The organism is Phytoactinopolyspora mesophila, assembly GCF_010122465.1.
GTDB classification, from domain to species: domain Bacteria; phylum Actinomycetota; class Actinomycetes; order Jiangellales; family Jiangellaceae; genus Phytoactinopolyspora; species Phytoactinopolyspora mesophila.
Genome location: NZ_WLZY01000005.1, coordinates 431,010 through 488,680, shown reverse-complemented (window position 1 = coordinate 488,680; position 57,671 = coordinate 431,010). Strand labels below are relative to the sequence as shown.

General features: G+C 67.3%; 42 protein-coding genes (1 of these 42 only partly in view). 20 read left to right on the top strand and 22 right to left on the bottom strand.

The genetic code is table 11. The features are described 5' to 3' along the window. Positions 1-374 carry the 5' portion of a SigE family RNA polymerase sigma factor gene (locus F7O44_RS16960; protein ID WP_162451438.1) on the bottom strand. It extends 211 nt beyond the left edge of the window, so only the first 374 of its 585 coding nucleotides appear in the window; it begins with the start codon at positions 372-374; the stop codon falls past the left edge of the window. A 287-nt stretch (positions 375-661) separates the two neighbouring features. Here F7O44_RS16960 and dhaK point away from each other — a divergent pair, with 287 nt between their 5' ends. Genes dhaK through dhaM form a run of 3 tightly spaced genes read left to right on the top strand, consistent with a single transcriptional unit; the run spans position 662 to position 2,674 of the window. Further along, positions 662-1,651 (top strand): dihydroxyacetone kinase subunit DhaK, encoded by a 990-nt coding sequence (gene dhaK / locus F7O44_RS16955; RefSeq protein WP_162451437.1) that lies wholly within the window; start codon positions 662-664, stop codon positions 1,649-1,651. Position 1,652: 1 nt separating this feature from the next. After that, positions 1,653-2,279 carry a dihydroxyacetone kinase subunit DhaL gene (gene dhaL, locus F7O44_RS16950; protein WP_162451436.1) on the top strand — a complete coding sequence of 209 codons (627 nt, stop codon included), beginning with the start codon at positions 1,653-1,655 and terminating at the stop codon, positions 2,277-2,279. Further along, positions 2,276-2,674, top strand: a complete 399-nt coding sequence (gene dhaM / locus F7O44_RS16945; RefSeq protein WP_162451435.1) for a dihydroxyacetone kinase phosphoryl donor subunit DhaM — start codon at positions 2,276-2,278, stop codon at positions 2,672-2,674. The genes dhaL and dhaM overlap by 4 nt, the downstream gene beginning before the upstream one ends. Before the next feature lie 32 nt (positions 2,675-2,706). Here dhaM and F7O44_RS16940 read toward each other — a convergent pair whose 3' ends face one another. From F7O44_RS16940 to F7O44_RS16885, 12 genes are all read right to left on the bottom strand, one after another. Then, positions 2,707-4,302: an FAD-dependent oxidoreductase gene (locus F7O44_RS16940; protein ID WP_187361383.1), complete on the bottom strand. Its 1,596-nt coding sequence runs from the start codon at positions 4,300-4,302 to the stop codon at positions 2,707-2,709. A gap of 3 nt (positions 4,303-4,305) precedes the next feature. Continuing rightward, positions 4,306-5,772: an arylsulfatase gene (locus F7O44_RS16935; RefSeq protein WP_162451434.1), complete on the bottom strand. Its 1,467-nt coding sequence runs from the start codon at positions 5,770-5,772 to the stop codon at positions 4,306-4,308. Next, positions 5,769-8,246 carry a beta-glucosidase family protein gene (locus F7O44_RS16930; protein WP_162451433.1) on the bottom strand — a complete coding sequence of 826 codons (2,478 nt, stop codon included), beginning with the start codon at positions 8,244-8,246 and terminating at the stop codon, positions 5,769-5,771. The genes F7O44_RS16935 and F7O44_RS16930 overlap by 4 nt, the downstream gene beginning before the upstream one ends. An 18-nt stretch (positions 8,247-8,264) precedes the next feature. Beyond that, complete coding sequence (locus tag F7O44_RS16925) at positions 8,265-9,803, bottom strand: family 16 glycosylhydrolase (protein WP_162451432.1); 1,539 nt, start codon at positions 9,801-9,803, stop codon at positions 8,265-8,267. A 79-nt stretch (positions 9,804-9,882) separates the two neighbouring features. Beyond that, a complete protein-coding gene (locus tag F7O44_RS16920; RefSeq protein WP_162451431.1) occupies positions 9,883-10,917 on the bottom strand; it encodes an ABC transporter ATP-binding protein in 1,035 nt (344 codons plus the stop codon). Then, entirely contained in the window at positions 10,914-11,945 is a 1,032-nt protein-coding gene (locus F7O44_RS16915; protein WP_162451430.1) for an ABC transporter ATP-binding protein, read from the bottom strand. The genes F7O44_RS16920 and F7O44_RS16915 overlap by 4 nt, the downstream gene beginning before the upstream one ends. Positions 11,946-11,956: 11 nt before the next feature. Next, the gene (locus tag F7O44_RS16910; RefSeq protein ID WP_162451429.1) at positions 11,957-13,099 is read right to left on the bottom strand and encodes an ABC transporter permease; all 1,143 of its coding nucleotides are present in this window, start codon (positions 13,097-13,099) and stop codon (positions 11,957-11,959) included. Positions 13,100-13,109: 10 nt separating this feature from the next. Then, positions 13,110-14,051, bottom strand: coding sequence for an ABC transporter permease subunit (locus F7O44_RS16905; protein WP_162451428.1), 942 nt, complete (start codon positions 14,049-14,051; stop codon positions 13,110-13,112). 109 nt (positions 14,052-14,160) lie between these two features. Continuing rightward, positions 14,161-16,125 (bottom strand): ABC transporter substrate-binding protein, encoded by a 1,965-nt coding sequence (locus tag F7O44_RS16900; protein WP_162451427.1) that lies wholly within the window; start codon positions 16,123-16,125, stop codon positions 14,161-14,163. Positions 16,126-16,196: 71 nt separating this feature from the next. Next, positions 16,197-17,795 (bottom strand): FAD-dependent oxidoreductase, encoded by a 1,599-nt coding sequence (locus F7O44_RS16895; RefSeq protein ID WP_174255941.1) that lies wholly within the window; start codon positions 17,793-17,795, stop codon positions 16,197-16,199. Next, on the bottom strand, positions 17,792-18,847 hold the full coding sequence (locus F7O44_RS16890) for a substrate-binding domain-containing protein (RefSeq protein WP_162451426.1): 1,056 nt from the start codon (positions 18,845-18,847) through the stop codon (positions 17,792-17,794). The genes F7O44_RS16895 and F7O44_RS16890 overlap by 4 nt, the downstream gene beginning before the upstream one ends. Positions 18,848-19,228: 381 nt before the next feature. Further along, positions 19,229-19,501 carry a DUF3039 domain-containing protein gene (locus tag F7O44_RS16885; RefSeq protein ID WP_162451425.1) on the bottom strand — a complete coding sequence of 91 codons (273 nt, stop codon included), beginning with the start codon at positions 19,499-19,501 and terminating at the stop codon, positions 19,229-19,231. A 167-nt stretch (positions 19,502-19,668) separates the two neighbouring features. Here F7O44_RS16885 and F7O44_RS16880 point away from each other — a divergent pair, with 167 nt between their 5' ends. Beyond that, on the top strand, positions 19,669-21,078 hold the full coding sequence (locus tag F7O44_RS16880; protein WP_222851437.1) for an MFS transporter: 1,410 nt from the start codon (positions 19,669-19,671) through the stop codon (positions 21,076-21,078). A 281-nt stretch (positions 21,079-21,359) separates the two neighbouring features. Then, on the top strand, positions 21,360-23,159 hold the full coding sequence (locus F7O44_RS16875; protein ID WP_162451424.1) for a DEAD/DEAH box helicase family protein: 1,800 nt from the start codon (positions 21,360-21,362) through the stop codon (positions 23,157-23,159). Between the two features lie 19 nt (positions 23,160-23,178). On the opposite strand, the gene F7O44_RS16870 is transcribed toward F7O44_RS16875, so the two are convergent. Further along, positions 23,179-24,201: a substrate-binding domain-containing protein gene (locus tag F7O44_RS16870; RefSeq protein WP_162451423.1), complete on the bottom strand. Its 1,023-nt coding sequence runs from the start codon at positions 24,199-24,201 to the stop codon at positions 23,179-23,181. A gap of 260 nt (positions 24,202-24,461) precedes the next feature. On the opposite strand from F7O44_RS16870, the gene arfA reads away from it, so the two are divergent. The 6 genes from arfA (at position 24,462) to F7O44_RS16840 (ending at position 32,682) form a co-directional block, all read left to right on the top strand. Beyond that, the gene (gene arfA, locus F7O44_RS31945) at positions 24,462-25,982 is read left to right on the top strand and encodes an arabinosylfuranosidase ArfA (protein WP_343073887.1); all 1,521 of its coding nucleotides are present in this window, start codon (positions 24,462-24,464) and stop codon (positions 25,980-25,982) included. Between the two features lie 35 nt (positions 25,983-26,017). Continuing rightward, positions 26,018-27,370, top strand: coding sequence for an ABC transporter substrate-binding protein (locus tag F7O44_RS16860; protein WP_222851436.1), 1,353 nt, complete (start codon positions 26,018-26,020; stop codon positions 27,368-27,370). A 109-nt stretch (positions 27,371-27,479) separates the two neighbouring features. Further along, positions 27,480-28,358 (top strand): carbohydrate ABC transporter permease, encoded by an 879-nt coding sequence (locus tag F7O44_RS16855; protein WP_162451421.1) that lies wholly within the window; start codon positions 27,480-27,482, stop codon positions 28,356-28,358. Then, the gene (locus tag F7O44_RS16850) at positions 28,358-29,254 is read left to right on the top strand and encodes a carbohydrate ABC transporter permease (RefSeq protein ID WP_162451420.1); all 897 of its coding nucleotides are present in this window, start codon (positions 28,358-28,360) and stop codon (positions 29,252-29,254) included. Before F7O44_RS16855 ends, F7O44_RS16850 begins: the two co-directional genes overlap by 1 nt. A gap of 6 nt (positions 29,255-29,260) precedes the next feature. Further along, positions 29,261-31,624, top strand: a complete 2,364-nt coding sequence (locus tag F7O44_RS16845) for a glycoside hydrolase family 43 protein (protein ID WP_222851435.1) — start codon at positions 29,261-29,263, stop codon at positions 31,622-31,624. Continuing rightward, positions 31,621-32,682 (top strand): glycoside hydrolase family 43 protein, encoded by a 1,062-nt coding sequence (locus F7O44_RS16840; RefSeq protein WP_222851434.1) that lies wholly within the window; start codon positions 31,621-31,623, stop codon positions 32,680-32,682. Before F7O44_RS16845 ends, F7O44_RS16840 begins: the two co-directional genes overlap by 4 nt. A gap of 21 nt (positions 32,683-32,703) precedes the next feature. Here F7O44_RS16840 and F7O44_RS16835 read toward each other — a convergent pair whose 3' ends face one another. From F7O44_RS16835 to F7O44_RS16825, 3 genes are all read right to left on the bottom strand, one after another. Continuing rightward, positions 32,704-34,203, bottom strand: coding sequence for a golvesin C-terminal-like domain-containing protein (locus tag F7O44_RS16835; RefSeq protein ID WP_162451419.1), 1,500 nt, complete (start codon positions 34,201-34,203; stop codon positions 32,704-32,706). 258 nt (positions 34,204-34,461) lie between these two features. Continuing rightward, positions 34,462-35,019: a YqgE/AlgH family protein gene (locus tag F7O44_RS16830; RefSeq protein ID WP_162451418.1), complete on the bottom strand. Its 558-nt coding sequence runs from the start codon at positions 35,017-35,019 to the stop codon at positions 34,462-34,464. A 13-nt stretch (positions 35,020-35,032) separates the two neighbouring features. Then, positions 35,033-36,466, bottom strand: a complete 1,434-nt coding sequence (locus F7O44_RS16825) for a malic enzyme-like NAD(P)-binding protein (RefSeq protein WP_162451417.1) — start codon at positions 36,464-36,466, stop codon at positions 35,033-35,035. 132 nt (positions 36,467-36,598) lie between these two features. Between F7O44_RS16825 and F7O44_RS16820 the strand changes: the two genes are divergently transcribed. The 8 genes from F7O44_RS16820 to F7O44_RS31190 all read left to right on the top strand — a co-directional run bounded on the left by F7O44_RS16820 (position 36,599) and on the right by F7O44_RS31190 (position 48,840). Continuing rightward, positions 36,599-38,182, top strand: coding sequence for an ABC transporter substrate-binding protein (locus tag F7O44_RS16820; RefSeq protein WP_162451416.1), 1,584 nt, complete (start codon positions 36,599-36,601; stop codon positions 38,180-38,182). Beyond that, complete coding sequence (locus F7O44_RS16815; RefSeq protein ID WP_162451415.1) at positions 38,179-39,174, top strand: ABC transporter permease subunit; 996 nt, start codon at positions 38,179-38,181, stop codon at positions 39,172-39,174. The genes F7O44_RS16820 and F7O44_RS16815 overlap by 4 nt, the downstream gene beginning before the upstream one ends. After that, positions 39,171-39,995, top strand: coding sequence for an ABC transporter permease (locus F7O44_RS16810; RefSeq protein ID WP_162451414.1), 825 nt, complete (start codon positions 39,171-39,173; stop codon positions 39,993-39,995). Before F7O44_RS16815 ends, F7O44_RS16810 begins: the two co-directional genes overlap by 4 nt. Next, positions 39,992-41,554 (top strand): ABC transporter ATP-binding protein, encoded by a 1,563-nt coding sequence (locus tag F7O44_RS16805; protein ID WP_162451413.1) that lies wholly within the window; start codon positions 39,992-39,994, stop codon positions 41,552-41,554. The genes F7O44_RS16810 and F7O44_RS16805 overlap by 4 nt, the downstream gene beginning before the upstream one ends. Beyond that, positions 41,551-43,437, top strand: a complete 1,887-nt coding sequence (locus F7O44_RS16800) for an ABC transporter ATP-binding protein (protein WP_162451412.1) — start codon at positions 41,551-41,553, stop codon at positions 43,435-43,437. The genes F7O44_RS16805 and F7O44_RS16800 overlap by 4 nt, the downstream gene beginning before the upstream one ends. Next, positions 43,434-45,293 carry an ABC transporter ATP-binding protein gene (locus F7O44_RS16795; protein WP_162451411.1) on the top strand — a complete coding sequence of 620 codons (1,860 nt, stop codon included), beginning with the start codon at positions 43,434-43,436 and terminating at the stop codon, positions 45,291-45,293. Before F7O44_RS16800 ends, F7O44_RS16795 begins: the two co-directional genes overlap by 4 nt. Before the next feature lie 215 nt (positions 45,294-45,508). Then, positions 45,509-45,772, top strand: a complete 264-nt coding sequence (locus F7O44_RS16790) for a hypothetical protein (protein ID WP_162451410.1) — start codon at positions 45,509-45,511, stop codon at positions 45,770-45,772. Between the two features lie 74 nt (positions 45,773-45,846). Further along, a complete protein-coding gene (locus F7O44_RS31190; RefSeq protein WP_222851433.1) occupies positions 45,847-48,840 on the top strand; it encodes a helix-turn-helix transcriptional regulator in 2,994 nt (997 codons plus the stop codon). A gap of 76 nt (positions 48,841-48,916) precedes the next feature. Here F7O44_RS31190 and F7O44_RS16780 read toward each other — a convergent pair whose 3' ends face one another. Next, a complete protein-coding gene (locus F7O44_RS16780; protein WP_162451408.1) occupies positions 48,917-49,780 on the bottom strand; it encodes a GNAT family N-acetyltransferase in 864 nt (287 codons plus the stop codon). A 234-nt stretch (positions 49,781-50,014) separates the two neighbouring features. On the opposite strand from F7O44_RS16780, the gene srmL reads away from it, so the two are divergent. Beyond that, entirely contained in the window at positions 50,015-51,256 is a 1,242-nt protein-coding gene (srmL, locus tag F7O44_RS16775; RefSeq protein WP_162451407.1) for a PheS-related mystery ligase SrmL, read from the top strand. A 134-nt stretch (positions 51,257-51,390) separates the two neighbouring features. Here the strand turns inward: srmL and F7O44_RS16770 are convergent, their stop codons facing one another. From F7O44_RS16770 to valS, 4 genes are all read right to left on the bottom strand, one after another. Further along, the gene (locus tag F7O44_RS16770) at positions 51,391-52,218 is read right to left on the bottom strand and encodes an SAM-dependent chlorinase/fluorinase (protein ID WP_162451406.1); all 828 of its coding nucleotides are present in this window, start codon (positions 52,216-52,218) and stop codon (positions 51,391-51,393) included. Then, a complete protein-coding gene (locus F7O44_RS16765; protein WP_162451405.1) occupies positions 52,215-53,234 on the bottom strand; it encodes a hemolysin family protein in 1,020 nt (339 codons plus the stop codon). Before F7O44_RS16765 ends, F7O44_RS16770 begins: the two co-directional genes overlap by 4 nt. Further along, on the bottom strand, positions 53,231-54,562 hold the full coding sequence (locus tag F7O44_RS16760) for a CNNM domain-containing protein (protein WP_162451404.1): 1,332 nt from the start codon (positions 54,560-54,562) through the stop codon (positions 53,231-53,233). Before F7O44_RS16760 ends, F7O44_RS16765 begins: the two co-directional genes overlap by 4 nt. Positions 54,563-54,769: 207 nt before the next feature. Beyond that, complete coding sequence (gene valS / locus F7O44_RS16755) at positions 54,770-57,385, bottom strand: valine--tRNA ligase (protein ID WP_162451403.1); 2,616 nt, start codon at positions 57,383-57,385, stop codon at positions 54,770-54,772. Between the last annotated feature and the right edge of the window lie 286 nt (positions 57,386-57,671).

Sequence of the window (57,671 nt, the reverse complement as noted above, 5' to 3'; positions counted from 1 at the left end):
AAGCGCAACACGACGATCGCCCGCTGCTTGGCTGTCAGCCCGGCCAGCGCCTGCGCGAGATCGTGGCGTTCGGCGGCATCAGCTGCGATATCGGCGCCGGAGGTCTCCGGCATGTTGTCGGCGACGCGTTCCCGGCGCCACCATGGCCGGCGTGTCTCACTGATCGCCAGCCGCACCAGCACCTTACGGGCATACGCACCGTGGTCGCCGACATCGTGTGCACGTGGCCAGGCGACATACATCCGCTCCAGCGCGGCCTGCACGAGGTCGTCGGCCCGGTGCCAGTCACCGCACACCGCATACGCGAAGCGCCGAAGCTGGTTCAGTTCACTCGTCGCCATGGCGACGAACGACTCCCGCAGCTCTTCTCTCATCTGCACCGCCCCTACCGTTCCGCATCGAACGCATCGTGCCGGATCCGTCCCGTCTTCGATTGATGCCTCTACCATGCAGACGCCCGGGCCACCTCGTCCGGTTGTGTCGCACGGCCGCCCGATCCTCGAGAGCCTGCTCATACCCCGCCGCCGGCGCGTCGCCGGGTGGGAATGATGGCCGCAAGTACCGATGATCTTGGCAATTCGGGCGTAGGGTGAGGCTACGAGTGGTTCCGGACCAGCTGAAGCGGCCGGACAAGTCGCCGAGCTCAGAGTTGGAGCGTTCGATGAAGAAGCTGATCAACTCCCCAGACACTGTCATCCCGGATGCGTTGCGTGGTGTGGCCGCTGCGCATCCCGGCCTCGCCGTCGACATCGAGAACCGCATCATTTCGCGCGCTGAGCGGGCCACGAGCAAGGTCGGGCTCGTCTCGGGCGGCGGTTCCGGTCACGAGCCCCTGCACGGCGGGTACGTCGGGCACGGCATGCTCGACGCCGCCGCCCCCGGCGAGGTCTACACCTCCCCGGTTCCAGACCAGATCATCGCCGCCACCCAGGCGGCCGACTCCGGCCAGGGTGTCCTGCACATCGTGAAGAACTACACCGGCGATGTCCTCAACTTCCGGATGGCGGCCGAGCTGGCCGAAGACGAGGACATCCGGGTCGTTTCGGTGGTCACCAACGACGACGTCGCGGTCGAGGACTCCACATTCACCGCCGGCCGACGCGGCACCGGCGGGACGATCGTCGTCGAGAAGGTCGCGGGAGCGGCCGCCGAAGAAGGCGCCGATCTCGACACGGTCGCCCAGCTGGCCACCGAGGTCAACGAACGCTCTCGTTCATTCGGTATCGCGTTGCACGCCGGCACGGTCCCGGCTGCCGGCAAGCCTGGTTTCGATCTCGCCGAGAACGAGATCGAGCTGGGAGTCGGTATCCACGGCGAACCCGGACGTGAACGCGGGGAGATCGCGCCCGTACGGGATCTGGTCGCCTACGCGCTGGACGCCATCCACGCCGACCGGCCGATCTCCGGCGATGTCCTGGTCATCATGAACGGCCACGGAGGCACACCACTCATCGAGCTGTACGGCGCATACGCAGAGGCGGACGAGTGGTTGAACGGTCACGGCATTACGGTCGCACGCAGCCTGGTCGGCAACTACATCACCAGCCTCGACCAAGCCGGTTTCTCGATCACCGTCACGTCGCTGACCGACGAGCTGGCCCGGCTATGGGACGCACCGGTCTCCACCCCCGCGCTGAGGTGGGGGATGTGACATGATCCTCGACACAGCTACGGCCATCGCCTGGGTCAGCCGCGCCGCGGAATTGGTGCGCACCGACGAGCCACGCCTCACCCGGCTGGACGCCGAGATCGGCGATGGCGACCACGGCGCCAACTTGACGCGTGGCCTGCTCGCGGCCGTCGTTGACATCGACGAGAAGACGCCGGACAGCGCCGCAAAGACGCTGATCACCGCCGGGCGCGCGCTGATCTCCAAGACCGGCGGAGCGTCCGGGCCGTTGTACGGCAACGGGTTCCGGCAGTTCGGCAAAGAACTACGCGACGAGGGCGACGTCACCGCGGTAGCCGATGCGCTCGAAGCGATGCTCCGGGGCATCGAGGAACTCGGCGGAGCCTTACACGGCGACAAGACCATGGTGGACGCGCTGGCTCCCGCCGTCGCCGCGTTCCAGGAAGCAGCTCGCAGCACGTCCGACCTGCACACCGCCGCCGTCAATGCCACGAAGGCCGCCGAGGCCGGGCTGGCCGAGACAATACCGATGCAGGCCCGGAAAGGCCGCGCAAGCTATCTCGGCAAACGCAGTATCGGCCACGAGGATCCCGGGGCCGCCTCCACCGTTCTCATCCTGCGTGCATTAGCTGAGGTGACCGCGCCATGAGTGTGGGGATCGTTCTGGTCTCTCACAGTCCGGCGCTCGCGGCAGCCACCGCGGAGCTGGCGAGTTCTCTGGCCGGCGCGGAGGTTCCGATCGCACCCGCCGGAGGAACTGAAGATGGCGGCATGGGAACGAGCATCGACCTGATCAGCGCCGCTGTGACTGAGGCGGACAAGGGTGACGGCGTGCTCATCCTGATGGATATGGGCAGTTCGGTGCTGACGGCCAAGACATTGCTCGCCGACCTCGAAGACGAGGACAACGCTCCCGTGGTCCGCCTTGCCGACGCACCGTTCGTCGAAGGTGCCGTGGCCGCTGCCGTGCTGGCCTCCACCGGAGCCGACCTGGAGGCCGTAGCGCACAGCGCTGAACAGGGCTGGGCGATGCGCAAGCTCTGAAACCGGGCTCGCAACCGATACGCCTGAAACCATCAATAGCCGTAGACCGTCGGCCAGGCCAGTTCGACGCCGTGCTCGGTCAGTGCCTTCTGATACGCCGCGAGGTGGATGTCGTCGGCGCGGACCTGGTGCGGGGTGACCTTGTGGGTGAGGCAGTACGCCGCCAGCAGACCCGCCGACTCGCCGACGTTCCATTCCACCGGGTGAAGCCGGTAGCAGCCGTTGGTGATATGCGTCGTTCCGATGTTCTTCGCCGCAGGGAGCAGGTTGCGGGTGCGGACCGGCAGCAGAGCGCCCAGCGGGATCTGGAACGGCAGCGAGCCGACGTCGATGTAGTTGTCCCCGCCCGTGGACGGGTGCAGGTCGATGCGGTACGAACCGATCCCGACCGAGTCCGGGTACGCCTTCGCGCCCTGCTGTCCACGTAGCGCAAGCGAGACGTCCTGTTCGACGATCGTGTACTCGGCGGCGATCCGCCGCGACTCCCGGATGTATGGGGCCTTCGCCAGCCCGTGCGTGGTGCCGAACACGTCGCCGCGCAACCGCAACCCGCGCAGGCCGGTTCCGCCGTCCGGTGTCGGCATCTCGGTCTGCATCCAGTACAGGAAGCTCCGGCTCATCTGCCGGGCGCCGACGGCGTGCTTCGCCGCTTCGTCGGCGTCCACCTCGAACAACGGCCCCTCCAGGTAGTCGATCATCGGCCAATTCACGATCACCACGTCGCTGGCAAACGCACCGGGCGCGAAGTTGTCCCGCGCGAGGATCCGCCGGAACGCCCACAGGTCCCGGTCGGCGCCACGAGCCGGATCGTCGTCATGCGGAAGGAAATAACGCGGCGCCGGTTCCAGCGTCTGCGGCGACGGCGCCACCATGCTGAACATCCGATCCGGCCAATACGGCGGCTGATAGTCCCGCCAGAAGCCGTACTGGTCGGGCTTGTCGATCGTGTGGTCTTCGCCCGGCCGGTGATCCACGGCGAAACACCAGGACACAGCCTGCATGTTCAGCGGTTGCCGCTCCCGGGGAGCACTGGGCTCGCCGGTGTCGTCCTGGGACTCGAAACCGGTGATGTACTCCGTGCCGGTCAGAGGCAACAGCTCTCCGGTCTCGGTGGCGTCCAGAACATACGGGGCGGTGACAGTGAGCGTGCGGTTGCCGTCCAGGTCATGGAGCGTGACGCTGGTAACGGTGTCATCGTCGACGGTGGCCGCGACCGGCCGGTGGCGCAGCCGCACGTCGAGGCGTCCGTCGGCGCGGCTCGGCGCGAGCATCCCCTCCAGCACGGCCAGGCTGACCCGCGGCTCCGCGCACAGCGGGCTGACCTTTCCGTTGCCGGGATTCAGCGCGCGTCGTGCCCGAGCCTCGGGTGTTAGCGGGTACCAGCGGCGGTAATAGTCCCGGATGCCGTCGCGCAGCTGACGATAACTCGCGGTGCAGCCGAACTGCTCGATCCACGGGTGCTCATCCGACGGCACGCCCTGGGCCGTCAACTGTCCGCCGATCCAATCGGTCTCCTCGGCGAGAACGACGCGCAGTCCAGCCCGTGCCGCGGCCAGCGCGGCGGCCACCCCGCCCAGGCCAGCGCCCACGACCACGACGTCGGTGTGTATCTCCCTGTCTTCGCTCATGCTCTACTCCTGGCGGTGGTCGGTTACGTGGGCCAGGCAGGCTCGGACCGGCCGGCCGGGAATCAGCCGCCGGCCGTCGGTGAAGCCTTCTTCGCGGCCGTCGAGCTCAGCGACCAGGCGGGCGCGCCACCAGGCAAGCGTGTCGGCCGACGACGGGTCGCGCGCCAGGTCGCGAGTCTCTTCCGGGTCGGCGACCAGGTCGAAGAGCTGTTCGTGGCCGGACCCGGAGAACCACACGTACTTGGAACGGCCATCGGTGAGCCACTGCTGCGACTCGCCGAACATCACGTGCTCGCCGTGCAGGTCGCCCCGCCACTGGGAATCCTCACCAGACACGCCTACTTCTCCGCGCACGCGCCCGAGGAAGCTCTCGCCCTCGACCGACGCGGGCGGGTCGACGCCAGCGCACTCGAGCAGCGTCGGCATGATGTCGCGCAGTTCGACGAGCTCATCGCGTACCGAACCGCCGGGCACGCCCGGTCCGGCGAAGAGCAGCGGAATCCGCGCGGACCCCTCGTAGGGAAAGCCCTTCCGGTACAGGTGATGGTCACCCATCATCTCGCCATGATCGGAAATGAAACAGATGTATGTGTTCTCCCGTACCCCGTGGTGCTCCAGTTCAGCCAGCAGATACGCGATCTGGTGGTCGACGTGGGTCATGTGCCCGTAGTAGCCGGCCCGGGCGCGCCGCAACGTTGCCGCGTCGACGTCGGCCACCCATGCCGTGGGATCGGCCGGTTTCGCGTGCCTCGCGAAGAGCTCCACCCAGTCGCCCACCGGCGGATCGGGCATCTCCCGGTCGAGATACTGCTCGAACGCCCACCCCGGCGGATCGTACGGCGGGTGCGGCGCGTTGAACGAGGCGAACAGGAAGAACGGCTTGCGTGGGTCGCGCCGCCGCAGGAAATCGGCCGCCTGGGTGGCCACGAAGGTGGTCGGGTGAGTGTGCTCCGGTTTGTCCCACGGCCGGGCCACGTAGGAGTTGCTGTCGATGCCATGGTCGAAGAACGTGGCGTCTCGCCCCAGCTGCTGGCGCAGCCAGGGCAGATAGTCATCCACCAGGCCGGGGTCGCGGCCCTGCTGACGAGCCATCCGCACGATCCCGGTGGGGCTGTGCAGGATGACGTTCTGGAACCCGAGCTGGCTGCGCTCGGGATAGACGTGCATCTTCCCCACCGCCTGCGTCTGGTACCCGGCGCGGGTCAGCTCGCCGGCCAGCGTCACGTCGTAGTCCCACGGCACGTAGTCCTGGTAGCCCACCCGCCCATGGCTCGCGGGTGTCATCCCGGTATGCAACGACGCCCGCGCCGGGATACACGTGGGCGACGCCGAGTAGGCCCGGCTGAAGCGCACGCCCCGCGAGGCCAGCTGGTCGAGGAACGGCGTGTGCACCACCGGGTGCCCGGCGACGCTCAGGCAGTCACCCCGCCACTGGTCGGCCATGAGCAGGAGGATGTTCGGTGCTGTCATTCGACGTCGACCCGCGTGCTCAGCGGGAGATCGGCCACGTGCGATCCGGCGTACAGGGTGTAGCTGCCGGGCTCGACCTGCCAACCGCCGTCCCAATGCTGAAAAGCACGCGACGCGATCTCGATCACCGCGTTCTGCTCCTCCCCCGGCTCCGCTCTCACCACAGCGAACCCAGCCAGCCACCGCTCCTGCCGCTCGACGCCACTGCCCGGCCTGGACAGATACACCTGCACCACATGCTTACCCACCCGCATCCCGGTATTGCGGACCCGCACCTGGGCCTCCCACCGGTCTCCAGCAGGACGAGACACAGTCAGATCGGTCAGGTCCCAGGTGGTGTAGCCGAGGCCGTAGCCGAACGGGTACGCCGGAGACACACCGGAGCGCAGCCAGGCGCGGTAGCCGATGTGGATGCCCTCGTCGTAGCGCAGCGTGCCGTTCACCGGCGTGGTGTCCAGGATCGGGACGTCGGACTCGGCGGCCGGCCACGTGGTCGGCAGCCGGCCGCCGGGTTCTCTCACGCCGAGCAGGACGTCGGCGAGGGCGTTGCCGTACTCCTGCCCCCCGAACCAGGTGAGCAGTACGGCCGCCACCTCGTCTCGCCATGGCATGGTCACCGGCGCGCCCGAGTTCACGACCACTACGGTGCGAGGGTTGACCGCCGCCACCGCGTGGACCAGCTCGTCCTGCCGGCCCGGCAATGCGAGGCTCTTCCGGTCGAAGCCCTCGCTCTCCACATCCGAGCTAGTGCCGACCACGACGACCGCCGCGTCGGCGGTGCGGGCGGTCTCGACGGCTTCGGCCATCAACTGATCAGGCTCGGCCGTTTCGAGGTCGAAGCCGAGGGTGAGGGTAGCCGCCCCTTCGGGCCGGTCAGCGGGCACCTCGAGACTGATCTCGATGTCGATCGGTGTGCCGGCCGTCAGCGACACCGGCACACTCGCCACAGGCGGTGCCAGCAGGCCTCCGGCGAAGACCTGCCCCTCATGCACCAGTTCTGCGTCGAGCACCAGGCGCCCGTCCACGTGCATCCGTACCCGTCCCGCACCGGCCACCCCCAAGCGCACATCCTCCGTGCGCGTCGGCCGGTAGCGAGTGCAGAGCTGCACCCGCGCGTGGTCAAGGAGCCGGGGAGAGGCGAGCCGCGCCAGATCGGCCCCGCGTCGCCACTCGCTGAGGATCTCCGCGCCGTCCGGGTCCCGGAAGATGACGCGAACCCCGCGCTCGCCCGTCACCGGGTCGGTCAGGTCCTGCTCAGGTAACGGAACGACGGCGCGCTGGATGGCCGCTCCGAGCGCCCAGACCACCTCCGTGCCGGGAAGTGCGCCGCGCAGCCCGTCCAGCGGCGCCACCGTGTAATCGGGCTCGACCACCGCGCTGCCGCCGCCCTGAGTCCGGGCGTGAAAGGCGTTGTGGCCGATCACGGCCACTCGCCCCAGCGAGGCGGCCTGCCAGGGCAACTCACCGCCAGCGTTTCGCACGAGTACCATGCCGGCCGCTGCGGCCTCTCGCACGAGCGCCGGTCCGTCTTCTACTGGCGCCCGCCCGTCTTCCTTGGATGGCACAACGACGGCTGGGGCCACTCCATCGAGCGCACCTACCCGGCCGGCGAGACTCAGGAGGTGAAGCACCTTGCGGTCGATGACAACCTCGGGGACGCGTCCGGTGCTGACCGCTTCGACGAGCTTGTCACCCCACGGACCGTCCGGGCCGGGCATCACCAGGTCCAGCTCCCCGAGGGCAGCGCCTTCCGTCGTCTGGGTCGCCCACCAGTCCGAGACCACCACGCCGTCGAAGCCCCATTCGCCCCGCAGCGGCTCACCCAGCAGCGGGTTCTCCGTCATGGTGGCTCCGTTGACCGAGTTGTACGCCGCCATGACCATCCACGGCCGCTCCTGGCGGACGATGTTCTCGAACGCCGCCAGGTACAGCTCCCGCAACGCACGCTCGCTCACCACGACGTCGGCGGTGAATCGCTCCGTCTCGAAGTCGTTGGCGATGTAGTGCTTCGGGCACGCGCCCACACCTCCGTCCTGAACCGCGCGGACGTAGGCCGCCGCCAGCCGGGACGTCAGGAGCGGATCCTCGGAGTAGGCCTCGAAATGCCGTCCCCCGAGCGGGCTGCGGTGCAGGTTGATGGTAGGTCCGAGGACGACGTCGGCACCGCGGCGGCGCGCCTCGACCACCAGCAGGGCGCCGTACCGGTACGCGAGCTCGACGTCCCAGGACGCGCCCAGGGCGGTGGCCGAGGGCAGGTTGATCGACGTCTCGCGTCCGTCGAAGTGCTCTCCGCGGATTCCGGACGGCCCGTCGGAGAGCACCATCCGGCGCAGGCCGATCGCCGGCTCGTCGTACAGGCCCCACATGTCGGCGCCGGTCAGCAGCCGGACCTTCTGCTCGAGGGTCAGCCGGGCCACCAGCGCCGGCAACGTTTCGTCGTCGACGCCGGCGGGGCGTGGATGGGTCTGGCTCATCTCAACGGCTCCAGGTGATCAGAGGTCGCAGGCGATCGACTCGGCGAACTGGCAGTCGTCGCCCGGCTCGGTGTAGGCGACCCGGTCGACCTGCATGGTGAGCGGGCCGTCCGGCGGCACGAATTCACCCATCTCCGGGGTCGACTCGCTGGCCCAGATGTTCAGGAACATGTTCGTCGCCTGGCTGGGGATCTTGTCCTCGTCGGTGATCGAGTGCACGAGATCGCCGTTCAGGTAGAAGTCGAGCTGCTCGGCCGACCAGACCATTCCGTAGTCGTGGAACTCCTGGTCCGCCGGTGCCGGCAGGTCGGCGAACACCGGATCGAGCGGCTGGTTGTTCCGCCAGGTGTTGAGTTTGACCTGGCTGGTGTCCAGACCGAGCAGTTTGGCGATGTCGATAGCTTCCGACGGCTGCTCGCCGGACGCGCCGGCCCAGGTGAAGAAGGTCGCCATCACACCCGAGCCTTCGACGCCTTTCATCCGCACCTCATAGGTTCCGTAGCCCAATCTGCTCCGGTGCTGCACTTCGGCGCATGCGTAGTCGCGGTCACCGGTGGCCTGCTCGACGAAAGTGAGGTTGAGCGTGCCCTCAGCCACCGTGGCCTGGTCAGCGGCCCAGGTGCAGTTCTGCTGCGGACCGTTGTTCCAGCCGTTCGACCGCTGCCAGCGGTTGGTGTCGAAGGTGTCGAAGTCATCCACGAACGACGACGATGGGATCTCCACGTCGATGTCGCACACGATCGAGTCCTCGAACTGACATTCCTCTTCCGCCCTGGTGAACGCCACATACTCGTACTCGGTGATGATCGGCTCGCCGTCGTATTCGAACGGGCCCATCCAGTCGGTGAGCATGTCCGTGCTCCACGTCATGGTGAAGATCTGCTGGTTGATGGAGGGAACCTGGGACGGCTCGGTGTACGTGCGGACGAGCTCACCGTTGATGAAGAAGCGGACCTGGTGCGGCTCCCACGCGAACGCGTAGTGGACGAACTCCTCGCTGTTGTCCACCCCGATGTCCACCGGACCGCCGCCGGACGGTACGCCGTCCACCCACGTGTTGATCTCCACCTCCGTGGTGTCCTTGCCGAGGACCTCGACGTCTATCTCATGCCACGGGTGCCCCTGATACGGACCGATGTAGGTGAACAGGGACTGATTGGTGCCACTGGCCTCGGTGACACGCATCCGGGTCTCATAGGTGCCGTAGCCGTACCGCTGGTGGGTCTGCATGGCCGCACAGGAGTAGTCGAGGCCTCCGAGCGGGGTGTCGTCCAGCGTGAGGGTCAGTATCCCGTCCGCGACGGCCAGGTTGTCCGCGTTGAACATGCAGTTCTGATGTTCGCCGTTGCGGTAACCGTCGTTGATGAACCAGAAGCTCTCGTCGATGGGTTGGTCGAACTCCTCCACAAAGGAGTCCCCGCCGGTCTGGGCCTGCGTCGGCGCGTCGTCGGCCTGCGTCGGCGCATCGTCGGCCTGCGTCGTCGTGGCGGTGATGACCGAGAGAACCAACGCGGCCGAGGCAGCGGCAGCGAGGGCAATCCGTCGTTGCGTTCGCATGATGCGGGTCCTTTCTTCACGTGCGGAATCTGGGGGGCGTTGGAGGGTCGGGGATAGGGGCCTCCTCTCGCGCGGGACATCAGGCGGGTTCGTGCTCGACGCCGGCCAGGCTGAGGTCGTCGGTCCGCAGGCAGGCAGCCGGATGTCCGGGTGTGGTCTCGGTCAGAGCGGGGCCCTGTTCAGCGACGTCGCAGACGCCCGGCACCGCGTACGGGCACCGGGTGTGGAAGTAGCAGCCCGGCGGAGGATTCGAAGGATCGGGGAGGTCGTCGGCCAGGCGGATCCGGCGCCCGGCGTCGCGTAGGCGTGGGTCTGGGCGCGGCACTGCCGAGAGCAGCGCTTCGGTGTACGGGTGCCGCGGCCGAGCGTAGAGCTCGGCCGTGTCCGCCAACTCCACGATCTTGCCGAGGTACATGACAGCGACCCGGTTGCAGATGCTCTCCACCACGGACAGGTCATGGGAGATGAACAGGTAGGTCAGCTCGAAGTCGTCCTGCAAGTCGCGCAGGAGATTCAGGATCTGCGCCCGCACCGACACGTCCAGCGCGGAGACCGGCTCATCGGCGATCACCAGCCGCGGCTCGAGGATCAACGCCCTGGCAATGTTCACTCGCTGCCGCTCACCACCGGAGAACGCATGCGGAAACCGGTCCATGTACTTGGGCGACAACCCGACCCGGGAGAGCATCCGCGCCACCCGGCGCTCCAGCTCACCACCGGTGGCGATGCCGTTGGCCCGCAACGGCTCACCGACGATCTGCAGAATCGTCATCCGCGGATTCAGCGACGAGAACGGATCCTGGAACACCACCCGGATCTGCCGCTGGAATGGTTTCAGCTGGCGGTGACGCAGCCCGGCCAGGTCGGTGATGGCGCCGTCGGGCCTTCGGTACTGGATCCGGCCCGCAGTCGGTTTGATGATGCGCGAGATCGACCGGCCCAGTGTGGTCTTGCCGCATCCGGACTCGCCGACCAGTCCGAGCGTCTCCCCCGGACGGATCGTCAGGTCCACGCCCTCGACGGCGCGGACGTGGCCGACGGTGCGACCGATGAACCCGGCCTTGACCGGAAACCGGACGGACAGCTCCTGAACCTCCAGGATCGGCTCGGTCATATCCGCACCTCCTTGAGGGACGAGCGGTCGTGCTCGTGCAGCACGCAGCGGGCCGTACGGCCCGGTCCGAGCACGACGTCGGGTGGTTCGGCCGCGTCGCACACGCCGACGATGGCGGAGTCGCAGCGTGGATGGAACGGGCACCCGGCGGGCCGGTCGGACGGATGCGGAACGTTGCCCCGGATCGTGGTGAGCCGCTGCCGCGTACCGGCCCCCATGCGCGGAATGGAACCCAGCAGCGCCTTCGTGTACGGATGCTTGGGATCGTGGAAGATCTCGTCCACGCCTCCGCGCTCCACCACCGTGCCCAGATACATAACCACCACCTCGTCGGCGATCTCCGCCACCACGCCCAGGTCATGGGTGATGAACAACACCGACATCCCCGTGTCGGCCTGCAACTCCCGCAACAAGTCGACAACCCGTGCCTGCGTCGTCACGTCAAGTGCGGTGGTGGGCTCGTCGGCGATCAGCAGCGCTGGATCACAGGCCAGCGCTATCGCGATCATCACCCGCTGACACATCCCGCCGGACAGCTGGAACGAGTACGCATCGAACCGCTGCTCAGGACGCGGTATGCCGACCCGCCGCAGCAACCCGATCGCCCGCTCCCGGGCCTGGTCCTTGTCAAGGGGCAGGTGCAGCTGGATCGCCTCCACCAGCTGCGCGCCCACCGTGTACATCGGCGACAACGACGCCATCGGCTCCTGGAACACCATCGAGATCTCACCACCGCGCACCCGCCGCATCTGCTCGCTCTTCGGATCCAGGGACGCCAGGTCCACGGGCTCACCGCCCTCGCGGCGCCACCAGATCTCACCGGCCACGATCCGGCCTGGCTCGTCGACCAGGCCGAGCACCGAACGCGCCGTCACACTCTTCCCGCACCCGGACTCACCCACCACGCACACCGTCTTGCCACGCGGAACCGAGAGCGTGACGCCGTCGACGGCGCGGACCGCACCTTCTCTGATGAAGAAATGAGTTTTCAGGCCCTTGATGGCCAATAGGTTGTCGGTGGCATGCATAGGCGTCGTCCCTACCTCTTGTACGGGTCGGCCGCGTCGCGGAGACCGTCGCCCACGAAGTTCAAGGCGAGCACGGAAATGATCACAGCGACGCCGGGGAGCATCAGCCACGGCGCGGTGGCGAGAACCCTGACGTTCTGCGCGTCCTGCAGCAGCACGCCCCAGCTGACCACCGGCGGTTGCAGGCCGAGGCCGAGGAAGCTGAGTGCGGTCTCGGCCAGGATCATCGCCGGGATCGACAGCGTGATCACCGCGATCATGTGGCTGGTGAACGACGGAAGCATGTGCCGGAAGATCACCCGCGGCCGGCCGCACCCGTCGAGATGAGCGGAGGTGACGAATTCCTCCTGGCGCAACGACAGGAAACGTCCACGCACCACCCGCGCCATATCCGTCCAGCCGATGATGGCCAGGATCACCGTGATGGCGAAATATCGCTGCATCGGGCCCCAGTCCCGCGGGAGCGCCGCCGACAAGCCCATCCACAGCGGGATACCGGGGATGGACATGAAGAACTCCACGATGCGCTGGATGATCGTGTCCGTCTTGCCGCCGAAATACCCGGACACCCCGCCGAGGATCACCCCGAGCACCAGCGCCATGGCGACACCCACCAGGCCGATCGTCATCGAGATGCGGGTGCCGTGGATCATTCGGGAGAGCAGGTCGTATCCGTTGCGGTTCGCCCCCAGTAGATACATCGGCTGGCCTGGTTCTTTGGGCCCGATCAGGTGCCGGTCCCACGGGATCAACCCGAACAGCTCGTACTCCTCGCCTTTGACGAACAACCCGACCGGGATCCTCTGGGTCTCGTCGACCTCGAAGGCCGGCTCGAAGGTTTCCGGATCGACGGTCGAGGTGTAGCCGTTGACGTAGAGGCCCTCACCCCAGTCGATGTGCAGCTGCTGCGGAGGAGCGTAGGTGTATTCGGAGTCGAACGTGCTCGCGCTCACCGGCGCCAGGAACTCCGCGAACACGGCGATCAGGTAGATGCCGATCATGATGAACAGGCCGACCATGGCCAGCTTGTGATGCCGGAACTTCCACCACACCAGCCGCCACTGGGTGGCGTTGCGCTGGCCGGCGTCGTCGGTCTGGTCGGGAGTCACCGGCGGTGCCGCGGCGGTGTCGGCGTCGGGAAGCACGTGTGCCATGGGTCGCCTCCTACCGGTAACCCAGCCGGACTCGCGGATCGAGCCAGGCGAGAAGGATGTCGGACAGCAGAGTGCCGATCACGGTCAGCACGCTGATGATCAAGATGATCGAGCCGGCCAGATACATGTCCTGGCTGCGCAGCGCCCCAAAGAGCAACGGACCGGTGGTGGGCAGGTTGAGCACCTGGGCGACGATCACCTCACCGCCCACCAACCCCGGCAGCACCCAGCCCACCGTCGAGACGAACGGGTTCAACGCCATCCGGACCGGATACTTGACCACCAGCATGTTCTCTGACACGCCACGGGCCCGCGCGGCCACGACGTACGGCTTCTTCAGCTCGTCGAGCAGGTTGGCGCGCAGGATCCGGATCATCCCGGCCGTCCCGCTGGTGCCGAGCACCACGACGGCGATGCCGAGGGTCAGCGGCGAGATGCCGCTGGTGCTCAACCCGAACACGCTGTACGCGATGTACATCATGGCCAGCGCCAGCATGAAGTTCGGGATCGCCAGGCCCAGGAAGCCGATGGTGGTGGCCAGGTAGTCACCGAACGAGTACTGGCGAACGGCCGAGTACAGACCGATCGGGAAGGCGACCACCCAGGTGAAGACCAGGGCGAATATGGTCAGTGCCATTGACCACGGCAGCCGGTCGGCCACCAGGCTAGCCACGCTGCGCCCGTACTCGAATGACTCCCCGAAGTCACCGTGGAAGAGGATGCCGGTGATCCACTTCGTGTACTGGGCGTGGATCGGCTCGCCCAGGCCGTACCGTTGCCGTAGCCCTTCCAACATCGCTGGGTCCACCTGCTCGCCCTGCGCCTCCAGCCGGGTGACGAAGGTGGTGAGAAAATCTCCCGGTGGGAGCTGGATGATGGCGAACGCCACGATCGAGATGGCGAACAGCGTGGGCACCATGTACACGAACCGACGACCGACATACTTCAGCACACCGCACCTCCTCGTACGTCGCGGGCCAACTGTTTTCGGGTAGGCGAAGGCGAGCCCTCGCGCGGGTCAGTGATGTCGGGAGTCTGCGGACCACGAAGCCCGCACAGGATCAGGAGATGTAGTACTGCTCAGGGTTGGTGACGCCCGGGTACGGGAACTTCGCGGCGAAAAACGTCGCTTCGACCATGTTGTGGAAGTTGTTCTTCACCACGCCGTACGGAGGCACCGGGGTGCTGATGCCGATGAGGAAGAACTGCTCCTTGGCTATGGCCAGCACCTGCGCCATCAGTTCGTTGCGGCGGCCGGGATCCGGTTCAGTGCGGATTTCTTCATACAGGCGGTATTGCTCCTTCACCGGTTCCGGAGGTTCGAGGCTGCCCTCGGCTTCTCCGTCCGAGTCGAGCCAGTTGGCCCACAACGGGGCGAAGACGTTGTCGATGCCCCATTGCGGCAGGTAGAACGTTGGAGAGCCCACCGGGTCGAGCGCGCCGTCGCCGTCCCACACATGGGCCTCGTGCTCGTTGGCCTGGATGATCTCGTAGCGCAACTCGTTGGCCTCGGTCTGCATCCGCATGTCGATGCCTACCTCACGCCAGTAGCGGCGGATGAGCTCTAGGGAGTCGACCATCTCCGGCTTGCCGGCGTCCGTGGCCACGAGGATCCGGAACGAGATCGGCTCGCCGTCGGGCCCGAGACGCAGCCCGTCCGAGTTCCGCTCGGCGTATCCGGCGGCGTCGAGGTGCTCGTTGGCCAGGTCGACGTCGTACTCGGTGTACTGCTTGCCCATCTCCTCGTCGTACAGTTCACTCTCCGGAAGCGGCGCTGGCTGCCACGGTTCACCCTGACGGGCGTACACCGCCTCGATGATCTCTTCACGGTTGATCGCGTGCGAGAGCCCGATCCGGAAGTCGCGATTCTGGAAGATCTCCCGCTGCACCTCGTCCTGGCAGTTCTGGTTCAGCAAGATCGTCATCGTGTTGATCTTGTCGGGTACCAAGTCGAAGAATTCGTAGCCGCCGGACTCACGGTCGCGGGCGAGAACCGGCTTGTTCGTCGTGGTCGTCACCACCCGGTCGATCATGTCGATCTCACCCTGAAGTGTGCTCAGCAGAAGCACCTCAGCGTCCTGGTAGATGCCGAACCGGATGCCGTCCAGATACGGCAGCTGGTTGCCTTCCGGGTCGATCTTCCAGTAGTAGGGGTTCCGCTCGAATCTCATCTGGGTGGCGTCGGAGACGGGATCGATCGGCACCCAGGCGTGCAGCCGCGGCAACTCGATGTCATGCCAGAGGGCACCACCCCAGAGCGCCGTTTGAACCAGCTCGATCCACCCGGAGAAATCCGCGGCCGTGGCGTTGTCGTCGGCGTGCTCGTCGTAGTCGGCGTGGAACTGCTCCAGATAGTGTTTCGGCAGCCGGGTGAGCATGTTGCTCGGCTCGCTGGCGATCTGATCGAGGAACAGCCCGTGCGGTGCGGCGAAGCTGAACGTGAACGTCACGTCGTCCACCTTCTCGATCGTGCCCATCTCCCCGCCCGCGCTGAAGACACCGTACGGATGCGGATTGATGTCCGGATGGGTCAGCACGTCGTCGTAGGCGAAGACGATGTCTTCCGCGGTGAACGGCTCGCCGTCGGACCACCTCATCCCTTCTCGGAGCCGGAATGTGTAGAGCGTGGCGTCGTCGTTGACATCGACCGACTCAGCCACGTTCGGTATCGGCTCGGTCCACTCGAGATTCCAGCGCACCAGATTCTCGTATGCCAAGCTGTAGTTCAGACGGCCACCGTCCGTTCCGACCATCCCGTTGCGCCAGGTGCCGCCGTAGGTTCCGATCTGCTCAATGGGCTGCACCACCATCGGATTCGCGGGCAGCCGCTCGGCCAGCGGTGGAAGTTCGCCATTCTCGACCATCGCCTGCAACTCGGGCGCCTCGCCGGTGCCGCCCTCGGGCGGCGCGCTCGGGACGGCGTCGTTCGCGTCGTCGGACGAGGAACTGCACGCCGGAACCAAGGCGACCACCGCGAACGCGCCACCGGCTCGCAGAAAGTGTCGTCGATTGATGTGTAGGTCCATCAGGATCTCTCCCTCAGGTGATTCGTGGCCGAAACCTTCGTCGCGCCGCGATCAAAGGCAGCAGGGTGTGGCTAGTAGCCGTGGACGCCGGGCCATGACAGCTCGACGCCGTGATCGGTCAGCACCTTCTGATACGCGCGGCGATGAGCGTCGTCCGCGCGGACGTGATGAGGCGCGACCTTGTGCTGAAGGCAATACGCGGCCAGCAGCGCGGCGGACTCCCCGATGTTCCACTCGACGGGGTGCAGCCGGTAGCAGCCGTTGGTGATGTGCGTCGTTCCGATGTTCTTCGCCGCAGGGAGCAGGTTGCGGGTACGGACGGGAAGCAGTGCGCCCAGAGGGATCTGGAAGGGCAGCGAGCCGACATCGATGTAGTTGTCCCCGCCGGTAGACGGGTGCAGGTCGATCCGGTAGGAGCCGATGCCCACGGAGTCGTCGTAGCGTGCCGCGGTGTCCTTGCCTCTTACGGCTTGCGAGACGTCCTGCTCGACGACCGTGTACTCGGCGACGATGCGGCGCGACTCGCGGATGTAGGGGTACTTCGCCAAGCCGTCCCGGGTACCGAAGACGTCGCCGCGCAGCCGCAAGCCGGGCAAGCCCGTGCCGCCATCGATGCGCGGCATTTCCGTCTGCATCCAGTACAGGAAACTCAGGCTCATCCGCTTGGCACCTTCGAGATGATGGGCCGCGTCGTCGTCATCGACCTCGAATACCGGCCCGGACAGATAGTCGATCATCGGCCAGTTGACGATGACGACATCGCTGGGGAAGGCCCCCGGCTCGAAATTGTCCCGGGCGACGATCCGGCGGAACTCCCAAAGGTCCAGGTCGCCGCCACCGTGCTGCTTCGTGAACTCCGCGTCGTGATGTGGCTCCAGCGTGCGTCGGATCGGCTCGAGGGTGTGCGGCTTCGGCGCCACCAAGCTGAACATGCGATCCGGCCAGTACGGCGGCTGGAAGTCGCGCCAGATCGGGTAGTCGTCCGGTTTGTCGATCGTGTGGTCTTCACCTTCGATGTGATCGATGGCGAAACACCAGGACACCGCCTGCATGTTCAGCGGCTGACGTTCGGCCGGCGCGCTGGGCTCGCCGGTGTCGTGCTCCGATTCGAACCCGGTGACGTACTCGGTGCCGGTCAGCGGGAGCAGCTCACCCGTCTCGGTGGCATCGAGGATGTATGGGGCGACGACGGTCAGGCGCTCACCCGTGTCCTGGTCAGCCAGGGTGACACTGGTGACGACGTCGCCGTCGGTGGTGGCCGCTACCGGCCGCTGCCGAACCCGCAGATCCAGCCGACCCGCGGCCCGGTATGGAGCGAGCATGGACTCGATCACGGCCAGGCCCACGCGCGGTTCGGCGCAGATGCGGCTGACCGCGCCGCCGCCGGGGTTGAGGTAACGCTGTGCTCGGGCCAGGGCGGTCAGCGGGTACGCCCGGCGATAGTAGTCGCGGATGCCCTCGCGGAGGGCTCGATAGCTGGCGGTACAGCCGAACTGCTCGATCCAGGGATGCTCGTCCGGCGGCACCCCCTGAGCGGTCAGCTGACCGCCCACCCAATCGGTTTCTTCGGTGAGCACCACTGTCAATCCGTGCCGGGCCGCGGCGAGCGCGGCGGCCACGCCGCCGAGGCCGCCGCCGATGACGGCAACATCGGCTCTGATCTCTGTCATGCGGTCCTCCCTGGGACGGCGGCCATGGTTGTGTCTGCGGGTGGTGTGCACGGCAGCAACACGTGATCGTCACGCGACGCCTCGGGGTGTTCGAGGATCTCCACCAGCATGCGGACCGCCATCCGGCCCATTTCGTTTCGCGGGATGCCCATAGAACTCCACGGGCGCTCGGGCGACGGGCCGTCCGTGGTACCGCGGAGCACAACCACAGACACGTCGTCGGGAATTGTGAGCCGGCGTTCGCGAGCGAACTCGCCGATCCGCCTCGCATATCCCTCGTCCTCGGCGATGAAAGCTGTCATGCCGCTGGCCAGGGCGTGGTCGAACCACTCCACGGTGAGGTGCTGGGGAGCCATGAGGAGCGGCAGCGCCGGCAGGCCCACGGCTTCGCAGCCGGCGCGGTACCCCTCCTCGCGATCGATCAGGGCCTCCATACGCTGGGCGAGCCCCACGTAGCCGATGCGCTGGTGACCGAGCGCGTTGAGCTGTTCCACGATCTGGCTGGTGGTGCTCTTGTAATCGGCACCCACCCACCGGAACTCCACGCCGGGAACGTCGCGGCGGCCCACGTGGACGAACGGGTAGCCCTCCGCCGCGAGCTTGGCGATGCCGCTGCGGTCCTGGGTGAAACCGAGCAGCACGCTGCCATCGGCGACGTTCAGGCGGTTCATGCCGTCGCGGTAGATCCTGCGCTGACCGTTCGACTCCTCGGTGGATGTGAACAGGACGAGATCGTAGCCATCGGCGACGGCTTGTTCCTCGATGCCGATCAAGAACTCGTGGTAGAAGTCGCGCTGACTGATGGGGAACACCGACTCGAAGGTGTGCACGCCGAGCAGCCGGTTGCGCTTTCCCTTGAGGCTGCGAGCCGCCGGGTTCGCCATGTAACCCAAGTCGCGGACGGCTTCACGGACCCGGCGCACCGTCTCGTCCGGAATCCGGTGGGTTGCGGCTCGGCCGTTGATGACAGCCGAGACAGTCGCCTGCGATACACCAGCACGCCGTGCGACGTCACTCTGTGTCGGTGCTTGCTGGCGGCTCTTGATCGTCACCCTCGACTCCTTGCTGTTTCGTATCAGCAACTTATTAGCATTGTGTTTACGCTTAATTGCTGGTTCGTAGCAGCGACCTTAAAGAGGTGTCGCACACCGAGTCAATAGTTAACGAAGAATTTCTTCGCGGTTGCCAGGCGCGCAGACAACGGCGCCTACCCGGGAGGAGCAGCGCCCCTCTTCGGTGATCGTCAGTACGTTGTGGCTGTTCCTGGCAGCGCAAATTGGTGTGAATCGGTCAGGGGAACAGCCACAACGTACTGACGATCACCATGAGATCTGGCTCTTCGCAGATTCCCGCGAATAAGGTGCGCGAGCATGTTCACGACAAAGGTGCGTGCGGAGCGAGGGCTCCAGGACTTGTCGCTGGAGTCCGGCGCCTCAGGCGTCGTCGCCGCCACCCTTGCCGGGCTTCATCTTCTCCCACTTCTTCTTGCACTCCGGGCAGACCGGGTATTTCTCCGGGTCGCGGCTCGGCACCCAGACCTTGCCGCACAAGGCGATGACCGGGGTGCCATTGATCATCGCTTCGGTCAGCTTCTTCTTGGGTACGTAGTGAGAGAACCGATCGCGATCACCGTCGCCGTCACCACCCGTCGGCTGAGTGAGGCGTTCATCAATGGTCTCGGTGCCCGGGCTCATCTGAGTGCTCACCCCACCCAGTGTACGAACTCGCGCCCCACACGCTCACGCGCACAGCGCGATGGTGCATGGCACGTTGAGTACACGTTGAAAAGGCCCGAAAACGCGGTTGCAGCGTGTACTCAGCGTGCCATGCAATTCGATTGGACCGCAGACATGAGCGTCCCTACTATTGGCTGGTGACATCCAAGCCGGTGGAGACAACAGACGCCGGCATCCTCGGTCCAGCCCATCGGAATCTGACCATCGGCATCGTCGCCACCGTGGTCTTCATCGCCTTCGAGGCCATGGCCGTGGCAACCGCGATGCCCAAGGCCGTACCCGATCTCGACGGCGTCCCTCTCTACGCACTGGCTTTCTCCGGCTTCTTCACCGCCAGCCTCTTCGGCCTGGTTCTCTCCGGCGAGATCTGTGACCGGCGCGGGCCCCGGTTGCCGGTGGTCGCCGGCGCCGTCACGTTCAGTGTGGGGCTTGTGCTGGCCGGCGCGGCGCAGTCGATGTGGCCGTTCATCGCCGGGCGCGCCGCGCAAGGGCTCGGTGGCGGTCTCGTCATCGTTGCGCTGTACGTCACCGTCGGGCGGTCCTACTCGGAGAATCTTCGCCCGCGCATCTTCGCGGCACTGTCCGCGGCGTGGGTCGTTCCGTCGATCGTCGGGCCGCTGGTTGCCGGCATGCTGGCCGACCACGCGTCGTGGCGTTGGGTCTTTCTCGGTCTCGCGCCCTTCGTGATGATCCCGATCATGTTGATCCTTCCGTCGGTACGGGCGATCGACGGGCCGCCGCCGTCCGGACCCGTCACACGACGACGACGGCTGCCGCTGGCCGCCGCGACCGCGCTGGCTATGGCAGTACTGCAATACGCCGGAACCCGTCCCGACCTGCTGGCGCTGATCCTGGCCATCGCCGCCCTCGGGGTACTGGTTCCCACCGTGCCACGCCTCCTGCCACCGGGCGTGCTCCGGCTCCGGCGCGGCCTGCCGACCGTGGTGATCATGCGGGGTGTCCTCGCCGGCGCCTTCTTCGGAGCGGAGGCGTTCCTACCGCTCCTGCTGGTGGCCGAACGTGGGCTTTCCTCTACTCTGGCCGGGCTGTCGCTGACCGGCGGCGCCCTCGGCTGGGCTGCCGGCTCCTGGTATCAAGGCCGCCCGCGGACCACGGTTCCACGCCATGTACTCGTGCAGACCGGCAGCGGCATCGTCTCGGCGGCGATCGCCGCGCTCGGCCTGGTTCTGCTGCCAGCGGTACCGGCGCCGGTCGCGGCCGTGGCATGGGCTCTCGGTGCCGTCGGCATGGGGATGGCGATGTCCAGCCTCAGTGTTCTCCTTTTCCAGCTCTCGCCCGTGGAGGACCACGGTTCGAACTCGGCCGCCCTGCAGATGTGTGACAACCTCGGCACGATCACCTTCGTCGGCCTGGCCGGCACCATCTTCGGTTCGGCTCACGGAGCGGCACCGAGCTCGGGCACATCAGTGCCGGTCTGGGTTTATGCGGTGATCCTCGCCCTCATGGCGGCACTCGCGGCGTTCGGCGCGTGGGCGGCCGGACGGATCCGCAAACCCGACCCCCTGGCGCAGGCCGTCGGTCCTTGAACTGTCACCGTGGACAGCTAAGGTCTTAGGACAGCCTGGTTCGCTTCATTGGCAACGCAGCCGGTGTAGAGGCCGCGCGGATAGGGGCGCCGGATAGCGAGCGGGGTCAGGCGCCTGGATGGCAAGGCGGAGGAAGGAGTCGCACTGGGTTTGTGCGTCGACTGACTTTCAACGCAGCCATCCAGGATGCCTGGGCCCGCGAGCCCGGTGACTCCCTATCCGGGCGCCCTCTTAGCGAATCGGGCATTGTTCTGCCCGGATGTCGACCCAACAGGAGATATGTGAGTACCTCCGCAGCGCAGCATCTGCCTCCGGCTTATCCGGCCAGGGCGCCTTGGGGCACCGCGGGACGCCTGCGCGCCTGGCAGCAATCGGCGCTCGATGACTACATGGAGCGTGAGCCCAAGGATTACCTGGCCGTTGCTACCCCCGGTGCCGGAAAGACCACCTTCGCGCTTCGGGTCGCCGCGGAGCTCCTGGCCAAACGAGCGGTTCATCAACTGACCATCGTCGCCCCCACCGAGCACCTGAAACGGCAATGGGCCGACGCCGCGGACAAGGTCGGCATCACCATCGACCCGGCCTTCTCCGGCCGCAAGGGCCGCACCAGCCGCGATTACACCGGCGTCGCCGTCACCTATGCCGGTGTGGCCGCGCACCCGATGCTGCACCGAGCGCGCTGTGAGAACCGTCGTACGCTCGTCATCCTCGACGAGGTGCACCACTCCGGCGACTCCCTGTCCTGGGGCGAGGCAACCCGCGAGGCCTTCGACCCGGCCGCGTACAGGCTGGCCCTCACCGGTACCCCGTTCCGCTCCGACATCAACCCCATTCCCTTCGTCACCTATGTGCCCGAAGCCGACGGCTCCCAGCGCAGTGCCGCCGACTTCACGTACGGTTACGCCGAAGCCCTGCGCGACGGCGTCGTCCGTCCGGTGCTGTTCATGGCGTACTCAGGCGAGATGCGCTGGCGCACGCGGGCGGGTGACGAGGTCGCGGCCCGCCTCGGTCAGCCGATGACAAAAGACCTCATCGCTCAAGCCTGGCGGACCGCCCTCGACCCGCAGGGCGAGTGGATACCGTCGGTGCTGCGCGCCGCGGACACCCGGCTCACCGAGGTCCGGCGCCATGTGCCGGACGCGGGCGGCCTGGTGATCGCCACCGATCAGGACAAGGCCCGCGCCTACGCCAAGCTGCTCGGCCAGATCTGTGGTGAACGGCCCACCGTCGTGCTCTCCGACGAGCCGCGGGCCTCGAAGAAGATCGCCGAGTTCACCGACAGCAGCGACCGCTGGATGGTCGCGGTGCGAATGGTCTCCGAAGGTGTGGACGTCCCCCGCCTGGCGGTGGGTGTCTACGCCACCGCCACCCAGACGCCGCTGTTCTTCGCCCAGGCCGTCGGACGATTCGTCCGCGCCCGCAAGCGCGGCGAAACCGCGTCCATTTTCCTTCCCACCGTCCCTTCCCTGCTGGGCTTCGCCAATGAGATGGAGGTCTCGCGCGACCACGTCCTCGGCAAACCCACCACACCCGACGACGACCCCATGGCCGCCGAAGAAGCGCTGATGGCCGCTGCACAGCGCGAGGAGACCGGCACCGAGGAGCAGGTTCCGTTCGAAGCGCTCGGCTCGGACGCGGCATTCGATCGCGTCCTGTACGACGGCGGAGAGTTCGGGACTCAGGCCCAGGCCGGTTCTGCCGAAGAAGCCGATTACCTCGGCATTCCGGGACTACTCGAACCAGATCAAGTCACCGCGCTGCTGCGGCGGCGGCAGGCCGATCAGCAGGAAGCCGGCCGGGCCAGGGAAGGCAACGGCGCCGCCACGGCTGACGGCGGTTCACCGGACAGCGCGGGAGGCCCCTCCGACGGCCAGGTGCCCGCCCACGAGCAGATCGCGACGTTGCGGCGCGAACTCAACGGGCTGGTCGGCGCCTGGCATCACCGTACGGGTAAACCACACGGCGTGATCCATACCGAGTTGCGCAAGGCATGCGGCGGCCCGCCGGCAGCCATGGCCACCACCGAGGAGCTCCGCAACCGGATCGACACCATCCGCGAGTGGGCGGCAGCCAGGCACTAGCGCCCGATAGCGAGTGACGTCAGGGCCGGGGCGTGAGGTCGCTTTTCCCGATGGTGCTCTCCCGGGTCTCGATGGTGAACGGCACCTCGACATCTTCGGCGGCGGCATCGGGTTCGGCGACCCGGCGGGCCAGCAACCGGACGGCTTCGTCGGCGAGGAACGGGACGTCCGGCGACACCGTGGTCAGGGACGGCGAGCTGTACCGGCCGTCTTCGATGTCGTCGAACCCGGCGACGGCGACGTCCTCCGGCACCCGGTATCCGCGTTGGTGCAGCGTCCGCACGGCCCCCAGAGCCAAGACATCGTTGAAGCAGAAGACCGCATCGATGGGCTGCCCCCCGTCGAGCAGCTCGGCCATCCCGTGTGCTCCGCCGGCACGGTCGTAGCTCACACCCGAGACGATGATGTCCGGATCGACCTTCAGCCCGGCGGCGTCCAACGCCGCCCGGTATCCGCGAGCCCGCAGCGCACCGGTGCCGGATCCGTGCTCGGCGCCGATAGCCGCGATCCGGGTGCGGCCGCACTCGACGAGATGCTGGGTGATCTCACGCGCGGCCCGGACGTTGTCCACGGCGATGTGGTCGTAGCCGGCCGGGTAGCCGCGTTCACCTAGCAGCACCATCGGGGTGGTGTCCGAGCGTGCGGCGACCTCATCCGCCGGCGTGGCCATTGGGCTGAAGATGATGCCGTCGATCAGATGTGAGGCGAGACCTTCAAGGACGATCTGCTCGCCCTCGTGGTCACCCCCGGTCTCTTCGATCAGCACAACAAGCCCTTCGCGTTTGGCGGCCGATCCGATCTCGGAGGCGAGCGCGGCAAAGTACGGCGACGTGAGTTCCGGCAGCGCGAGGGCCAGGAAGCCGGAACGACCGTGCCGCAGGCTCCGGGCGGACATGTTCGGCCGGTAGCGCAGCTCGGCTATGGCGGCCATGACTTTCTCGCGGGTCCGGGGCGTGACATTGGGATGGTTGTTGATGACGTTGGAGACCGTCTTGAACGACACGCCAGCCCGATCCGCCACGTCTTTCAAGCGGGCGCCCACAGTTCCCCTTCCACCTCGCCGAGCAGCTTCTCGAGTCTATGCCGCCGGTGCGCGACACGTGTGCCACTCACCCGTCCCGATGTCAGGGAGACGCCGGGCACGACGTTCACGTTCGGACACAATCCTGCAACACCCTTTACAACGGAGGAAAAGACGTCCAGGATGTGAGCCACGGTTATCCGTTGTAAAGCGAAGACCTCGGGATGCATGTGCCCAACCACCGACGTCCCGGGCGTTTCAACCGAACGAAAGAGGTACACGTGTACGACGTCCACGTCGGTCTCGACCCAGCCTTCTCCGTGGGAACGGTCGACCCCCGCATCTACGGCAGCTTCGTCGAACACATGGGCAGATGTGTCTACGGCGGGATCTTCGAGCCGGACCACCCCACGGCAGACGAACACGGCTTCCGCAAGGACGTCGCCGAGCTGGTCCGGGAGCTGGGCGTGACCAACGTCCGCTATCCCGGCGGCAACTTCGTGTCCAACTACCGCTGGGAGGACGGAGTCGGACCGGTTCAGGACCGGCCCAAACGTCTGGACCTCGCCTGGCGGTCGATCGAACCGAACACCGTGGGCGTCGACGAATTCGCGCATTGGACCCGCGGGCTGGATCTCGACCCGGTGATGGCGGTGAACCTCGGCACCCGCGGCGTCCGGGCCGCCGTCGACCTGCTCGAATATTGCAATCTCCCGGCCGGCTCCACGAGCCTCGCCGACCGGCGCGCCGCCAACGGGCGCCGCGAGCCACACGGCATCCGCACCTGGTGCCTCGGCAACGAGATGGACGGTCCGTGGCAGATCGGGCACAAGACCGCCGACGAGTACGGCCGGCTGGCGGCGGAGACGGCACGCGCCATGCGACGTACGGACCCGGACATCGAGCTCGTCGTCTGCGGCAGCTCCAACAGCGGCATGCCGACGTTCGGCAGCTGGGAACGGACCGTCCTCGAGCACACGTACGACCTTGTGGACCACATCTCTCTGCACGCCTACTACGAGCCGGTGGCCGGCGACATCGACAGCTTTCTGACCTCATCGGAGAACATGCGCGGGATGATCTCCGCCGTCACCGCGACAGCAGACCACGTCGCCGCGGTGAAACGCAGCAGGAAACGGATCACCGTCTCATTCGACGAGTGGAATGTCTGGTACCAGAGCCGATTCCCGGGCGAAGCCGGCCTCGCCATCCGCCCGGGAGGTCCGCTGATCGAGGACGTGTACGACGTCACCGACGCCGTCGTGGTCGGTGATCTACTGATGGCCCTGCTGGACAACGCCGATCGAGTCGCGATCGCGAACCAGGCCCAGCTGGTCAATGTCATCGCACCGATCCGCACTGAACCCGGCAACTCGGCATGGCGTCAGACGATCTTTCATCCGTTCGCCCTCACCGCCAAGTACGCCCGCGGCACAGTCCTGCAGACCCAGGTCCGCGGACCGCTGCTCGCTACCGGACAGCATGGCGACGTCCCCGCGACCCGGGTCAGCGCCGTGCACGATCCAGCGACGGGCGGGCTGACCCTGCTGGCCACGAACCGGGACCGGCACCGGCCAGCGGCACTCAATGTGTCTCTACGCGCCTTCGCCGGCGAGGGACACCGGCTGGTGGAGCACCTCACGCTCGGCGATTCCGACCCGGGCGCCACGAATTCCGCCGACCGTCCCGACCGGGTGACACCGCGACCAGTCGACGGCACCACGGTCCGCGACGGTCAACTCGAAGCCACGCTGCCTCCCACGTCGTGGCACCTCATCCGCCTGCACCCGGCACAGTCCTGATGCGCAGTCACTCAAAAGCCTGAGAAGGAGCCGCTGTGAACCGTCTCGACATCTTCCCCGCATACTCGTTGTCCCGCCGCCGCTTTCTCACCGCAACCGCAGCTATGGGCGCGGGCGCCTTGCTCAGCGCCTGCGGCGGGGGCTCTTCTCCCTCGAATCCGGGTGCTGACACACCCGCCGAGCCCGCTGCCGACACCTACGACGGACCCAGCGTCGAGCTTGAATTCTGGAATGGTTTCACCGGCGGCGACGGTCCATTCATGAAACAACTGGTGGACCAGTTCAACGCCGAGCACGATGCGGTCACCGTCCGGATGACGGTCATGGAGTGGGCCGACTACTACTCGCGGCTGCCGGCGGCGGTGACCTCGGGCCGCGGTCCCGACGTCGGAATCATGCACGTCGACTCGTTATCCACCAACGCCGCGCGCAACGTGATCATGCCCCTCGACGACGTCGCCACCGCCCTGGAGCTCGACTCCTCCGACTTCGCGGATGCGGTGTGGTCGGCCGGTGAGTACAAGGGACAGCGCTTCGGTATTCCGCTGGACGTGCACCCCTTGGGCTTCTACTACAACAAGACCGTTCTCGAGGAGGCCGGCCTCGATCCAGAGGCGCCGCCCATGGACCGCTCGTCGTACGAGGACGCGCTCGAAGCGCTGAAGTCGGCGGGCATCAGCGGTCACTGGATGTCGCCGCACGCGTTCACCGGCAGCATGACCTTGCAGTCCTTGATCTGGCAGTTCGGCGGGTCGCTGTTCAACGACGACGGCACCGAGGTGCTCTGGGACCAGGATCCCGCTATCGAGGCATTGACCTGGATGGTCGACGCCATAAACGACGGTTACAGCCCCACCGACGTAGGCCAGGACGCCGACGCGATCGCGCTGCAGAACGGCCAGGCGGCCTTCAACTGGAACGGTATCTGGCACATGAACAACCTCAACGAGGTGCCGGACCTCGAATGGGGCGTAGCCCCGTTGCCCAACATCGGTGGCGCCCCCGCCGCCTGGGCGGGCTCACACAACTTCGTGATGACCACGCAGCGGAGTCCGGACGACAACAAGCTGGATGCCGCACGCGTGTTCATCAACTGGGTCAGCCGGCAGTCGCTGGCGTGGGCGGAGGGCGGTCAGGTCCCGGCTCGCACATCGGTGCGCGAATCAGCGGAGTTCGCCGAGCTCACAGATCAAGCAACGTTTGCCGAGCAGGTCGACTACCTGCGTTTCCCACCGGCGGTGCCGGGCATCGGGGACGCCTTCGAAGACTTCGACCAGGCGCTCAACGAGGCGGTGCTGCTGACCAAGGAACCGGCCGACGCGCTGCGTTCCGCTGCCGAACGCGCCGCCAAGAAGCTCGAAGAGAACCGCAACCGGTTCGGGGAGTAGTCCGGCCGTGGCGACCACAATCACGTCGCCGGATCGGAGCACGCGCAGGTCAGACGGCGGTTCGCCAAGACCGATCCGTCGTCATGCCGTTTGGACGCCGTATGCGTTCATGGCTCCGTTCCTGGCGATCTTCATCACGTTCGTGGCTCTGCCGGCGGTGCTCGGTCTCTGGATGAGCCTGCACGACTGGGACTACATGTTCGAGGTGAGGCCGTTCGTCGGGCTGGAGAACTACTTCAACCTGTTCGACTCGGCCTCGGCGGCATACCAGATGTTCTGGAACGGCATGCGGGCGACCGCGATCTTCACCGTGGCGAGTGTGCCGCTCCTGATGGCTGTCCCATTGGCGCTGGCGGTCCTGTTGAACCGGCGCTTCGCCGGACGGACGTTCTTCCGCGCGGTCTTCTTCATGCCGTACGTGCTGGGCGTCGCCGTGGTCGGCCTGCTGTTCCGGTTCGCGCTCGACCCGAACATCGGCATCATCAACGCCGGCATCAGCGCCCTCGGGCTGGAAGGGGTGCTCAACGCGCTGGGCATCAGCACGCCCATCCCGTGGATCACGGCACAGCCGTGGGCGTGGATCAGCCTGGTTCTGATGACCGTGTGGTGGACACTCGGGTTCAACACGATCATCTATCTCGCCGGTCTGCAAGACATCCCCCGCGAGCTCTACGACGCGGCGAAAGTCGACGGCGCGTCCGGGTGGCAGCAATTCCGCCATGTGACGCTGCCCGGCCTGAGGAACGTCATCCTGTTCGTCGTGATCATCACCACCCTGGCGTCGGCCAACATGTTCGGGCAATCGGTCATGGTCACCGGCGGCGGTCCCGGAGACTCCACCCGCACGGCACTCATGGTGATCCTCGGAGAGGGCCTCGAATCCTTCCGGATGGGTTCGGCCGCCGCAATGTCGTACCTCCTTGCGGTGTTCCTCGGCATCGTCTCGATCATCAACGTGCTCCTGGTCCGCGGAAGGAGGCGATCCTGATGTCGCTCACCACCTCGGCGCAGGAGGTAGAGCCGGACCGGACGCCGTCCAACCGGCCGGTCCGCGCCCGGTCCCTCGTGCGCACCGGCTCGTTCTGGGCGCTGCTGCTCGTGCTGACTGTCGTGTTCGTCGGACCCATTCTGTGGATGTTCCTGACCTCATTGAAGACGAATCCGGAAGCGACGTCGGTGCCGCCGACGATCTTGCCGGAACAGCCGACGACGGCGGCTTATGAAGGGCTCCTGCGCCTGGACGGCTCGTATCCCGTGCTGCGCTGGTTCTTCAACAGCCTCCTGGCTGCGACGCTGCACATGCTGCTCGTGCTTTTCGTCGCGTCGACCGCCGCCTATGCGCTGGCGCGGCTGCGGTTCCGCTTCCGGGGCGTGTTCTTCGCCGTCATCGTGTCGACGCTGTTCGTGCCTGGCTTCATCTTCCTGATGCCCAACTATCTGATCATCGACCGGCTGGGCTGGCTGGACACCATCTGGGCGCTAGTGGTTCCGGGCGCCGCCGGCGCGTTCGGCGTGTTCTTCCTCCGGCAGTTCTTCGCCATGCTCCCCGATGAACTGGAGGAGGCGGCGCTGATCGACGGCGCGAACCAATGGCAGATATTCACCCAGGTCGCGCTGCCCAACGCCAAGCCGGCGCTGGCCACGCTGGCGGTGCTGTCCTTCCTGACCAACTGGAACGACTTCATCTGGCCCATCTACGTGCTGTTCAGTCCGGAACGGCTGACCTTGCCCGCGGGGCTGCGGCTGCTCCAGGGGGCGTACACCACTGACTACCCGGTGATGATGGCCGGTGCTTTCGTGGCCAGCGTTCCTGTCCTGATCCTCTTCATCTTCACCCAGCGTTATGTCATCGAGGGCGTCGCTCGTAGCGGCCTGAAGGGATGAACACCCATGTCCATGAGGAGAGCTTTACTCCGGGCCACCGGGAGCATGGCGGCGATCGGCGGGCTCGTCGTGTCCGTCCTGGCAGCTTCGGCCGCGGCACCCGGGACGGGCGGCCTGCCTGAGCGTACCAACCCGGGCGGGCCGGATGCCGAACCCAATGTCACGACGCAGAACCCGATCTCCGCACCGTTCTCCGACACATTCGCCGACCCGTCGATCATGCGTGGCAAAGACGGTTACTGGTACATGTATGCCACGAGCGATCCCCTGCACAGCGGACCCAGCGAGTTCGGCCTCATGCACATGGCTCGCACGCGAGATTTCGCTGACTGGGAATACCTCGGCACCATCTTCGACGAAGACGACCGGCCAGCATGGACGACGTCGGATTCGTACTACTGGGCGCCCGATATCCGCTACGTCAACGGACAGTACTTCCTCTACTACACGGCGACCGAGACCGTTGCCGATCCCGGCCCATGGAACTATTCGATCGGCGTGGCCACGGCGCCCACGCCGGCAGGGCCGTGGACGGACTCCGGCGGCCCGGTGGTCGCGCCCCGGCCGGACGGTGGCGGCGGCTATTTCAACACGATCGATCCGGCCCTGTTCGCCGACGACGACGGCACGCGTTACCTCTACTTCGGTGGGTACCACGGCGGCCTATGGGCGACCGAGCTGGACGAAACCGGCACTCGCGCTGTGGGCGAGCCGGTCCAGGTGGCCCGGCCGGACCGGTACGAGGGCGCCTTCGTCGTCAAGCGCGACGGCTACTACTACCTGACGGCGTCGTCTGCCCACTGCTGCGTCGGGCCGGCCACCGGATACAGCGTGTACGCGGGTCGGTCGGAGAGCCCGTTCGGCCCGTTCCTCGATCACGAGGGCGTCTCCATGACGGACTCCCGGGTGGGAGGCACGCAGGTGCTGGCCCAGAACGGCAATCAGTGGATCGGCGTCGGTCACCACGCCATCGTCACCGACGTATCTGGGCAGGACTACATCGTCTACCACGGTATTGACCGCAACGAGGCGTGGCTGAACGAGCCTGGCGGCATCAACCGGCGGCCCGCCATGATCGACCGGCTGGACTGGATCGACGGGTGGCCGGTCACCCGGGCCGGAGCCGGACCGAGCGACACACCTCAGCCGGCGCCCGTGACCGCGAGCGGTTTGGGCATCGACAGTTCCGACCCGGCGGGCGACGACGCCCTCACCCCGGTCACCGGTGTATGGCGCGCCGGCCAGGACACCACCGGTGACGCCGGCTCCGTCGGTCGTCTCATCCCCGACGGCGGCGACGCCACCGTCGCGACCAAGCGGAACGCACCGAGAGAGACGCGCGTCGAAGCCGACGTCCGGGTTCCCGGGCCGGGCCACGCCGCCGCGTTCACCATCACCCTGGCCGAGGCGGGCCGAAGCGGTGTCACAGTGACGTTGGATCCGAGGGCCGGAGAGCTGCGGCTTGAGGCCCGCGCCGCCCGGGCGACCGTCCACGATGTCGCGGACCTGCCGGAGCGCTACGACCCGTCCGTCTGGACGTCGCTGGCGGTCGAATCCCGTGGCGGGCAGGTAGTCGCCCGGCTCAGCGAAAGCCGCCTGGGCGACGTCGATGCCGAGGTCAGCGTCGATCTACCACCGAGCGCCCAGCAGATTCCACGCCCGGTGCGCCTCACCGCCGCCGGCGGAGAGGTCCAGGTCACCAATCTGACGGTGGTGCCGGCGCACACCCCGGTCACCGAGCCGGTCGCCGAGCCCATCGCCACGGACATCGTGTTCGCCGAGGAGTTCGGCGCCGACCTCGACACCGGATGGGAGTGGGTGCGACCCGACGACTCGGTCGGCACCGCGGACGGCGCCCTACACTGGCCGCTGGACTCGGTAGACATCGTCGGTGAATCGAACGACGGGCCCCTTCTGCTGCGCACGCCGCCGGAGGGGGCATGGATCGCGGAGACCAGGCTGCATCTCGATCTCGGCGTCGACACGATCCGCAACTACCAGCAGGCGGGCATGATCGTCCACATCGACGACGACCATTTCGTACGCTTGGGCAACGTCGCGATCTGGAGCTCGCGTCAGGTGGAATTCGGCAAGGAACTGGCCGACGGCGACCGCCTCGACTGGGGCGCGCACCTGGGCGGGCCGGCCGCGGAGACCATGTGGCTGCGGATCGCTCACACCGTCGATCCGGACACCGGCGACCTGCTCTACCGTTCCACCAGCTCCCGCGACGGTGAGACCTGGCGCTGGGGCGCCACCCTGACGCTGCCAGCCGGCACCGACCCACGCGTCGGCCTCTACGCCGGGGGCGGCGCCGAGCCCGCTACTGTCGCCGCCTTCGAGTACTTCCATATTCACGAGATCAGATGAGAGCGTGCGTTACGGCCCTGTTGACTGCCTCGGCCCTGGTGGTGACCGGGTGTGCGGGCCACTCGGACGACGGCCGCGCCGGCTCCTCCCCCGGCGCGGCCGCTGACCACCACGCCAGTGCTTCACCCACCACACCGACGGAGAACAGCACCATGGGATTCACCAATCCGGTCTACGATCGCGACTTTCCGGATCCGGCCGTCATCCGGGCAGAAGATGCCTGGTTCGCCTACGCCACCAACTCATCGCTCGGCCACCTTCCGGTGCTGCGCTCGGACGATCTCGTCGACTGGGTGGCCGCGGGCGACGCCATGCCGGAGCTGGCTCCCTGGGTGACAGCGGGGCGGACCTGGGCGCCCGAGGTCGCTGTGCATGCGCCGGACCGTTTTGTCGTCTATTACACGGCGCTGGATACGAAGACGCAGCGGCAGTGCGTCGGACGGGCTGTGGCGTCGTCACCGGAAGGACCGTTCGTCGACGAATCAGACCGGCCGATGATCTGCCAGGACGATCTCGGCGGCTCCATCGACGCCAGTCCGTTCACCGACGCCGACGGCCGCCGGTACCTGTTGTGGAAGAACGACGGCAACGCGGTCGGGGTAGACACCTGGATCTACGCGCAGCCGCTGGCCGACGACGGTCTGGAGCTGACCGGCGACCCGGTGCGGCTGATCAAGCAGGACCAGCCGTGGGAAGGCCATCTGGTCGAGGCGCCGTTCATGTGGCTGCGCGAGGGCCGTTACTACCTGTTCTATTCGGCGAACGACTACGGATCGTCCTCCTACGCCGTGGGCTATGCGGTGTGCGACGGTCCACTAGGACCGTGCACCAAGCCCGGCTCCGAGCCAATCCTCGCCACCACCGACGACGCGGCAGGACCGGGGCACTGCATGCTGATTGAGCACGACGGCCGTACCTGGATGGTTCATCACGCCTGGCCACCGGATTCGGTGGGGTCGGCCGTCCCCGGGCGCACCATGTGGCTCACCGAGCTGACCTGGGACGACGACCGTCCCGTTCTGGACGGTCCGCACGCCGACGTCCGGATCGCTCCGTAGTGGACTGCAGGCGCCCGGAAGTCAGGCCTGAGTGATGCGCACAGCGTCCGCCTCGATCCAGCCTTCGGTTCCGGTCCAACGGCTCACGCCCACCGTGGGGCGGTTCCCGGCTTCGAGGCGGAAGGTGCCGAGCGTGTTCCAGCGGCCGCCGCCGGAGCGCTGATCCATGTGAACCGTCTGCAGTCCGGTGGTCGTGGACACCAGGTAGGGCGTCCGGGAATTGTTGGTGGGGCCCTGCGGGTACCAGACATCGACCCGGTAACTACCCGTGGACGGGATCCGGGCGTGGAACCATGCGACGTCGCTCTGCTGCACCGGTTTGGCGTGATGGTGGGTACCGCCATAGCCCGATGCGGTGGCCCGAGCCCAGTTGCCGCTGGCCTTGAATCCGGATTGGTCGTTGTCGACGACGATCCTCCAACGCTCGGAATCGTCCCGCACGTAGCTCATATACCGGTCCCAGTCCCAGTGCCGGCCCGGGTCGGTGTGGGTGGCGTCTGGGATCTCGTTGTGACCGACGATGTGGGCCCGGTTCAGCGGGAGGCCGTGCCGGTTGCAGATGTACCGGGTCAGCGCCGCCGACGATCGGTACATCTGCTCGGTGTACCAGGAGGAGTTGTCTACCCAGCCTTCGTGTTCGATGCCGATGGAGCGGTTGTTCGAGCTGCCGACGTGCCAGCCGACGTCCTTGTGCCGGACCATCTGGGTGACCTGCCCGTCCGAGGAACGCACCACGTAGTGCGCCGAGACGTTCGAGCTGGAGTTCTGGAACCAGGAGATAGTGCCGGCGTAGGTGCCCTGTGCGGTATGGATCACCACCCGGTCGATGGCGTGATCGTTCGGCCGGTTCGCGACCCGGTAGTTGCTCGAATGCGCCGCCACCCAGCGGGCCTGGGGGTACTCCGCGTTCATTGGCTGGACAGGTGGCGCGGCTGCGCTCACCTCCGGCGGCGTGGCGTGTGCCTGGGCAGTGGTGAGCCGGGCCTCGGCGCCACCGTTGGTCACACCCCCGGCCAGCGCGGCGTAAACGGCGTCGGCCTGCATCCGGGCGACGGCGAGGTCCGGAATGCCGGTGTATTCGACCACCGGCTCGTACCACGCCTCGACCCGGGCACGGCCGGCCTCGTCCAGGCCGGCGTCGTCGGCGAGCGAGCGCAGCAGGGCGGCCGCGCCGTAGACGTTGGCCGCCGTGTTCTCGCGCAGCCGCGCCTCGGGCTGCCCGGTGAGCTCGGCCGCCATCCCCAGCGTGTCCGCACCGGTGCCGTCGACGAGCTGCATCACCCCGTGCCCGCCGTAGGCGCTGGCACCGTCCTGAGCTGCCGAGAGTGATTGGGCCAACGCGACCAGCAGGTCACGTGGCACGTCATGATCCCGGGCAGCGCGGTCGAACGCGGTGTCCAGACCCTGCGGCAGCGACATGGGTGCCCGTGGGCTGCCCGCGGCGAACGTAGCGAAAACCGGCGTGCTGATGGCCGCTGCGCCCGCGGCGAGGACGGCGCGGCGCGTCGGTTTCTGAGACATGGCGACACCCATCTGTGTGAAGCATGTCAACTACTGTGACTACAGTTGACTAATGTGACGCTACACCCGGCGTGACGAGATGTCATCTCGTCCATTTGTGCACAACCCACCGGCGCGCCCCCACGCTGACCCCGGCGCCGTTCAGGGGCCCGGGAAATGGGGTCTCTCCATGGCGTGGCGGGCATCAGCGAGCGAGGCACGAGCGAGTCTGCTGGGCGAGGAGAGACTCCATTTCCCGGGGCCCCTAAGTCGCGGCCCCTAGTTCAGCGTCGGGTCCGCCGGAAACGACGCCATTAATGCCAGCTCACCCGGCTGCCGCCGAAGAACCGTACGCCACAGGCCGTGAGCATCGATCCGGAACGGATCCGTGGCTTCGGCATCAACGACGTACCAGGACCCCTCGTCGATCTCGTCCTGCAGTTGGCCGGCCGCCCAGCCCGAATACCCGGCGAACACTCGCATGCCACGCACCGCCGGCCCGACAACCTCCGTGGGTGTGTCGAGATCGACGACGCCGACCTGCCCGCTGATCCGGCGCACGCCCAGAGGCTCGGCGGGGCCGCCGACGCGTACCAGGCCGAGCGCACTGTCGGTATCGACCGGGCCGCCTTCGAAAATGACCCCCGGCTCGGAGGCGATATGACTCCAGGTAGGGAGCAGGTCGCCGACGGGGGTGCCCGTGGGCCGGTTGACCATGACCCCGAGCGAACCGTCGTCGTCGTGGGACAACATCAAGATGACGGCGGTGTCGAACGTGGAGTCACGCAACTGCGGAGTCGCGACCAGCAGCCGGCCGGTCAGCTTCGCGCCTGCCATCAGACCTCACGCCCTAGACCCGAACAGCAGGGAACTCACCGGTCTCCGCAGCAGTCTTCCGGATGTTCTCGACGCTTCCCCGCACAGCCGTCGCGACTGTGTCCGCAATACCCGGGTGGAACACACTGGGAACGATATAGGCAGCGTTGAGCTCCTCGTCGGACACCGTTTCCGCCAGCGCGCGCGCCGCGGCAGTGAGCATCTCCGTGGTGACGCTCCTACTGTGCGCGTCGAGCAGCCCACGGAAAACCCCCGGGAAGGCCAGCACGTTGTTGATCTGGTTCGGGTAGTCACTACGCCCGGTGGCCACGACGGCAGCGAACCGGCTCGCCTCCTGCGGCTGGATCTCCGGCTCCGGATTGGCCAGCGCGAACACGATCGCATCGCTGGCCATCGTCTCGACGTCGGCCGCGGTCAGGATATTGGGCGCGGACACGCCGATGAAGACGTCGGCGCCCGCGACGGCATCGCCGAGCGTTCCGACGACACCTCGTGGATTGCTGTGCTCGAGGTACCACGTGGGCACCCCGGTGAGGTCTGCCCGGCTTGGATGAATGACGCCGTGGATGTCCGTTGCGACGAGGTCTCGCACACCCGCGGCATACAGCAGCTGAGCGATCGCATGCCCAGCAGCACCCGCGCCCGACATCGCCACACGGATCGAGCCGAGACTCTTGCCGACCACCTTCAAGGCGTTGATCAACGCGGCCAGGACCACGATCGCGGTGCCGTGCTGGTCGTCGTGGAAGACCGGAATGTCCAGGATCTGGCGCAGCCGGGCCTCGATCTCGAAGCACCGCGGAGCGGAGATGTCCTCGAGGTTGATGCCGGCGAAGACCGGCGCGATGTTCTGGACCGTGCGGATGATCTCGTCGGTGTCCTGCGTGTCCAGGCAGATGGGAAAGGCGTCGATATCGGCGAACCGTTTGAACAGGGCCGCCTTGCCCTCCATGACCGGCAGCGCCGCGGTCGCGCCGATGTTGCCGAGACCGAGCACCGCCGAGCCGTCGGTGACGACGGCCACTGTGTTCCGCTTGATGGTCAGGCGGCGCGCGTCCTCCGGGTTCTTCGCGATGGCCTGACACACCCGCGCGACACCCGGCGTGTAAACCAGCGAAAGATCGTCCCGGTTGCGGATCGGAACCTTCGACTTGACCTCGATCTTGCCCCCGAGGTGAACGAGGAAGGTCCGGTCGCTGACCTTGCCGATGACGACGCCCGGCACCAGGCGGAGCGCCTCTACGAGTTCTTCGGCATGGGCTGACGACGTAGCCGCGCACGTGACGTCGACCTGGATTCGCTCATGCCCGGATCCGGTCACATCCAACGCGGTGACCAGGCCGCCGGCGCTCTCGACCGTTGCCGTCAGCGAACTGACGGCAGTACCACCGGCCGGCACCTCGAGCCGGACCGTGATCGAGTACGAAACGCTGGGCACGCTGGTCACGGTTGGACTCCTATCACTTCGGTGTGAGCATGACCAACCGTAGAGGATCCGGGTTCGCGCATCTGCGCGCAGTCCACCTTCTGGCATCCGCGCCCTGGCGCATCTCTGGCAAACATGATAATCGTTCTAATTATGCTGCCCGAGAATACTGCCCCGAGACCCAGCCGCCGCACCTTGATCCGCGGCACACTCGGGTTCGCTGCTCTGGCCACGGCCGGCCCGCTGGCCGCATGTGGCTCCGACGACACCCCAGCCACCAGCGAAACGCCGGCCCAGTCACCGGGCAGCGGCGGCGCCAGCGGCGGCCGGCTTCGCCTGGGCGCGGCCGGCGCCGCCACGCCCACACTCAATGTGCTGACCGCTACGGGGATGGTCGACTACATCGCGATGTTCTCGCTATACGACTCGCTGGCGGTACTTCGTGGCGATCAGATCGAGCTGCAGCTCGCCGAATCGTTCGAGGCCAATGCCGACGCCACCGAGTTCACCGTCGGCATCCGCAGCGACGCGACCTTCCACGACGGGCGGCCGTGTACCGCGCACGACGTCCGCTACAGTCTGGCCACACTCGCCGATCCGGACCAGAGCCCGAACTTCAGCCAGTTCTACTCTGACCTCGACGTTGCGAACCTCGATGTCATCGATGAGCACACGCTGCGGATAGCACTGCACCGGCCCCGCGCGGACTTCGTGACCACCAGCCTGGCCACGTTCTCGATGATCTTCCCCGCCGACACGGCCGGCGAGCAGTGGGAGGAGGGCATCGGCAGCGGCCCCCTGCGCCTCGCGTCGTCCTCCGGCGGCTCGTATGTCCTGGAGCGGAATCCCGATTACTGGGGCGAGCCGGCTTTCCTCGACGAGGTCGAGCTCATCGCGATCAACGACGCCGAGACCCGCCTGAACGCGTTGCGCGGCGGCGAGATCGACTATGCCCACTCCATCAGCCCGGCCGGTGCCGCCGTGATCGAGAGAGACGACTCGCTGGCGGTCGTCCGGGGCGGACCGGCCAACTCCCAGACCTTCGCCCTCGAGATGAACGTCAATCAGGCCCCGTTCGACGACCCCGGTGTCCGGCTGGCCATGAAGCTCCTGGTCGACCGTGAAGCGCTGGTCGAGACGGTCTTGTTCGGTCAGGGCGTCGTCGGCAACGACCTCATGGGACAAGGTCTCGTCGGTTTCAACACCGACATTCCCCAGCGCGAGCGCGACTTGGACGAGGCTCGATCACTGCTCGAGACGGCCGGCGTCTCGGAGGTGACGCTCCGCGTGGCCGAACTCGCACCTGGCATGACGGACGCGGCCACGCTGTTCGCCGAGCAGGCCGCTGAAGCGGGGTTGACCATCACCCTCGAGACCGCCGACGCGGACACGTTCTTCGCCGACTACGAGACCCTCATGTCCACGCCCTTCCAATCGGTTCTCTGGATCAACCGTCCCGCCGCGACGTTCACGTCGATTTTCACCGGCAGCGCCGGCTCGTTCAACGTGACCGGCATGGGCGGCCCCGAGTACGACGCACTGCTCGACGAACTGCATTCAAGTCTCGACGAAGAAACCCGCCAAGTGCACCTGGACGAGATCCAGCGGGAGCTTTGGGACCGGGGTGGCAACCTCTTGTGGGGCTTCGCCGAGCAACTGGACGCGACCGTGCCAGGCGTCGAGGGCATCACCTACGTCCAGTCACTGCCCCGGCTCGGCCAGCTCAGGATGACGTGAGCCGGCTGCGGTTCCGGGCCGGAGGCGAATGGGCGGCCGAAGCGGCTCGTCGAGCACCGGCGGCTCTGATCCTGCTCGGCGTCGTCAGCATCGGCCTGTTCGCCGCGGTGGAGGTACTACCCGGCGATCCCGCCAGCCAAGCGCTGGGGATGAACGCCGAACCGGAACGGGTAGCCCGGTTACGAGCCGAACTCGGGCTCGACCGGCCGCTGTATGAGCGCTACCTGGACTGGGTGGGTGGTCTGATCACCGGCGATCCGGGGGTCAGCGCGGTCACCGGCAGATCAGTCGGGCCGGTCGTGGCCGAGTACGCGGGCCGCAGCGCTGTGCTGGCAACGATGGCATTGGTGCTCGTGGTCGGTGTCGCCGTGCCGGCCGCGATCGTCGCCGGCAGCCGTCCTGGTGCGCTCCGCGACCGTGTCGGCTCCCTGACCGCCCTCACCGTGTTGTCAGTCCCGGAGTTCGTCCTCGCGACACTTCTCGTCGCCGTGTTCGCGCACGGCCTGGGCTGGTTTCCGCCCGTCTCCCTGGTTGGCAGCGGCACGCAGGCACTGACGGCGCCCGAGAAGCTGGTGCTGCCCACACTCACGCTCGCGGCCGTGGCGGGTTCGTTCACGTTCCGGCTGGTCCGCTCCGCGGTTGCCGAGGCGTCCACGTCGGCCCACGTCGAGGCGGCCCGGCTGGCCGGAATCCGGGAATCCGGCGTGCTGGCCCGACATCTGCTGCCGTCGGTCCGGGCGCCGATCTGGCAAGCGGTCGCCCTCGCGATCCCCTACCTCGTGGGTGGCGCACTCGTGGTCGAGACCGCGTTCGGGTATCCGGGACTCGGCGCGCTCGCGGCTGAGGCGGCCGCCCGCCGCGATGCCGTTCTGCTCGGCAGCGCTGGAATGGTGCTGGCTACAGTCGCCGTCGCCGGCTTTCTCATCGCGGAACTGGCCGGACGGGACGGATCCATCGCGCGCGCGGTCCGCCAGGCTGGAGCACCGCGATGAGACCGCTACCTCGGCGCCGGCATGTCCCGGGATGGCTGCCCTTGGCTGTCCCGGGAGGGTTGGCGGTCACGATCGCGCTCGCCGGGCCATTCGTCGTCGATGATGACGCCACAACCTCGCGAGGACGGCCCTTCCTCTCACCGGAGCGAGGGCTGCCGCTCGGTACCGATCATCTCGGCCGCGACGTGTGGTCGGTACTACTCGACTCCGGTGTGACTCTGGTGGCCCTGCCGCTTCTCGCGACACTGTTCGGCACCGCGGCCGGAACAGCCTTCGGGATGCTCACCGGATGGTACGGCGGCAGGCTCAGCGCCATGGGTCTGCGTATCAGCGAGCTCATGCTCGTCGTCCCGCCGTTGTTGATCGCGGTGCTGGCGTTCAACGCCGTCAGCGGCTCCGGCATCGCGGCCATCGTGGCGGTGATCGCGGTGCTTGGGGTGCCGGCGACCATGCGATTCACTCGAGCCGCGACCTCCACCGTCGTCGCCCGCGGCTACATCGACCATGCTGTCGCCCTGGGCACACGTGGACCGGCGATCCTGGTTCGCGAAGTCTTGCCCACGATCATCGCGCCGGTGCTCGCCGATGCCGGCCTCCGGCTGGTGGGGGCCCTCTATCTCATCGCTTCGGTCGGCTTCCTCGGGCTCGGCGGCGCGGTGCTGGAGTCCAGCTGGGCAGGCATGGTCGCCGACAATGTCGTTGGCGTTCCACTCAATCCGTGGGCGATGGTGGCGCCGGCGGTGTGCCTCGTTGCGCTCGCCGTCTCGGTGAATCTCCTCGCCGACCGCCTCGCGGACACCTACCGGGGGTCGCTCAGATGACCGGGATCCTAGCTGTCGATGGGCTGACGATCACCGCCGCGGACGGCACGCCGGTACTGACCGACGTCTCGTGCCGTCTGCGAGCTGGTGTGCGGCTGGCCGTGGTGGGGCAATCCGGCGCGGGCAAGACCACCCTGGCGCTCGCTGCTCTGGGCGTCCTGCGTCCAGGTCTGCGCCTGGTGACCGGAACGGTGCGGCTCACCGGGCACGACGTCTTCAGCCATACTGAGAAAGCACGGCGCCGGTTACGACGGCAGAGCACGGCCTGGCTGGGACAGGATCCGGCCGCGACGCTCACACCCACGATGCCGGTAGCCCGGCAGATCGCCGAGCTTCTCGACGATCCATCGGACGACGAGATCACCGAGCGCCTGCGCTCCGCGATGCTGCCCACCGATCCGGAGTTCCAGCGCCGGCTACCCGGTCAGCTGTCCGGCGGGCAGCAACGCCGGGTGGCGCTCGCCCGGGCGATGGCCGGCCGGCCGCGTCTCGTGGTACTCGACGAGCCGACGGCGGGGCTCGATCCCGTCACCAGCCACGCGATCATGGCCGAGCTCGACCGGCTGCACAACGAGTTCGGATTCGCGTTGCTCGTCGTCACCCATGACCCCGTACTCGCCGAGCGATGCGACGAGCAGCTCGTCCTCGGTCCGCAGCCGCGCAGCCATGTCGCCGCCCAGGAAGAACCGCCGACCGCCCCCGCACCCTCACCGCCCGTGGCACCCTCGACGCCACGCCAGGGCCGCGACGCTGCCACGCTTTCGGCTCCTCCAGGCGCGGCACTGCGGGTCGACAACCTCCACGCCGCCTACGGTGCCCGCGCCACCTTGCACGGTGTCTCCTTCGACGCCCGGCGCGGCGAGTGTGTGGCCATCGTCGGAACCAGCGGATCCGGCAAGAGCACATTGGCTCGCACGGTCGCGGGCCTGCACCCACCCAGCGGCGGCCGGATCGAGGTGAACGGTGACGACGCCGCCCCGCTTGCCCGCGACCGTACTCGAGAACAGCGAGCGGCGGTCCAGCTCATCCCGCAGGACCCGTACGGAGCGCTGCATCCACGCCGTTCCGCCTTAGCATCGGTGATCCGCCCGATCCGGGTGCTGCACAACGAGACTCGCCACGCTGCGGCTGCCATCGCCACCGAGCTGCTGGACCGGGTGGGCATCGATGCCGCACTGAGCCGGCGACGCCCGGACGAGATGTCCGGTGGCCAACGCCAGCGGGTCGTCATCGCTCGCGCGTTGGCTGCCCGGCCCACCGTCCTGATCTGCGACGAGATCACCTCGGCCTTGGACGCGACCGTCGCCGGCTCGGTCATGGAGACCATCGCCCGGCTTCGCGCGGAGCTCGATCTCACCGTGCTGTTCATCACCCATGAGATGGACCTCGTGCGTCGGATCGGCGACCGCGTCGTCGTCATCGACGACGGCCGGGTCCGAGAGTACGGAACGGTCACCGACATCTTCACCGCACCGCGGCACCCCGCGACCGCTTCACTGCTCAACGCGGTGAGAGCACCTTCGGCCAGAAGTTCGACACCACTCGGAGCACAATCATGAGCACAGGTACAGCCGAACAGACCCACGATCAAGCTCCGGAGGAGACGGCCTCCGCGCCACCGCCCCCGGAAAGCACACTGCGCTCGCGAATCGCGCTCTTGCTTCCGTTCGCCCGCGACGACGCCGGGCGCTACCTGCTATCCGCCGTCCTGGCCACGCTGGGGACATTGAGCCAGCTCGGTCCTTTCTACGTGATCTATCTCGCCATTCGCGACATCCTCGACGGCTCCGTCAGCGGGTCGCGTATGTACGGTCTTGCGTTGGCCGCTCTGGCCTTCGTCGTCAGCCAGTACGTCCTCATGGCCCTGGCCATGCTGGTATCCCATCGCGCGGCGTTCGGCACGCTGTACCGGCTTCGCATCCAGTCCGGCGACCGGCTCGGCCGGGTACCTCTGGGACGGGTCACCGGCAAGCGGTCGGGCGAAATCCAGCGGACCATCTCCGAAGATGTGGAACGCCTTGAGTCGTTCCTCGGCCATGCCATCCCCGACCTCGTCTCCGCCGTCGTCGTCGTGCTCGCCACCACCACGTGGCTGTTCCTTGTCGACTGGCGGATGGCCCTGGCTGCCGTGGCATGCCTGATCGTCGCGGTCATCCTCATGGGCCGGGCGATGACCAGCAGTCAGGCCTTGATGGGCGGCTACGCGGCATCGATGGCCCGAATGAACGGGTCCATCGTCGAAATGGTGCGTGGACTGCCGGTCGTGCGGATGTTCAACCGGACCGGCGACACGTTCACCGAAACCAAGGACGCCATCGAGGCCGCCGCCAAGTACCAGGCTGACTGGGGCCGGGCATTCCTGCCCTTGTACACCGCGTTCTTCACGCTGACCTCGGCCACCATCGTCACTATCGTTCCCGTCGGGCTGGTGTTATGGACGAACGACGCGATCGGCACCGCGGAGTTGCTGTTCTTCTTCGTCATCGGGCTGGGCTACGGCGCACCCGTCGTGAAACTGCTCGACTTCGGCGCGAACATGAGCCACCTGACCTACGGCGCGGAACTGGTCAACGAACTGAAGGACGCGGACGTACTTCCCGAGGCCGACCAGCCGGCTGAGTTGAGTGATACATCGGTCGAGTTCGAGGACGTGTCCTTCCGCCATGCCGGCGCCGGGCGGCCCACCCTCGACCGCGTCAGCTTCCGGGCGGAGCCGCGCACCATCACCGCCCTTGTCGGGCCCTCCGGGGCCGGCAAGACCACGGTCGGCCAGCTCATCTGCCGTTTCTTCGATGTCGACGAGGGAGCCGTCCGGGTTGGTGGCGCCGACCTCCGGGACATCCCGTCCTCCCAGCTGATGGAGCACGTGTCGTTCGTCTTCCAAGACACGTTCCTGTTCGACGACACTGTCGAGGCCAACCTCCGGCTCGCCAAGGCGGACGCCACCGAAGCCGAACTCGTCACGGCCTGCCGCTCGGCCCGCGCCCACGAGTTCATCAGTGCGTTGCCCGACGGCTACCGCACTCGCATCGGCGCGCAAGGAGCACGGTTGTCCGGCGGACAGCGGCAGCGCCTGGCCATCGCCCGGACTCTGCTGAAACACACTGACATCGTGGTTCTGGACGAGGCCACGGCTTTCGTCGATCCGGAGAACGAGGTCGCCCTTCAAGAGGCCATCAATGCGCTGATCAGCGATCGCACAGTGATCATGATCGCGCATCGGCTGTCCACGATCGCCGGCGCCGATCAGATCCTGGTGGTCGACGAAGGCCGGATCGTGGAGTGCGGCCAGCATGGCGATCTCGTCAGCCGGGGAGGCCTCTACACCCGGATGTGGGCGGCCTTCCAATCGATCGAGGACATCGCCTTGGGTGATGCGGTCCGGGCGAACGCCGCGTCCCCGGATAGCGGCACAGCCACGCCATCGGAGGAACTCACATGACCATGCCGGCACCCGCCCATCCGACCGGTGCGGATACCCCGCCTCCAGCCGGCTTCTACGCCGGCACCGTACGTACCATCTGGCGGCTGTTCGAGCCGTACCGGCGCGCGTTCGCCACAGCGCTCCTCATGCGGGTCCTCATGTCGTTGTCGGCCGCGGTTCCCGTCGTGATGCTGGTGTGGGTCGTCGAGCTCCTCCGCACGGGGGAGCTCACCGGCCAGCGGGCCCTCGTGGCTGTGGCGGTCGTCATCGGCGGCGTCGCAGGTCAGTACTGCTTCAGCTACGCCTCGAACCGCCTCGTGTGGACGTCGACGTTCTACGCCGTCGGCGCGGCGCGAATCCGGACGCTCGACCACGTCCAGCGGCTACCACTCGGCACGGTGCACGAGCGTGGGGTGGGCGACGTCTCCGCGACGCTGACGGCGGACATGGAGGCGGTCTCCACATACGCCCACCACGGACTCCCGCAATATTTCAGCGCGCTGTCCATGCCCGCGTTCGTGTTCGCCGGGCTGCTCGTCATCGACGCTCCGATGGCGGTCGCCGTCGCCGTGAGTGTCGTCGTCGCCGTGCCCCTGGTTCGGTGGATCTCGCGTCATTTCGGCCGCCATGCCTTCACCCGTGGCAACCTGATGGCCACCGCGAACAGCCGGATCGTCGAATACGTACGGGGCATCGCCGTCATCCGGGCATTCGACCGCACCGGCGCCCGCGTGAACTGGTTCCGCGACGCCGTCGACGACCTCCGCAGGATCAACGACCGGATGGCGGTCAAGCTGGTGCCCGCGGCTCTGGCGACCATGGGTGTGGTCCAGCTCGGTATCCCGCTCACCATCGCCGCCCTGGGGTATTGGTACACCGGAGGCAGGCTCGATGCCGGGACCATGCTGATCTTCCTCGTCCTGGTGCTCCGCGTATACACCCCTATCCTGGAGGTGGCCGGAAGCGCCGAGCAGTCCCGCCTCGCCGACGCCGCATTGCGCCGGATCGGCGCTGTCCACGACCTGCAGCCACAGCCGGAGCCTCGGACACCGGCCGCGGGCGTGAGCCGTCCCTCCATCCAGCTCGACGACGTGACATTCGGCTATACGCCCGACGAGCCGGTGATCCGGGACCTCACCATCGAGGTGGCGCCCAAAACGATGACCGCACTGGTCGGTCCGTCCGGCGCCGGGAAGAGCACCGTGCTGGCGCTCATCTCCCGGTTCTGGGACGTCGACTCCGGTGCCGTCCGGCTGGGCGGAGTCGACGTGCGCGACCTGACCGCGGAACAACTCTTCGACGCCGTCACCGTCGTCTTCCAAGACGTCTATCTGTTCCAGGGCACCATCCGCGACAACATCGCCTTCGGCCGGAACAGCGCCACCGACGAAGCCGTCGAGGCCGCGGCTCGCCAAGCCCAGGCCCATGAGTTCATCACCGCACTCCCGCAGGGCTACGACACCCCGGTCGGCGAGGGCGGCGCGACACTGTCCGGTGGCGAACGGCAGCGGATCTCGATCGCCCGGGCCATCCTCAAGGACGCCCCGATCGTGCTCCTCGACGAGGTCACCGCCGCGCTGGATCCCATCAACGAACGGGCTGTCCAGCGAGCCTTCGCCGAACTCGTCCGTGATCGGACCCTCGTCGTCGTCGCACACCGGCTGAGCACCATTCGCTCGGCTGATCAGATCGTGGTCCTCGACGAAGGACGGGCGGTGGAACGCGGCCGGCATGAAGAACTTCTGGCTGCCGGCGGCCGCTATGCCGACCTGTGGACCGAGCGCGAACGGGCCACCCAGTGGCGCCTGCAGACGGCCACCGCCACGCCGGGTCCCACAGCCGGGACATCCGATCGGTCGTCTCCCACCCGCTGACCGGCCTCCTCCCACCGGCCGGCCTACGCCCGGCGGGTGCACGCGGCCTCTAAGGCCCTGGCTGAGGTGCCCTTACGGACATTTCGGGGGCCTTACCCGCTCCGGGTAAGGCCTTCTGCGTCGCAACGTACGTGAACCGCTGATGTCTACACCCGGGCCTCACCGTGATTCTCGTGTTGTAGCAGGACGAGAAGGTCACGGGGACTGGAGAGACAATGTATCTGAGCATCGAAGCCATCAGCGCTGAGGTCGCGTACCGCCGAGAGGGTATGCGGGGCTTCGGCCGCAAGCGCCGCTATACAAGCCCGACGATCAAGACGTCGAAGGACGAGGTGCCCGCGCCTCGAACGGTCGCGGCGCCCGCACCGCGGACCACCGACACCACAACCGAAACGCAACCGCTCCCGGCTCGTGCGCCAGAACCCGCCCACGGCGGTCCTCGCCGTGCCAAGCACAGCGGGCGCCGGGTCAAGGTCTAGCGCGTCGGTGCGGACGCTCGGCTACCGGCGAAATGCCAGCGACCTTGTCGCCGCCACGTGCGAGGATTGGATCCGTGCCTAGGCTCGGATCCAACTTCCCGCTCGTCGCTCGCAGCAAAGAGGTAGAACAGCTGCGGACGGCCCTGGAGCGTGCCCGTTCGGGTACGGCCGGGGCCGTTCTCGTGTCAGGTGAAGCCGGCGTGGGGAAGAGCCGCCTACTTGCCGAGATGGCCGACGTCGCCCGGTCGGCCGGCGCGCAGGTTCTCGTTGGCCGTTGTGTCGACATCAATGAGGCGAGTTTCCCTTACCTCCCCTTCACCGATATCGCCGAGCAGATTCGCGCTCTCTCACCGGAGATAATCACTAGGCGGCCTCAGCTGGCCACTCTGGCCGGCGTGGTTCCCCGGGAGCCAGCTCGGCCCATCACGGAGACACCCACCGGCAACGGCACGGCTCATCCCGACCTCGACAGCGGCCATGCCCACGTCCAGCGTTTCGATCAGCTTCAGCTCTTCGACGCGGTGCTCGGCGCCCTGAACGACCTCACACAGCACGGCGTAGTCGTCCTGCAGATCGAAGACCTGCACTGGAGCGATCCCTCGACCCGAGACCTTCTCTCCTTCCTTTTCTCAAGGCTGGGAGACCAGCGGCTGCTGATCGTCGCCAGCTACCGGTCGGACGACCTGCATCGCCGCCATCCTTTCCGGCCATTACTGGCAGAGCTGGTCCGGCTGCCTGTCGTCGAGCGCCTCGATCTCGAACCGTTCCGTCCGGCCGACGCCGAGGAGTTCGTCCGCACGCTGGCGAAAGACAGCATCTCTGAAGAACTCATCACCAGCGTGGCGGCCCGTTCCGAAGGAAACGCGTTCTTCGCCGAAGAGCTCCTCGAAGCCAGTTCGTTCGGTGCGGACGGTATCCCGTCGGTGCTGGCCGATGTCTTGCTGGCCCGAGTCGAGAAACTCAGCCCGGTCGCGCAGCGGGTGGTTCGCGCCGCATCAGTCACCGGCCAATGGCATGTCCGCCACCCGACACTGGACGCCGTCGTCGAGCTCGGCGCCGCTGAGCTGGACACCGCGCTGCGTGAAGCGATCCAGCACAACATCCTCGTGCCGGGGATGAAAGACGCCTACACCTTCCGGCACGCCCTGCTGCGCGAAGCGATCTATGCCGACCTCCTGCCCGGCGAGAGGGTCAGGCTGCATGCGGCTTATGCCGAACTCCTGGCGGGCCGGGACGACCCCGGCATGGCCGCCGCCATCGCTTACCACAGCCGGCACGCCAACGATCTCCCCACGGCACTCTCCGCCTCCGTGCGTGCGGTGAAGGAAGCGTGGAAGAAAGGCGCCATCGGCTTCGCTCTGCAGCACACCGAGCGGGCGCTGGAGCTGTGGGACGCCGTGGACGATCCCGAGAGTCACGCCGGCACCGGTGAGCTCGAGCTCACCCGCAAGGCCGCCCACGCGGCCAGTTCGGCCGGGCTGCCCGAACGCGCACTGGCATTCATGCGCAACGCCGTTCCATTGGCCGACGCTCGCGAGGACCCCGTCCTGTCGGCCGACGTCCGCCGCCAGCTGGCCCAGGCGCTGCTGGCCAACGGCAACTGGACCGAAGCCGAGCGTGTCATCAGCGAGGCCTGGGAGCTGATCAAAGACAGTCCGGCCAGCAGCGAACGGGCGTGGGTGCTCGCGTTGTCGGCCCGGCTGACCACGTCGAACAGTCAGCGCCGTTCGCTGGCCGAAGCGGCCGCCGCCGACGCCCGCGCTTCCGGTGCCGCCTCTGTCGAGGCAGACACTCTCATCTCGCTCTCGTACTGCGAGAACCGCGCCGGAAATTCAGAAGAAGCTGCCTCCTTGCTCGAGCGTGCCAAACAACGCGCTATCGAGGCCGGAGCGCTGGATGTCGAACTCCGGGCCAGATTCAACCTCATTTTCGGCCGATTCGACCAAGGGCAACTGGAGCAGGCTGCTCAGATAGCCGACGAAGCCGCTCAACGCGCCGCCGACGTCGGACTCACGTGGAGTGCATACGGCCTGAACATCAGGTGGCTGCGCAGCATGACCCATTACGCTCGCGGCGACTGGGACGCCGCTGCCGACGCCGCCGCGCCTCCCGGCGAACCCGTGTCCGACGTCGTCACCGGCCTCTTGATGGCCGCCGCAGCCCTCGTCCAGGTGGGGCGCGGGCAGTTCGAGCAGGCTGAGCGCAGCCTCAACGAGCTCCGCACGGAGTGGTACCGCAACGAGAACGAACAGATTGCGTTGCTGGCCGGGATCGCCGGAGCCGAGCTGGCGAGCTGGAGGTCGCAGTACGACGACGCCGTCCAGGTAGCCGAAGCCGCGGTCAAGGCGATCCGGGTCTGCTCCGGCGAAGAATGGCCCATGGGCGGCATCCGCCTGGCCACTCTCGCCCTGGCCGCTCATGCCGACCACGTACGTCCACTCGGTCCAGCTGTCGCCCCCGGCACCATCGAGGAGGCCGTGGCCGCCGGTGAGCATCTGCTGGAGCGCGCCGAGCAGACGGCGGTCCACGGCGACGTCCGCGCGGCCAACATGGGACCCGAAGGGCATGCCTGGCTGCTGCGTGCCCGGGCCGAACATGCTCGTCTCCTCGGCTTCTCCGACCCCGCTCCATGGCGAGACGTCGTGGAGGCCTTCGGCTACGGCGACGTATACCAGCAAGCCATCGCCCGATGGCGGCTGGCTGAGGTCCTGGTCTCGGCCGGGCAGCGGGACGATGCCGCGACCGAACTGGCCGAAGCCTTGAAAGTGGCCGTCCGCCTCGACGCCAAACCCCTGGGTGACGCGCTCCGTTCGCTGGCACGCAGGGCACGGATCGCCGTACCCGGGGCACCCGTCACATCCGTGAAGATCCTCACCCCGCGCGAGACCTCGGTGCTGGAACTCGTCGCCCGCGGGCACACCAATCGCCGGATCGGTGAAGAGCTGTACATCAGCGAGAAGACAGTCAGTGTCCACCTGTCCCGGGTGATGGCCAAGCTCGGCGCCGCCGGCCGTACCGAGGCCGTCGCTATCGCCTACCAGCGTGGGCTGCTCGACGAAACCTCGTAAGCCGAAGCCACCCGTTCATCCCCGGATGTCGGTGATCAAGTTCGATTTGCTCCCCATCAGGGGGTGTAGCACACACTTAGGCGTCGCGGTATCGGTCCCGTCTCTCGGGCAGCGGCCGGAAGCCGGCTGATTCATAGGTGCCGACGACGCCCGGCTGGGAGTTCAAGGCGCAAACGGTCGCGCTGGATGAACCCAGCTCCTGGAGTGCGGCCGCCGCGGCGACACTGATGGCCTTGCCATATCCACGGCGGCGATGATCGGCATGCACCCCCATCGGCTCGAGCAACCCGGGCTTCCCCGGACCAACCGACCACACTGTCACCGCCGCCACCGCGTCGCCTTGGCCGTCATACGCCACGAGGCTCCGGGCGTCCGCATACGGCAGTCCTGCCGCCATCGCACGCCAGCGCTCTTCGGTGAACCTCCCGTTGAACGCGGACCGATGTACGGCGGCGAACTCGTGTGCCTTCTCCGGCCCGGTCACCTCGACCCGCACGCCCGGATCCTCCACCGGCTCGGAGAGGTCGCGGCTCAGCGGCGTCCACGGCTCGTCGACCTTCCAGCCGCTCTCGGACAGCAGATCCTGGATCAGCGCACCCGTGGGCGCCTCGACCGCCACTTTCCCCTCGGGAAGTACGCCGCGCTCCGGCTCGGTCACGTCCGCGACCAGCTGCCGCGCCAGCTCCTCGTCCCGCTGACCTTCCGGCGTGGTCGTCAGCCGCAACAGCGTGGGACCGTCCAGCAGTCCGACGGCGAGAATCTGTCCGTTCCGGCTCCATGTCCGAAGCGCCGCGGCCGTTGCCGCCGCCCCTGACTGCCAGTACCAGCCCACATCCCCCGGATGCAGTTGCATCGGCGCTCCGTCGTACTGCCACTGACGCAGCACGCCCACCGCCTCGTCCAGGTCGTCGACCCCTGGCTTGCCCAGCGCAATCGTCATCCCCTGATCAAAGTCCATCCCACCGCGATGCGCACCTGGTTTTCCGGGGTGGATCAATAGCGAGTTCCAGGCTATTCTCGACCACATGCCAGGTCTGCGCCTGTTTATCTGCCCCCGGTCGGCGAGCGTTCGCCGCCCGGAGGGTTTGCGCACCTAAGCAGTCACCCTTCGCGGACAGCACCGGCCGGGGGAGTTTCGAGACCACCCGCCGCCTCCCGCGAAGAAGGTACTTTCATGTCTGCTTCCACTGAAGCGCGAACGTCCCGTCCAGAAGACGTCGGCAGCGCGACGCTCGGTACCCGCACGTCGCCATCCGCTCGCACGTCCGCCTCTCCTCCGGCGCCGCGTCCACTACCCTTGGCGGCACTTCTCGACGCCTTGTCGGTGCGTGACCTCACCGATCCGCGTCAAGGTGCCCATGCGCTGCAGATCCTCATCGACGACGCATCGGCGGCCATGCGCACGTTGTGGGACGCCGAGCTTCACATCGAACGGTCCCGTCCGATCGTCACGCTCGAGGACAACTACGACCGGCTCGGCTATGCCGCCGATGCCGTGTCACGCGACGTCAGATACACCCGGTACGTCAGCGAAACCACCATGCTGCGCAGCCACACCTCGGCCGGCATCCCGCCGGCGTTGCGCCGCCTGGCGGCGGCCGCGCGCCGGCCGGCCAGGGAGCACGGGCCGGAGGCCGCTCCGATCCTGCTGGTGCTTCCCGGCATCTGCCACCGCCGCGACACTATCGACCGGATCCACACCGGCACGCCGCACCAAATGGACATCTGGCTGCTTCGCCGCTGCGGGCGCCGCCTGGACCACGACGACCTGCACGAGATGGTCAGCGCTCTGGTCAGCACTATGTTGCCCGGAGTCCATTGGAGGTGGACGGCGGCCGAACACCCGTACACCACCGGCGGGCGTCAGGTCGACGCCATCCAGCACGGTGAGGCGGTCGAGATCGCCGAATGCGGTCTGGCCGCGCCGCACGTCCTGGCCGGCGCCGGTCTTGACCCAGCCGAGTGGGATGGACTCGCGCTGGGCATGGGGCTGGACCGGATGCTCATGCTCCGCAAGGGCATCCCGGACATCCGGTTGCTGCGCTCGGCCGACCCGCGAGTGTCAGCACAAATGACCGACCTCGAGCCTTACCGCCCGGTATCCGACCTGCCACCTGCCGTCCGTGACATCTCCATCGCCGTCGACTCGGACACCGACGTGGAAATCCTGGGCGACCGGATCCGAGAAGACCTCGGCAACGACGCCGAACTCGTCGAGGACATCAACGTCGTTTCCGCCACCAACTACGATGACCTCCCGCAGAGCGCCCGTGATCGGCTCGGGATCCGGCCCGGTCAGGTGAATTTCCTCGTCCGCATCACCATCCGGCCCACGGACCGGACCCTGACCAGCGACGAGGCCAACACCCTGCGCGACCGGATACACGCCGCACTCCACCCGGACATTAGGGGGTGAGGAGTCCGCGGCCGATGGCCGCGGGCGATGGGACCTCTCCATGGTGTGGCGGGCATCAGCGAGGGAGGTCTATGGCGACGCCCCTCTCCGACCGAGTCTGCTGGCCGGGGAGAGGTCCCATCGGCCGCGGCCTTCTAAGGCGCGAGAACCCGGATCGTCACCTGGTCGCCCGGTTCGACGCCGAGCCGGGCGGCGGCGCTCCCGTGGTTGACGGCCAGCGCGACGTGGCGGTGTGAGTCGACGTACAGGAGCATCTCGCCAGGGGCGACGTCGGCGAACACTCGGCCCACCACTACCTCCGTGGCGCTGTCCGGCCCGGCGGGCCCACCGCGGACGATGCTGGCCCGCTGGCCGGCGCCCACGCCGCTCGCGGCGAGATCATCCGGCCCAGCGGCCAGGGCCACGTTGCCGAAATGGTCGACGACATGCACCTCCGTCTCGAGCACTCCGGGCCGTGCCCGGACCTTCGGCTCCGGCAACCGGACGAGGTCGCCAGCGCCGACGGCGGGGCCGAGCCTGCTCACCGGCACCCCTACCGCCACGTGTGCGGCCGCCGGGGCGAAGATGTCGCGCCCGTGGAATGTCATCGCCTCGCCCGCCAACCGGTACTTGGGCGAGACCAGTTCCACGGCCTCCGCGACACCGCCGGCCGCTGCCGCCGCCCAGGGCAGCAACCCGTTGTCCGGCCCTACGAGCACGTGGTCTCCGGCTACTACCGCAATGCCACGGCGCTCGGATCCCACACCTGGATCCACGACGCCGACGACGACACACGGCGGCAGATAGGGCAGGGTCTGCGCCAGCACTACGGCTCCATGGCGGACATCCTGCGGCGGCACGTCATGGGTGAGATCAACAACCCGCACGTCCGGCGCGATCGACATCATGACACCGTGACAGGCTGCCACGAAACCATCGCGGCGGCCGTAATCGGTCAGGAAGAAGATGCTGTTCCGGCTCACTTCTCACTCACCAGGATGTTGGTCACGAGGTCGTCCATACTGACCATTCCGACAACTCGGTGGGAGCTGTCGCGGACCAGGCCGAGCTGGGCGCGGTTGCGCCGCAAGGTCTCAGCGGCGGTCGCCAGGTCGTCGCCGGTGTCCACCGAAGGAATCGGTCTGGCCATCTCGCCGGCGGTCCACGGCGTGTCGAGTCCCCGGCCGGCCAGCGCTTCGCGGGCATGTACGGCCCCGACGATCGCCCCCGTTTCGTCCTGCACGACGAGCCGGGTGCGCCGGTGTCCCGCGGCCGCGTCCAGGACCTCCTGGGGCCCGGCCGAGGCGTCGACACTCAGGATCCGCTCGACCGGCACCATGATCCGGCCGACAGCGGCCCCAGGTGCCCCCAAGGTACGGGTGAGCAGACCGTGGTCGTCCGGCCGGATCAGCCCCAGCCTGCGGGATTCGGACACGAGCTGGTGGATCTGCTCCCGGTTGCGCACTGTGACGATCTCGTCCCGCGGTTGGACCCGCACCATCCGCACCAGGGTGTTGGTGACCGCGTTCAGTGCCACCAGCAGCCATCTGACCAGCCAGGTGTATGCCCGGAACGACGGCGCCAGCAGCATCGCGGAGCGTTCCGGATGGGCGATCGCCCACGACTTCGGCGCCATCTCGCCGACCACTACGTGCAGGAAGGTCACGATCGCCAACGCGATCACCAGCGCTGCCACCCGAGCGGCTGCTTCCGGCAGCCCCAGGGCAAGAACCGGTGGTTCCAGGAGGTGATGTAGCGCAGGTTCGGAGACCATGCCCAGCCCGATCATGACCATCGTGATACCGAGCTGAGCCCCGGCCAGCATGAGTGTGAGTTCTCGTACCCCTTTCAGTGCCGCCTTCGCTCCACGTTTCTGCTGTGCCGCGGCTCGTTCGAGCCGGTGCCGGGCTGCCCCGACCAACGCGAACTCGGACGCGACGAAGAAGGCGCTGGCCACGAAGAGAAGCCCGGTGATCAGCAGAGCGGTGCTGGCGTTCATTGCTGCACCTCCACTACCGCGCGAAGACGGATCCGTTCAGCCACCCTGCGCTCGACGGAGAGGACCTCGATCTGCACACTTTCGACCTCATCGCCTGAGCGCGGAAGGTCAATGGTGAGGTGATCTCCGGGCTGCGCGAGCCGGCCCAGCTCGGCGGCGATCAGGCCGCCCACGGTGTCATAGTCCTCGGATTCCGGTAGCCCGACCCCGGTGTAGGCGGCCGCCTCGTCGACACGCAGGCCGGCGTCCAGCTCCCACCACCCGCCGATGAGCGTCGCGGCGACAGCTTCCCGGTCCGACTCGTCCTCGATCTCTCCCACGAGTTCCTCGGCGATGTCCTCGAGCGTGATGATGCCGGCCAGCCCGCCGTATTCGTCCACCACACACGCGAACTCGTCGCCACGTTCCTCCATCCGGCGGGTAAGTGGCAACAGGGCAAGGCTGTCCGGAACCAGGAACGGCAGCCGGGCGAGATCGCCGGCGGTCGAGTTGGCCATCATCTGCTCCGGCAGGCGCATCAGCTCGCGGACACCGACCACGCCGACAATGTCGTCCGTGGTCTCGCCCAGCACTGGATACGTCGTGTGCCCGTGTGCCCGGATCAGGTCGATGACCGCGGAGGCCGGGGCGCTCGCCTGAACACTCACGACGTCCGGTCTCGGCACCATCGCCTCCCCCGCGGTGTGCTCGGTGAAGCTGACGGCTCGGGCCAGCAGAGCCGAGAGGTGCGCTGACAGGGAACCCTGTGCTTTGGCCTCGTCAATGATGTGGCCAAGTTCCTCGAGCGTGGCACCGTGGTGTAGCTCCTCGACCGGCTGGATACCGACCGCGCGCAACAACCGGTTCGCTGAGTTGTCGAACATCCGGATCACCGGACCGCTGACGGCAAGGTAGATATGTGTCGAGGCGGCCAACGCCTTGGCCAGTGCTTCCGGCTTCGCCAGCGCGAGATTCTTCGGGAACAACTCCCCGAGGACCATCTGAATGACGGTCGCCAGACCGAAGGCGATGGCCACCGCGATTCCCGAGATCGCCGCGTCCGGCAACCCTGCCCACTCCAGGGCCGGGCGCAACAACTGAGAGAACGCGGGTTCAGCGATGAAACCGACCATCAGCGCTGTCACGGTGATACCGACCTGAGCCGCCGACAGCATGAAGGAAAGGCGTTGCATCACCCGGACCGCTGACGCGGCCCGTTTGTCGCCGGCGGCCGCTTGGCGGGACAACTCGATCCGGTCAGCGGAGACGTAAGCGAACTCCTGCGCAACGAAGTAGGCGGTGCCGAACGTGAGCAGAAAGATCGCGGCGATGCCCAACACGGCACTCACCGCTGTTCACCCCGAACATGACGGGGGGTGCATACGCATAGACAAGCGGGCGTACGACTTGAACTGTCCGACACGGCGGACACAGCTCCTTCCACAGACATGCCCCCCAATGACGTTGGGGCGTAGGAAACTAGCGTAGCGCCGTCCCGACCCGGAGGTCGCACGGACCGGGAGCCCCACTGAAGAAACTTGCTGACTCGCCCATGCCTAGAGCACGGAGATCTCCTCCAGACCAGGTTCGGCGACCACATCCAGCTCCTTGATCCGGCCCGCGGCCGCAAGGTCACCATGAATAGCCCGCAGCCGGCCGAACTCGGCTTCCGGGACACACACCGTCGCGCGTTCCAGCGGCGCGCCCACCGACAACTGCTTGGCGTTCTTGAGGGTCCGGATGCCTGAAAGGGCCGCACCAGCCGTCTCCAACAAGCCTGCTTCGCCCCAGTCGGGCAGCTCGGCCGGGTCCGGCCACGTCGCGCGATGAACCGAGCCGTCATGCCACCACGACCACACCTCCTCGGTCACGAACGGGATCACCGGCGCGAGTAACCTCAGCTGCACTGACAATGCCATTTCCAGGGCGGCACGAGCGGACGCCGTCGCGACGTCCGCGTAAGCCGTTCCTTCCCCATGGTCACCCTCCCCGGCTCCCTCGTCCCTCGTCCGCCGGCTCGTCGTTCCATAAGCCCGGTCTTTGACGAGTTCCAGATAGTCGTCACAGAAGGTCCAGAAGAACCTCTCGGTCACCTCGAGCGCGGAGGTGTAGTCATACGCCTCCATGGCCGCCGTAGCCGACCGGACCACGTCGCGCAGTGCGGCCAGCATGCCGGCGTCGAGTGGCTCGGTCACCAAGTCCCTGCCCCGGCCGCGTTCTCGGGCCGAGCCGTCATCGGCCAGCCGCAGCACGAACTTGCCCGCGTTCAGCACCTTGGTCGCCAGGCGGCGGCCGACTTTCATCTGCGCCTCGTCGAACGGCGTGTCGCGGCCAGGACGGGCTCCGGCCGCCCGCCAGCGAACCGCGTCCGCGCCGAACCGCTCGATCACCCCAACCGGCGTCGTCGCGTTGCCCGTCGACTTCCCCATCTTCTTGCGATCAGGATCCACCACGAACCCCGAGATGGCGGCGCGCCGCCACGGCAGCACCCCATGCTCCAGATGCGCCCGAAGCACACACGAGAACAACCAGGTCCGGATGATCTCGTGCGCCTGAGCATGCAGGTCCATCGGAAAAGTACGCGAGAAAAGATCGGGATCACGTTCCCAGCCACACACGATCTGCGGAGCTAGCGACGACGTCGCCCAGGTGTCCATCACATCGGACTCGCCGACGAACCCGCCGGGGACACCGCGCTGGGCCTCGTCGTACCCCGCCGGTGCCTGCGCGGCCGGATCCACCGGAAGCTCGTCTTCCCGGGGGACCAGCGCAGCGTCGTAACGGGGATACCCGGCCTCGTCGAGCGGATACCAGACCGGGATCGCCACACCGAAGAAGCGCTGACGGCTGATCAACCAGTCCCCCGTCAGGCCGCCGACCCAGTGTTCATACCGATGCCGCATGTGATCCGGCACCCAGGCCAGTTCGCGGCCGCGGGCCAGCAGTTCGTCCCGCAGGCCTGCGTCGCGCCCGCCATTGCGGATGTACCACTGGCGGCTGGTCACGATCTCCAGCGGCCGATCACCCTTCTCGTAGAACTTCACCTGATGCTGGATCGGCCGCGGCTCCCCCAGCAGCTGCCCGGCGTCCCGAAGAAGTTCCACCACCCGGCGCCGGGCGGCCGCGGCGCTCAGACCGGCGAGTTCGCGGTACGGCTCCTCCGGCACACCGGCTGGAGCTTCGGCCATCAGCCGGCCATCGCGCCCGATCACGGCCCGGACCGGCAGGTTCATCTCTCGCCACCAGACGACGTCGCTCGTGTCGCCGAAGGTACAGACCATGGCCGCTCCAGTGCCCTTGGCCGGCTCAGCCAGTGGGTGCGCAACCACCGGCACCGCCACGTCGAACAGCGGAGTTCGCAGAGCTGAACCGACCATCGCGGCGTAGCGCTCGTCGTCGGGATGCACGACAACGGCCACACACGCCGGCAGCAGTTCCGGACGCGTCGTGTCCACTTCGATCGTTGTCGCATCCGGCCCGCTGAACGCCAGCCGGTGGTACGCGCCGGGACGTTCATGCTCGACCAGCTCAGCTTGGGCGACAGCGGTCTGGAATGTGACATCCCACAATGTCGGTGCTTCCATCTGGTATGCCTCGCCACGGGCGAGATTGCGCAGGAATGCCCGCTGGGCAGCTGTACGGGCGTTCTCTCCGATGGTCGTGTACGTCAGAGACCAGTCGACCGACAGACCAAGCTGGCGCCAGAGTTGCTCGAAGGCCTCTTCATCTCTCGCGGTCAAACGCTCGCAGAGTTCGATGAAGTTACGCCGGGAGATCAGCTTCTGTTCATCCGGGCGCACCTTCCGCGGGGCGGCGGCCGGCTCCGCGACGGTGAGGTCCGGATCGTACGGCAGCGCCGGATCGCAGCGGACACCGTAGTAGTTCTGCACCCGCCGCTCGGTGGGCAGGCCGTTGTCGTCCCAGCCCATCGGGTAGAACACGGTGCGCCCCCGCATGCGCTGATAGCGGGCGACGATGTCGGTATGGGTGTATGAGAAGACGTGCCCGACATGAAGATCACCCGACGCAGTCGGCGGGGGTGTATTGATCGAGTAGACGCGGGAACGGGGCGCCGAGCGATCGAACCGGTAGGTCCGCTGCTCGTCCCAGCGCTGGGACCAAGCTGTCTCGAGGCCTTCAAGGGTGGGTTTGGCTGGCGCGTTTCGTGGCATGGTGTGGCTCCACCTGACAGGAGGTCGCGGGCACGCCCCGTCGGTGCGTGCCGGGATGAACGGTTCGGACGGAGGAGGCGCTCAGCGGCGCACGGATACTCGCGCCCGGGCGGAGCCGAGGCGGGCGCGGATCATCAACCGAACGAACGACATGCCACTACTGTACCCAGATCGAACGCGCCCCGCTTCCCGGTGATCGTCAGTGGGGTGGGGGGGGGGGGGGGGGGGGGGGGGGGGGGGGTGGGGGGGGGGGGGTGCGTGCCCCCCACCCCCCCCCCCCGCCGCG

Bases quoted from the DNA above. Each gene is read 5' to 3' on its own strand.
- F7O44_RS16780 (WP_162451408.1), bottom strand. From the start codon at position 49,780: ATGACGATTGCGCTGGGCAAGCCAGGGGTCGACGACCTGGACGAGGCG.
- dhaM (WP_162451435.1), top strand. From the start codon at position 2,276: ATGAGTGTGGGGATCGTTCTGGTCTCTCACAGTCCGGCGCTCGCGGCA.
- F7O44_RS16915 (WP_162451430.1), bottom strand. From the start codon at position 11,945: ATGCATGCCACCGACAACCTATTGGCCATCAAGGGCCTGAAAACTCAT.
- F7O44_RS16935 (WP_162451434.1), bottom strand. From the start codon at position 5,772: ATGACAGCACCGAACATCCTCCTGCTCATGGCCGACCAGTGGCGGGGT.
- F7O44_RS16830 (WP_162451418.1), bottom strand. From the start codon at position 35,019: ATGGCAGGCGCGAAGCTGACCGGCCGGCTGCTGGTCGCGACTCCGCAG.
- valS (WP_162451403.1), bottom strand. From the start codon at position 57,385: ATGCCACGAAACGCGCCAGCCAAACCCACCCTTGAAGGCCTCGAGACA.
- F7O44_RS16855 (WP_162451421.1), top strand. From the start codon at position 27,480: ATGGCTCCGTTCCTGGCGATCTTCATCACGTTCGTGGCTCTGCCGGCG.
- F7O44_RS16910 (WP_162451429.1), bottom strand. From the start codon at position 13,099: ATGGCACACGTGCTTCCCGACGCCGACACCGCCGCGGCACCGCCGGTG.
- F7O44_RS16805 (WP_162451413.1), top strand. From the start codon at position 39,992: ATGACCGGGATCCTAGCTGTCGATGGGCTGACGATCACCGCCGCGGAC.
- F7O44_RS16790 (WP_162451410.1), top strand. From the start codon at position 45,509: ATGTATCTGAGCATCGAAGCCATCAGCGCTGAGGTCGCGTACCGCCGA.
- F7O44_RS16925 (WP_162451432.1), bottom strand. From the start codon at position 9,803: ATGCGAACGCAACGACGGATTGCCCTCGCTGCCGCTGCCTCGGCCGCG.
- dhaK (WP_162451437.1), top strand. From the start codon at position 662: ATGAAGAAGCTGATCAACTCCCCAGACACTGTCATCCCGGATGCGTTG.
- F7O44_RS16900 (WP_162451427.1), bottom strand. From the start codon at position 16,125: ATGGACCTACACATCAATCGACGACACTTTCTGCGAGCCGGTGGCGCG.
- F7O44_RS16920 (WP_162451431.1), bottom strand. From the start codon at position 10,917: ATGACCGAGCCGATCCTGGAGGTTCAGGAGCTGTCCGTCCGGTTTCCG.
- F7O44_RS16765 (WP_162451405.1), bottom strand. From the start codon at position 53,234: ATGAACGCCAGCACCGCTCTGCTGATCACCGGGCTTCTCTTCGTGGCC.
- F7O44_RS16810 (WP_162451414.1), top strand. From the start codon at position 39,171: ATGAGACCGCTACCTCGGCGCCGGCATGTCCCGGGATGGCTGCCCTTG.
- F7O44_RS16930 (WP_162451433.1), bottom strand. From the start codon at position 8,246: ATGAGCCAGACCCATCCACGCCCCGCCGGCGTCGACGACGAAACGTTG.
- F7O44_RS16795 (WP_162451411.1), top strand. From the start codon at position 43,434: ATGACCATGCCGGCACCCGCCCATCCGACCGGTGCGGATACCCCGCCT.
- F7O44_RS16820 (WP_162451416.1), top strand. From the start codon at position 36,599: ATGCTGCCCGAGAATACTGCCCCGAGACCCAGCCGCCGCACCTTGATC.
- F7O44_RS16895 (WP_174255941.1), bottom strand. From the start codon at position 17,795: ATGACAGAGATCAGAGCCGATGTTGCCGTCATCGGCGGCGGCCTCGGC.
- F7O44_RS16835 (WP_162451419.1), bottom strand. From the start codon at position 34,203: ATGTCTCAGAAACCGACGCGCCGCGCCGTCCTCGCCGCGGGCGCAGCG.
- srmL (WP_162451407.1), top strand. From the start codon at position 50,015: ATGTCTGCTTCCACTGAAGCGCGAACGTCCCGTCCAGAAGACGTCGGC.
- F7O44_RS16940 (WP_187361383.1), bottom strand. From the start codon at position 4,302: ATGAGCGAAGACAGGGAGATACACACCGACGTCGTGGTCGTGGGCGCT.
- F7O44_RS16840 (WP_222851434.1), top strand. From the start codon at position 31,621: ATGAGAGCGTGCGTTACGGCCCTGTTGACTGCCTCGGCCCTGGTGGTG.
- F7O44_RS16800 (WP_162451412.1), top strand. From the start codon at position 41,551: ATGAGCACAGGTACAGCCGAACAGACCCACGATCAAGCTCCGGAGGAG.
- F7O44_RS16850 (WP_162451420.1), top strand. From the start codon at position 28,358: ATGTCGCTCACCACCTCGGCGCAGGAGGTAGAGCCGGACCGGACGCCG.
- F7O44_RS16845 (WP_222851435.1), top strand. From the start codon at position 29,261: ATGTCCATGAGGAGAGCTTTACTCCGGGCCACCGGGAGCATGGCGGCG.
- dhaL (WP_162451436.1), top strand. From the start codon at position 1,653: ATGATCCTCGACACAGCTACGGCCATCGCCTGGGTCAGCCGCGCCGCG.